At 50.7% G+C, this 57671-nt stretch carries 55 protein-coding genes (2 of these 55 running past the window's edge); 40 read left to right on the forward strand and 15 right to left on the reverse strand.

Going from position 1 to position 57671, the window contains the following annotated elements; genetic code table 11:
- The 8 genes from DW757_RS02260 to DW757_RS02305 all read left to right on the forward strand — a co-directional run.
- A protein-coding gene (locus DW757_RS02260; RefSeq protein ID WP_118750866.1) for a SpaA isopeptide-forming pilin-related protein crosses the window boundary here: on the forward strand, nucleotides 1-1984 show its final stretch. It extends 13136 nt beyond the left edge of the window; 1984 of the gene's 15120 nt are visible here — the last part of the coding sequence; its start codon lies off the left edge, out of view; its stop codon occupies nucleotides 1982-1984.
- A 981-nt stretch (nucleotides 1985-2965) separates the two neighbouring features.
- The gene (locus tag DW757_RS02270) at nucleotides 2966-3835 is read left to right on the forward strand and encodes a class B sortase (RefSeq protein WP_118750868.1); all 870 of its coding nucleotides are present in this window, start codon (nucleotides 2966-2968) and stop codon (nucleotides 3833-3835) included.
- Nucleotides 3836-4015: 180 nt separating this feature from the next.
- Nucleotides 4016-5023 carry a DUF3089 domain-containing protein gene (locus DW757_RS02280; RefSeq protein WP_015573698.1) on the forward strand — a complete coding sequence of 336 codons (1008 nt, stop codon included), beginning with the start codon at nucleotides 4016-4018 and terminating at the stop codon, nucleotides 5021-5023.
- 169 nt (nucleotides 5024-5192) lie between these two features.
- A complete protein-coding gene (gene guaB / locus DW757_RS02285) occupies nucleotides 5193-6644 on the forward strand; it encodes an IMP dehydrogenase (RefSeq protein WP_008394948.1) in 1452 nt (483 codons plus the stop codon).
- A 164-nt stretch (nucleotides 6645-6808) separates the two neighbouring features.
- Nucleotides 6809-7675, forward strand: coding sequence for a YitT family protein (locus tag DW757_RS02290; RefSeq protein ID WP_008394949.1), 867 nt, complete (start codon nucleotides 6809-6811; stop codon nucleotides 7673-7675).
- A 485-nt stretch (nucleotides 7676-8160) separates the two neighbouring features.
- A complete protein-coding gene (locus DW757_RS02295) occupies nucleotides 8161-9096 on the forward strand; it encodes a LysR family transcriptional regulator (protein ID WP_015573700.1) in 936 nt (311 codons plus the stop codon).
- 220 nt (nucleotides 9097-9316) lie between these two features.
- Complete coding sequence (locus DW757_RS02300; RefSeq protein ID WP_118750870.1) at nucleotides 9317-10543, forward strand: M20 family metallopeptidase; 1227 nt, start codon at nucleotides 9317-9319, stop codon at nucleotides 10541-10543.
- 55 nt (nucleotides 10544-10598) lie between these two features.
- Nucleotides 10599-12002, forward strand: a complete 1404-nt coding sequence (locus tag DW757_RS02305; protein WP_015573701.1) for a Na+/H+ antiporter NhaC family protein — start codon at nucleotides 10599-10601, stop codon at nucleotides 12000-12002.
- On the opposite strand, the gene DW757_RS02310 is transcribed toward DW757_RS02305, so the two are convergent.
- From DW757_RS02310 to DW757_RS02320, 3 genes are all read right to left on the reverse strand, one after another.
- Complete coding sequence (locus DW757_RS02310; RefSeq protein ID WP_182433233.1) at nucleotides 11968-13308, reverse strand: MATE family efflux transporter; 1341 nt, start codon at nucleotides 13306-13308, stop codon at nucleotides 11968-11970. The two genes, DW757_RS02305 and DW757_RS02310, sit on opposite strands and share 35 nt — an antisense overlap.
- A gap of 139 nt (nucleotides 13309-13447) precedes the next feature.
- Nucleotides 13448-14281 (reverse strand): MerR family transcriptional regulator, encoded by an 834-nt coding sequence (locus DW757_RS02315; protein ID WP_118750872.1) that lies wholly within the window; start codon nucleotides 14279-14281, stop codon nucleotides 13448-13450.
- The gene (locus DW757_RS02320) at nucleotides 14278-15180 is read right to left on the reverse strand and encodes a DMT family transporter (RefSeq protein WP_118750873.1); all 903 of its coding nucleotides are present in this window, start codon (nucleotides 15178-15180) and stop codon (nucleotides 14278-14280) included. Before DW757_RS02320 ends, DW757_RS02315 begins: the two co-directional genes overlap by 4 nt.
- A gap of 302 nt (nucleotides 15181-15482) precedes the next feature.
- On the opposite strand from DW757_RS02320, the gene DW757_RS02330 reads away from it, so the two are divergent.
- Complete coding sequence (locus DW757_RS02330) at nucleotides 15483-16898, forward strand: PLP-dependent aminotransferase family protein (RefSeq protein WP_227910079.1); 1416 nt, start codon at nucleotides 15483-15485, stop codon at nucleotides 16896-16898.
- A gap of 28 nt (nucleotides 16899-16926) precedes the next feature.
- Here the strand turns inward: DW757_RS02330 and DW757_RS02335 are convergent, their stop codons facing one another.
- Nucleotides 16927-18336, reverse strand: a complete 1410-nt coding sequence (locus DW757_RS02335) for a spore germination protein (protein WP_008394958.1) — start codon at nucleotides 18334-18336, stop codon at nucleotides 16927-16929.
- Nucleotides 18337-18948: 612 nt separating this feature from the next.
- On the opposite strand from DW757_RS02335, the gene DW757_RS02340 reads away from it, so the two are divergent.
- The 7 genes from DW757_RS02340 to DW757_RS02370 all read left to right on the forward strand — a co-directional run bounded on the left by DW757_RS02340 (nucleotide 18949) and on the right by DW757_RS02370 (nucleotide 26782).
- Complete coding sequence (locus DW757_RS02340) at nucleotides 18949-19845, forward strand: YitT family protein (RefSeq protein WP_087382077.1); 897 nt, start codon at nucleotides 18949-18951, stop codon at nucleotides 19843-19845.
- A 251-nt stretch (nucleotides 19846-20096) separates the two neighbouring features.
- Nucleotides 20097-20891, forward strand: coding sequence for a tRNA threonylcarbamoyladenosine dehydratase (locus tag DW757_RS02345; protein WP_118750927.1), 795 nt, complete (start codon nucleotides 20097-20099; stop codon nucleotides 20889-20891).
- Between the two features lie 90 nt (nucleotides 20892-20981).
- Nucleotides 20982-22352, forward strand: coding sequence for an MATE family efflux transporter (locus tag DW757_RS02350; protein WP_118750874.1), 1371 nt, complete (start codon nucleotides 20982-20984; stop codon nucleotides 22350-22352).
- 92 nt (nucleotides 22353-22444) lie between these two features.
- A complete protein-coding gene (locus DW757_RS02355; protein WP_118750875.1) occupies nucleotides 22445-24445 on the forward strand; it encodes an NAD(+) synthase in 2001 nt (666 codons plus the stop codon).
- Nucleotides 24442-25278 (forward strand): RNA methyltransferase, encoded by an 837-nt coding sequence (locus tag DW757_RS02360; protein WP_118750876.1) that lies wholly within the window; start codon nucleotides 24442-24444, stop codon nucleotides 25276-25278. The genes DW757_RS02355 and DW757_RS02360 overlap by 4 nt, the downstream gene beginning before the upstream one ends.
- 132 nt (nucleotides 25279-25410) lie before the next feature.
- Nucleotides 25411-25848, forward strand: a complete 438-nt coding sequence (locus DW757_RS02365) for an NfeD family protein (protein WP_008394965.1) — start codon at nucleotides 25411-25413, stop codon at nucleotides 25846-25848.
- 1 nt (nucleotide 25849) lies between these two features.
- On the forward strand, nucleotides 25850-26782 hold the full coding sequence (locus DW757_RS02370) for an SPFH domain-containing protein (protein WP_008394966.1): 933 nt from the start codon (nucleotides 25850-25852) through the stop codon (nucleotides 26780-26782).
- Nucleotides 26783-26885: 103 nt separating this feature from the next.
- On the opposite strand, the gene DW757_RS17280 is transcribed toward DW757_RS02370, so the two are convergent.
- Nucleotides 26886-27032 carry a hypothetical protein gene (locus tag DW757_RS17280; protein WP_015573710.1) on the reverse strand — a complete coding sequence of 49 codons (147 nt, stop codon included), beginning with the start codon at nucleotides 27030-27032 and terminating at the stop codon, nucleotides 26886-26888.
- 208 nt (nucleotides 27033-27240) lie between these two features.
- Here DW757_RS17280 and DW757_RS02375 point away from each other — a divergent pair, with 208 nt between their 5' ends.
- The 22 genes from DW757_RS02375 (at nucleotide 27241) to DW757_RS02485 (ending at nucleotide 46491) form a co-directional block, all read left to right on the forward strand.
- Nucleotides 27241-27549, forward strand: coding sequence for a DUF6637 family protein (locus DW757_RS02375; RefSeq protein WP_008394968.1), 309 nt, complete (start codon nucleotides 27241-27243; stop codon nucleotides 27547-27549).
- A 6-nt stretch (nucleotides 27550-27555) separates the two neighbouring features.
- Nucleotides 27556-28536, forward strand: coding sequence for a biotin--[acetyl-CoA-carboxylase] ligase (locus DW757_RS02380; RefSeq protein WP_118750877.1), 981 nt, complete (start codon nucleotides 27556-27558; stop codon nucleotides 28534-28536).
- A 165-nt stretch (nucleotides 28537-28701) separates the two neighbouring features.
- The gene (gene mutY, locus DW757_RS02385; protein ID WP_118750878.1) at nucleotides 28702-29940 is read left to right on the forward strand and encodes an A/G-specific adenine glycosylase; all 1239 of its coding nucleotides are present in this window, start codon (nucleotides 28702-28704) and stop codon (nucleotides 29938-29940) included.
- 14 nt (nucleotides 29941-29954) lie between these two features.
- A complete protein-coding gene (locus tag DW757_RS02390; RefSeq protein WP_118750879.1) occupies nucleotides 29955-30854 on the forward strand; it encodes a YegS/Rv2252/BmrU family lipid kinase in 900 nt (299 codons plus the stop codon).
- Nucleotides 30855-30882: 28 nt separating this feature from the next.
- Nucleotides 30883-32184: an MATE family efflux transporter gene (locus DW757_RS02395; RefSeq protein ID WP_118750880.1), complete on the forward strand. Its 1302-nt coding sequence runs from the start codon at nucleotides 30883-30885 to the stop codon at nucleotides 32182-32184.
- Complete coding sequence (locus DW757_RS02400; protein WP_118750881.1) at nucleotides 32184-32774, forward strand: maltose acetyltransferase domain-containing protein; 591 nt, start codon at nucleotides 32184-32186, stop codon at nucleotides 32772-32774. The genes DW757_RS02395 and DW757_RS02400 overlap by 1 nt, the downstream gene beginning before the upstream one ends.
- A gap of 185 nt (nucleotides 32775-32959) precedes the next feature.
- The gene (rpoD, locus tag DW757_RS02410; protein WP_008394973.1) at nucleotides 32960-34093 is read left to right on the forward strand and encodes an RNA polymerase sigma factor RpoD; all 1134 of its coding nucleotides are present in this window, start codon (nucleotides 32960-32962) and stop codon (nucleotides 34091-34093) included.
- A gap of 190 nt (nucleotides 34094-34283) precedes the next feature.
- Nucleotides 34284-34964 (forward strand): epoxyqueuosine reductase QueH, encoded by a 681-nt coding sequence (locus DW757_RS02415; protein WP_118750882.1) that lies wholly within the window; start codon nucleotides 34284-34286, stop codon nucleotides 34962-34964.
- Nucleotides 34965-35076: 112 nt separating this feature from the next.
- Nucleotides 35077-35757: an HAD family hydrolase gene (locus DW757_RS02420; protein WP_118750883.1), complete on the forward strand. Its 681-nt coding sequence runs from the start codon at nucleotides 35077-35079 to the stop codon at nucleotides 35755-35757.
- A gap of 89 nt (nucleotides 35758-35846) precedes the next feature.
- Nucleotides 35847-36977: a metal ABC transporter substrate-binding protein gene (locus DW757_RS02425; RefSeq protein WP_087382068.1), complete on the forward strand. Its 1131-nt coding sequence runs from the start codon at nucleotides 35847-35849 to the stop codon at nucleotides 36975-36977.
- Entirely contained in the window at nucleotides 36977-37684 is a 708-nt protein-coding gene (locus DW757_RS02430; RefSeq protein WP_021966906.1) for an ABC transporter ATP-binding protein, read from the forward strand. Before DW757_RS02425 ends, DW757_RS02430 begins: the two co-directional genes overlap by 1 nt.
- Nucleotides 37684-38508: a metal ABC transporter permease gene (locus DW757_RS02435; RefSeq protein ID WP_008394979.1), complete on the forward strand. Its 825-nt coding sequence runs from the start codon at nucleotides 37684-37686 to the stop codon at nucleotides 38506-38508. The genes DW757_RS02430 and DW757_RS02435 overlap by 1 nt, the downstream gene beginning before the upstream one ends.
- A 292-nt stretch (nucleotides 38509-38800) precedes the next feature.
- Entirely contained in the window at nucleotides 38801-39508 is a 708-nt protein-coding gene (locus tag DW757_RS02440; RefSeq protein WP_008394980.1) for a F0F1 ATP synthase subunit A, read from the forward strand.
- 114 nt (nucleotides 39509-39622) lie between these two features.
- Complete coding sequence (gene atpE, locus DW757_RS02445; protein WP_008394981.1) at nucleotides 39623-39847, forward strand: ATP synthase F0 subunit C; 225 nt, start codon at nucleotides 39623-39625, stop codon at nucleotides 39845-39847.
- A gap of 14 nt (nucleotides 39848-39861) precedes the next feature.
- Nucleotides 39862-40371 carry a F0F1 ATP synthase subunit B gene (atpF, locus tag DW757_RS02450; protein ID WP_118750884.1) on the forward strand — a complete coding sequence of 170 codons (510 nt, stop codon included), beginning with the start codon at nucleotides 39862-39864 and terminating at the stop codon, nucleotides 40369-40371.
- Entirely contained in the window at nucleotides 40352-40864 is a 513-nt protein-coding gene (gene atpH / locus DW757_RS02455) for an ATP synthase F1 subunit delta (protein ID WP_118750885.1), read from the forward strand. The genes atpF and atpH overlap by 20 nt, the downstream gene beginning before the upstream one ends.
- Nucleotides 40861-42372, forward strand: coding sequence for a F0F1 ATP synthase subunit alpha (gene atpA, locus DW757_RS02460; RefSeq protein ID WP_118750886.1), 1512 nt, complete (start codon nucleotides 40861-40863; stop codon nucleotides 42370-42372). Before atpH ends, atpA begins: the two co-directional genes overlap by 4 nt.
- Nucleotides 42373-42406: 34 nt before the next feature.
- Entirely contained in the window at nucleotides 42407-43303 is an 897-nt protein-coding gene (gene atpG, locus DW757_RS02465) for an ATP synthase F1 subunit gamma (protein WP_118750887.1), read from the forward strand.
- 11 nt (nucleotides 43304-43314) lie between these two features.
- Entirely contained in the window at nucleotides 43315-44703 is a 1389-nt protein-coding gene (atpD, locus tag DW757_RS02470; RefSeq protein WP_008394986.1) for a F0F1 ATP synthase subunit beta, read from the forward strand.
- Between the two features lie 13 nt (nucleotides 44704-44716).
- Complete coding sequence (locus DW757_RS02475; RefSeq protein ID WP_118750888.1) at nucleotides 44717-45169, forward strand: F0F1 ATP synthase subunit epsilon; 453 nt, start codon at nucleotides 44717-44719, stop codon at nucleotides 45167-45169.
- A 299-nt stretch (nucleotides 45170-45468) separates the two neighbouring features.
- Complete coding sequence (locus DW757_RS02480) at nucleotides 45469-45744, forward strand: HPr family phosphocarrier protein (RefSeq protein ID WP_243033303.1); 276 nt, start codon at nucleotides 45469-45471, stop codon at nucleotides 45742-45744.
- Nucleotides 45745-45765: 21 nt separating this feature from the next.
- Nucleotides 45766-46491 carry a DUF554 domain-containing protein gene (locus DW757_RS02485; protein ID WP_118750889.1) on the forward strand — a complete coding sequence of 242 codons (726 nt, stop codon included), beginning with the start codon at nucleotides 45766-45768 and terminating at the stop codon, nucleotides 46489-46491.
- A gap of 58 nt (nucleotides 46492-46549) precedes the next feature.
- Here DW757_RS02485 and DW757_RS02490 read toward each other — a convergent pair whose 3' ends face one another.
- Complete coding sequence (locus DW757_RS02490) at nucleotides 46550-47743, reverse strand: ion transporter (protein ID WP_008394990.1); 1194 nt, start codon at nucleotides 47741-47743, stop codon at nucleotides 46550-46552.
- A gap of 303 nt (nucleotides 47744-48046) precedes the next feature.
- On the opposite strand from DW757_RS02490, the gene DW757_RS02495 reads away from it, so the two are divergent.
- On the forward strand, nucleotides 48047-49192 hold the full coding sequence (locus DW757_RS02495; RefSeq protein WP_118750890.1) for a GTP-binding protein: 1146 nt from the start codon (nucleotides 48047-48049) through the stop codon (nucleotides 49190-49192).
- Nucleotides 49193-49274: 82 nt separating this feature from the next.
- The gene (locus DW757_RS02500; RefSeq protein ID WP_008394993.1) at nucleotides 49275-50210 is read left to right on the forward strand and encodes a GTP-binding protein; all 936 of its coding nucleotides are present in this window, start codon (nucleotides 49275-49277) and stop codon (nucleotides 50208-50210) included.
- Nucleotides 50211-50286: 76 nt separating this feature from the next.
- Here the strand turns inward: DW757_RS02500 and DW757_RS02505 are convergent, their stop codons facing one another.
- The 9 genes from DW757_RS02505 to DW757_RS02550 form a co-directional block, all read right to left on the reverse strand.
- Nucleotides 50287-50982: a DUF4405 domain-containing protein gene (locus DW757_RS02505; protein ID WP_118750891.1), complete on the reverse strand. Its 696-nt coding sequence runs from the start codon at nucleotides 50980-50982 to the stop codon at nucleotides 50287-50289.
- Nucleotides 50979-51665 (reverse strand): carboxymuconolactone decarboxylase family protein, encoded by a 687-nt coding sequence (locus DW757_RS02510; RefSeq protein ID WP_118750928.1) that lies wholly within the window; start codon nucleotides 51663-51665, stop codon nucleotides 50979-50981. Before DW757_RS02510 ends, DW757_RS02505 begins: the two co-directional genes overlap by 4 nt.
- Nucleotides 51666-51679: 14 nt before the next feature.
- Nucleotides 51680-52717, reverse strand: coding sequence for an aldo/keto reductase (locus tag DW757_RS02515; protein ID WP_021966914.1), 1038 nt, complete (start codon nucleotides 52715-52717; stop codon nucleotides 51680-51682).
- 13 nt (nucleotides 52718-52730) lie between these two features.
- The gene (locus DW757_RS02520; RefSeq protein WP_118750892.1) at nucleotides 52731-52940 is read right to left on the reverse strand and encodes a tautomerase family protein; all 210 of its coding nucleotides are present in this window, start codon (nucleotides 52938-52940) and stop codon (nucleotides 52731-52733) included.
- Nucleotides 52941-52979: 39 nt separating this feature from the next.
- The gene (locus tag DW757_RS02525) at nucleotides 52980-53675 is read right to left on the reverse strand and encodes a flavodoxin (RefSeq protein ID WP_118750893.1); all 696 of its coding nucleotides are present in this window, start codon (nucleotides 53673-53675) and stop codon (nucleotides 52980-52982) included.
- Nucleotides 53676-53759: 84 nt separating this feature from the next.
- On the reverse strand, nucleotides 53760-54626 hold the full coding sequence (locus DW757_RS02535) for a DUF3737 family protein (RefSeq protein ID WP_118750894.1): 867 nt from the start codon (nucleotides 54624-54626) through the stop codon (nucleotides 53760-53762).
- Between the two features lie 15 nt (nucleotides 54627-54641).
- On the reverse strand, nucleotides 54642-54995 hold the full coding sequence (locus DW757_RS02540; RefSeq protein WP_118750895.1) for a MerR family transcriptional regulator: 354 nt from the start codon (nucleotides 54993-54995) through the stop codon (nucleotides 54642-54644).
- 138 nt (nucleotides 54996-55133) lie between these two features.
- A complete protein-coding gene (locus DW757_RS02545) occupies nucleotides 55134-56024 on the reverse strand; it encodes a LysR family transcriptional regulator (RefSeq protein WP_015573726.1) in 891 nt (296 codons plus the stop codon).
- 229 nt (nucleotides 56025-56253) lie between these two features.
- Nucleotides 56254-57671: the 3' portion of a polysaccharide deacetylase gene (locus DW757_RS02550; protein WP_118750896.1), read on the reverse strand. Its footprint extends 25 nt past the window's final position; the window shows 1418 of its 1443 coding nt (coding positions 26-1443); the start codon falls outside the window, past its right edge — the gene reads right to left on this strand; it ends in the stop codon at nucleotides 56254-56256.

Consider the following 57671-nt stretch of genomic DNA (forward strand, 5'->3'; position numbering starts at 1 on the left):
CAGGCTGCAGCTTTACGAGCTGCCGGAGCTTCCAGACGGGGAGGAGACACTGACTGCGGAATGGACAACCGGGGAGGAAACATTTTCAGTGAGCGGACTGAAGCCGGGAAGAAGCTACCGCCTTAAAGAGGCTGCAGCGCCGGACGGCTACGGCTATGCCTCCGACATAACTTTTACAGTCAATGAAGACGGGGCGGCCGAAGAGATCAGAATGGAGGATCGGCCCACTCACCTGATTGTCTCCAAACAGGACATCACAAACGGAGAGGAACTGCCGGGAGCGCATCTGCAGCTCCTGGATTCGGAGGGAAAGGTGACGGATGAATGGGTTTCCGGGGAAACGCCCCACGAGATCAGAGGAAAGCTCCGGGCAGACGAAACTTATACTCTGCGGGAGACTATCCCTGCAGACGGCTTTGTCATTGCCGATGATATTGCTTTTACCGTAAACCATGACGGCAGCATCAATTATGTGGAAATGAAGGATGATACGACAAAGGTAAGAATCTATAAAAACAGGTATGTGGAGACAGAAGAGGACAAAAGGCCAGGAACCCCATCCAATGCTTTCATGGAAACCCCATCTGATACGGTACATGCAGAGGAAGTTGGGGCAGTTGCCGTGAAAGGAGCTGTTCTTCAGATTTTAAATGAGGATAAAACACCTGCCCTGTACCAGGGAAAGGAGATGATTTTTACCACCGGAGAAACCTTTACCCTGCTTGAAAAGCAGCTGACAGCAGGAAATACCTACTGGCTTCATGAAATAAAACCGGCTCCCGGATACGGATTTTCCGAGGATGTGAAATTCACTGTCAGCACTGACGGCCGGACTGATGTGGTGGTGATGGAAGATCGACAGACAAAGGCTGTTCTGTCTAAAAAGGCGATCACCGGAGAGGAGGAGCTTTCCGGCTGTAAGATGCAGCTGGTGGATGAAAAAGGAATTATTATTGACCAGTGGATCTCCCGGGAAACATCCCATGAGATCACGGGAATCCTGGAGGCGGGTCATACCTACCGCCTTATCGAGATAAAGCCTGCCCCCGGTTATGCCTACGCAGAGGAAGCTGTCTTTACCGTCAACCGCGACGGAACAGTCAACCAGGTGGAAATGCGCGACGATGTGACAAAGGTGGAGATTCTGAAACTGGATGCCGGAACCGGAAAGCCCCTTGCAGGAGCCAGATTTGAGATCCTTGACCAGAACGGGAAGGTCCGGGAAGCGTGGACTTCCACCGGGGAACCCCATCGGATTTATGGAAAACTGACAGCAGGGGAACACTATATCCTTCGTGAGATATCAGCTCCGGCCGGTTACCGGTCAATGGAGGATACAGAGTTTACGGTCAACGACTATGCAGATGTTCTCACCATCGTGGTGGAGAATATGAAAAAAGGCGGAGGAGGGGAAACAGACTATACGGTCCGTCTGAAAAAAGTGGACGAGGACGGGAAGCCCCTGCCTGGAGCAGGATTTACCGTGAAGGATCAGAATGGCCGCCTGCTGACCTTAGAAGAGGAACAGGGAGGAACGGTATTTAAGTTAACTTTAAAGACGCCTCAGACCATTACCGTGGAGGAAGCCCATGCGCCGGACGGATATGAAAAACTGGACGGAAGCTATCAGATACGGATTCCCAGATCCGGGGATGCAGAGATCTTAAACGGAGATTTGGCTTTTTACCAGGATACTGAAAACAGCTATGTATTCTTTGCGGTGAACAAGAAGGCTCCAGAGGTGCCGGAAACCACGAAACAGCCGGAACTGAAAGGAAAAATAACAGCAGAATATGATGAGTCTCTGTATGGAGAAGGAAGCATAAAGAGACAAAAAGACAGGCTGGAAATCCCATTCACCAAGACGGGGGACACATTTCCGGTAGAGCTGGCAGCAGGGATATTTGTGATCTCTGCAGCAGGGCTTCTGGGACTGTGGATGGCCGGACGCAGAAAGAAGAAAAAAGGAGGCGGTAAGAAATAAAAGGTAGAGAAAAACATGGCAGGCAAAACCCTGGCACAGAGGCTGAAGGAGAAAAATTTAGTTTCGAAGAAGAGAGAATCCGTACAAAGAATGGCTGTCTGAAGTCTGTGAGGGAAGGAGGGAAAAAAGTCAAAAGGTTCATGTATGCCGGGATAGTGCTCCTTCTTGCAGTTTCAGTGTCTGCCGTCACCGGAGATGCTGCCGGAAGAGATTCCGGCAGCCTGCAGGCCGGTCTGCCATTTGCCAGGGAGCGGCAGACCAGTCAGGAAGGTTTTTCTGAATATCTCTCCAGAGAAGTTATTTATACGGCAGAGGACAGCCAAAAAGAGTTTCCTTTTCCGGAAACGATTGAGGAGGATGGATCGATATACTTTCTTGACGCTGTTCATTACGAAACGATTTCCGTGAGGAAAAATCCCAGGCAGTCTGAGAACCTGAGAATTGTGATGTCAGATTGCTTCGAAGATACAGGAGAAAACCATATCCCGGAACGGGAGATTACGGAAAACGGAAAAACGTATTACCTGAAGTCCTGGAAAACAGTGACAGCAGAAGGCGCTGCAGAGAAAAGATCTGGTGAAGAATCTGAACCGGGGGAAAAATCAGTTCAGGGAAAATCAGTTCAGGCGATCTATTCAGACCGTCCCCCTGGGGAGAAAGAAAAACAGGGGAGATTAAAGGGGGAACCATTCAGTTCTGACAGTGAAGGACAGGGGGATAGTACATATACAATCAAGGCTGCAGCCAGATATATTTCAAACACAGAACCGCTGAAGAGGAAATCTGCAGGGGCAAGAGTGTGGGAATGGCTGAAAAGGAGAGAAGCTGTGCTCATATCTGCCGGGGCAGGAATGATAATTATGCCGGTCATGCTGATTCTGGTCAGAAAATGCTTCAGGCGGAAATGAATGTATTTAAAGCCTGCATACCCCTGTTTTCCGGGATGCCGAAAAAGGAGAAAAAGGAGGAATCATAAAGCGTGTGAAATTTACATTAATTAAAAAATCTACCGGAAGGACCATGGGCACAGTTATTCGCTGGGGAATGGGGGCTGCGGCAATTATCCTGTTTTTGAGTCTGCTGCTCAGCGGTTCCCTGCTCTGGTATAAATACCATGATGGCTGTGCAGGAAAAAAAGAATATCAGCTTATCTGCAAAATAGCAGAGACACAGACGGCGGGGGATTTCTCCCGCCTCTGCTTTCTGACAGAGACTTCCAATCTTCCGGTTTCGGCTTTTACCTGTCCGGAAAGCAGAAAAACTCCGTTTCTTCCGAGAATCGACGAACCGTCCCTTCGCGCACTGAACCGGGACTATGCTGCATGGCTGTACATTCCGGATACGGCAGTTAATTATCCGGTTGTATATCCGAAATCGAACAGCGATTACCTGGGAAAGACCTTTATAAAAGAAAACCACTCCTGTGGATGTCTGTTTTTTGAATCTTCATTTCTCCCGTTTTCCCAACCCAATACGGTGATTTACGGCCACAATATGAGGTCCGGGGAGATGTTTGGAAAACTGAAGGAGTACCTCAATGACGAATATCTGGAACAGCACAGAAAGATCTATATCTGCCGCAGCAGTATCTGGAGAGAATACAGAATCAGGGAGGTCTTCCTGACAAAAAATTCCGATATGTCCCCCTATCAGCCAGACATCGGAGCCGGGGAGACTCGCGGGGAGAACGGCACTGTTTTTCCGGTACATTCCCATATACTGACACTCTCCACCTGTCATGGAAAAAACCAGAAATTGATCCTGCAGGCAGAGCTGACCGAAGTGATCCCGCCCCTGCTATACGGAAAAAGACGGAATCCATGCTGTGAAAGAGGGGGATTTATGGTATAATGACTGCAAAGCAGTCATTATACCTGCGCATACCGGTTTCAGCATTCACTGCTGAAAGCCGGGCGCTAAGTTCCGCCGGAGGCTGCCGTATCCGAAGGATAGGGTATAATGAAAAAACCCTGACGATGTCTGATGAAACGCATCAAAAAAGTCGGGATGTATTTGGAAGGAGGAAAAGAGATGAAGCAGTATATGAAGACCTTTTTTCTGGGAATCTGTCTGGCAGCCGTTCTTCTTACAGGATGTGCACCAGAGAAGACAGGAGAAAAGGCAGGAGTCGACTACTCCCTTGAAGAAAACTGGGCATACTGTGAGAATGGAGAAGATGAGAGGGAAGCTGACGTCTTTTTTATCTGTCCCACCGTGTTCGGAGGAACAGATGAAGAGAAAAACATGGCCATGGACGATGAGGAGACAAAAGCAAATTTTCTCGGGGCCACCAATATGGAAAAGGGAATATATGACGGAGAATGCCGCTTTTTTGCCCCCTATTACCGCCAGATCGGCCTGAATGTCTATGAGCTGCCGGCAGCAGACAGGGAGGAATACCTGGAACTGGCCTATGAGGATGTACAGGACGCGTTTGAGTATTACTGTGAGGAATGGAACGATGGAAGACCGATTGTGCTGGCCGGTTTCTCCCAGGGAGCAGACATGTGCCTGAGACTGATGAAAGACTGCTTTGACGACGAAGCGCTTCAGGATCAGCTGGTAGCCTGCTATGCCATAGGCTGGAGTATTACGGAGGAGGAGCTGGAGGAAAATCCTCATATGAAAGCAGCGCAGGGAGAGGCGGACACAGGAGTGATCATCTCTTTCAACAGTGAGGCGGAGAGCATCACAGATTCTCTGATGATTCCTTCAGGGACAAAGGCTGTATCCATCAATCCCCTTAACTGGAAAACAGATGGAACAAAGGCAGATAAGAACCAGAATCTGGGAGCCTGCTTTACAGATTATGACGGAAACATTGTCAACGAGATACCGGAACTGACAGGAGCCTACATAGACAGTACCCGGGGCGCGCTGAAGGTAACGGATGTGACCCCGGAGGAGTACCCGGCGTCCTTATATATATTTGAGGACGGAATTTATCATCTGTATGACTATCAGTTCTTTTACCGGAACCTGCAGGAGAATGTAAAGACCAGGGTGGAGAGCTATATGAAGGCAGCGCAGGAAAGCTGATACAGAAGGAAAATTTTTGCAGAGAGTTTTTTATGAAGAATTCAGGACGTCAAAATTTTTTCTTCGCCAGTTGACATGTCATTTTAAAATTGATATACTAAATTACTAACATAATCACGTTATTAATTAAACTTATTAATAAAACGAATACGAAAGTGAGGAAAAATTAATGGGTACAATTATTGGCGACGGCATTACATTTGACGATGTCCTTCTGGTGCCGGCCTATTCGGAAGTGATTCCGAACCAGGTTGATTTAAGCACTTACCTGACCAAAAAGATTAAGCTCAATATTCCGCTGATGAGTGCCGGAATGGATACTGTTACAGAGCACAGGATGGCGATTGCCATGGCCAGACAGGGCGGTATCGGCATCATTCACAAAAACATGTCCATTAAGGAGCAGGCAGAAGAGGTAGACAAGGTAAAACGCTCGGAAAATGGCGTCATCACAGATCCATTCTATTTATCCCCAGAGCATACATTAAAGGATGCGGATGAGCTGATGGGCAAGTTCCGCATTTCCGGTGTCCCGATCACAGAAGGCAGGAAATTAGTGGGAATTATCACAAACCGCGACCTGAAGTTTGAGGAGGACTATTCCAAGAAGATTAAGGAATGCATGACATCCGAGAATCTTGTGACAGCCAAGGAAGGCATTACCATGCTGGAGGCGAAGAAAATCCTTGCCAAGGCCAGAGTTGAAAAGCTTCCTATCGTGGACGACGATTTCAACCTGAAGGGACTTATCACAATCAAGGACATTGAAAAGCAGATTAAATATCCGCTTTCCGCAAAGGATGAACAGGGAAGACTCTTATGCGGAGCCGCTGTGGGAATTACGGCCAACGTGCTGGAGCGTGTGGAAGCTCTGGTCAATGCAAAGGTTGACGTGATTGTGCTGGATTCCGCTCACGGACACTCTGCAAACGTAATCCGCTGTGTGAAAATGATTAAGGAGGCATATCCTGAAGTTCAGGTAGTCGCCGGAAACGTAGCGACGGGAGAGGCTACAAGAGCTTTAATCGAAGCAGGCGTTGACGCTGTCAAGGTTGGAATCGGACCGGGTTCCATCTGTACTACCCGTGTGGTTGCAGGAATCGGCGTTCCGCAGATTTCCGCGATTATGGACTGCTATGCAGTGGCCAAGGAGTACGGTATTCCGATTATCGCAGACGGCGGTATCAAGTATTCTGGAGATATTACAAAGGCAATCGCGGCCGGCGGAAGCGTGTGCATGATGGGTTCCCTGTTTGCAGGCTGTGATGAGAGCCCGGGAACGTTTGAATTATACCAGGGAAGAAAATATAAGGTTTACCGCGGTATGGGATCCATCGCTGCCATGGAAAATGGAAGCAAGGATCGCTATTTCCAGACAGACGCGAAGAAGCTGGTTCCGGAAGGCGTTGAGGGCCGGGTTGCTTACAAGGGTCTGGTTGAGGATACGGTATTCCAGCTTCTCGGAGGACTGCGTGCCGGTATGGGATACTGCGGCGCTGCAGATATTCCAACTCTCCAGGAGACAGGAAAGTTTGTGAAGATTTCGGCTGCATCTCTGAAAGAGAGCCATCCCCACGACATTCATATTACAAAAGAGGCCCCGAACTACAGCATTGAGTAGTGATCAGACTGTAGGAAAACAGAATACGGCAGCGCGTGGAGACATGACATGCAGCTGCATAGAGGAGATGAAAACAGGTGGTACCTTTTTTGGTATCACCTGTTTTTTAGAGGGTAAAAGGGGAAGGATAAGAATAGCTGTATGAGTTTGGAAGGAGAGAGAAAATGATGGAGAAAAACAGTGTAAGGGGGATGCTGAGGGATGTCAGTCTTCTGCTGATTGGCTCTCTCATTTACGGTATCGGAATCTATATGTTTGTTGTGCCGGCGAATATTGCGCCGGGCGGAGCCTCCGGCATCGCACTTATGGTCAATTTTGTGACAGGGCTTCCGGTAGGAACACTGACGCTTGTACTGAATGTGCCGCTGTTAATTTTGGCATGGTTTTATCTGAGCAAAAAATTTGCAGTGTCTACGGCAATCACCACAGCTGTCTGTTCCTTCGTGCTGGATTTTGTAGTTCCGCTTTTTATACCGGTCTACGCCGGAGACAGGCTTTTGTGCAGCCTTTACGGAGGCGTACTGGTGGGTGCCGGAATGGCTCTTATTTTCATAGCGGGGAGCACTACAGGAGGAACGGATATTCTGGGATATATACTTCAGAAAAAGAGGCCTCATATGTCCATTGGCCGCGCCCTGATGATTGTTGACGGGATTATTCTGGCCGCCTCCATCTTTGTGTTTGGAAATATTGAGGCCGCTTTGTTCGGTCTCATTTCCCTTTATGTACAGACAAAGGTAATTGACGCGATTATCTATGGCGGGGAAGTGGGCAGCATGGCTACCATTGTCACTTCTAATCCTGATGAAATCACAGAAAAGGTTATCTCCGAGCTGGACAGGACGGCAACCCTTCTGCCCGCCAAGGGGGCATACAGCAGAAAGGATACCAATGTGCTTCTCTGCACAGTCAGAAAATCACAGTTCAGCCGTCTGAAGAAGATCGTCTACGATGCAGATCCTAATGCGTTTGTTATGGTGACAGACACATCTGAGGTATTTGGCCTTGGATTCAAGGACTTTACAGAGTAAGAACGCAGAGTTCCTGCAGTGCCGGCATTCTGAGAGACGTCTGCTGTGAGGATTGTGAATGGCACCGGGCATAACTGTAGAATAACAGACAGGCGGAGGCAGGCAGTTCTGACGTTTCATTATCAGTGAATGAGGCGGAGGAATGTCTGCTTTTTTGCGCTGTGGGGAAGACCTGTTGCGTTAAAGGATATAAAAGTCGGCCCTGTAGGGCAAAAAAATGTTCCGCTGTGGTTGCGCACCTCTCATATGGGAACTGCTGCTCCGAAGCCGTGTTCGGCGGCTGGGCAGAGTCAGGATTAGAATCATTAAAAAAACTTATACTTAAATAAAAAAAGATAAAATTGTTAAATAATTATACCTGCGCCGAGCCGCTGGCGCCCGAAGGGAGCCAAAACACCTATGCGGAGAGTGTGCCTCCCCACGGAGAGGCGGCATATCGGGAGGATATGACAGACCGATGAAAATGGAAGGTGGGGAATGAGAGAATGAATCTGAAGGAACAGACCTATGTCTGTGTGCTGGCGGAATGCGGAAATATTACAAGAGCAGCAGAGAGGCTTTTTATTTCACAGCCGGCTCTGAGTATCTACATCAGCAGCCTGGAAAAAAGTCTGGGAATCCGCCTGTTCGAGCGTGTTGGGAAAAAGTTTGTCCTGACCTGTGCGGGAGAACTGTATGTGGAAAAGGCGAGAAAAATGCTGGCCCTGAAGGCAGAGTTTGACGAGGCGCTTTCTGAGATTGCAGGGGGAAAGAGAGGGAGACTGCGGATCGGCGTTCAGCTTCGCAGGGAAACCTGGCTGATTCCTCCGGTGCTTGCAAGGTTTAAACGGGAATATCCCGACATCGAAGTGATGATACGGGAAGGGAACCATGGAGAGCTGATGCAGATGTTTGAGGCCTATGAGCTGGATCTGGTGCTGATGAACGGAGCGGACATTAAAAGCGGCATGCAGTCCCAGGAACTGTTCAGTGAGGAGCTTCTGGTGGCAGTTCCTCCCCTGAGTCCGCTCAACGAAAAAGCAGTGTGGGTGGAGGGCTCCCGCTACAGACGCCTGGAGCTGAAGTGGCTGAACGGGCAGGACATCATTCTCCCCTATCCGGGGCAGAGCCTTCGGGCGGAGGCGGAAGCGGCCTTCAGGAGGGCAGGCGTGACGCCCGGCAGAATTGAGAACATCCGCAATATTGAGATGGCAATGCAGATGGTTGCCGAGGGGCTGGGGGTGGGATTTAACAGAGAATACTACGCCATGAATATGAAATACAGAAAACGTGTCAATTATTATACAGTCGGGGACGCGGCATCAAAGTCAGCATTTGTGGCCGGATACAGGCGGGATCTTCATGTGCCGGAGCCTATGCAGAGGTTTATCGCCCTGTGCCGGGAACAGGCCTTTACGGAATGGGAAAACGGAGACAGGTAATACGAAAGATAAAACAGGAGAGGAAAAGAGGAGAAGTCCCCAGGCAGACTGGAAAAGGATATAACAGCGATCCATAAAAAAAGCAAATACTAACAGTAAGATTTTTGAATTATACAGAAACCTTCTCTGTCGGATATACTTTCATCAGACAGCGGCAGGCGGCCCAAAGCCGCAGCGGCAGAACGGAAAGCATTTGGACAGAGGAGGTATTTTTTTATCTATGGACAAGAAACAGTTGTATGCCTGTATCGACGGCATGGCTGCTGAGATGGCAGCTATGGCTGACGACATTTTTGATCACCCGGAGCTGGGGATGGAGGAGTTTCATGCTCTGGATCTCCTGACAGGTTGGCTTGAGCGGGAGGGCTTTCAGGTGGAGAGGGGAGTGGGAGGCCTTAAGACAGCCTTTCGGGCAGTATGGAACCACGGGGAGGGGGGACCGAATATCGGTCTTCTCTGTGAGTATGATGCCCTGGAAGGGATCGGACATGCCTGTGCCCATCATCTGCAGGGGCCGTCAGTTCTGGCTGCGGCAGCAGCACTCAAGCGGGCAGAATTTGCAGAAAACTATAGCGTTACCATTTATGGAACCCCGGCAGAGGAAAGTGTGAGCGGGAAAATTCTGATGCTCAAAAACGGCGTATCGTTTGAGGAGCTGGATGTGGCTCTGATGATGCATGGAAACGGATGTACCCAGGTTGATGTGAAGTCCCTTGCGCTCTCCAGATATAAGGTGATTTATCACGGGGTCAGCGCACATGCAGCTGTAAAGCCGGAGAATGGGCGGAGTGCTCTGGATGGACTGCTTCTGGCGTTTCAGGGGACGGAATTTCTGCGAGAGCATGTGGCGGAGGACGTGAAGATCCATTATACCGTGGTGAGCTGCGGCGGTACTCCGGCTAACATTGTCCCTGCACAGGCAGAGGGCAGTTTCTACATCCGCTCATACAGCAGAGCCTGTCTGGATACAGTGGCAGAACGGTTTAAGAAGGTGCTGAAAGGGGCGGCCATGATGACAGAGACCGAGGTTGAGATTATAGAGGAAAAAGCCATCGACAGTAAAATTCCCTGCATCGGCCTTAATGATCTGCTGATGAAGAATGCCGAGGAGGCGGGAGCACCCAGAATCCGGGCACCCAGGGAAAAGACAGGTTCCACGGATTTCGGAAACATCATGCACAGAATACCAGGCTCCTGCATTCGCGTTGCATTTGTGGAGGAAGGCACAGCTTCACACTCGGAACAGTTTTTAAAGGCTGGAAAGACAGAGGAGGCCCACAGCGCTGTCGTTTACGGAGCCAGGATTCTGGCGGGAACTGCTGCTGATTTAATTGAAAATCCTGATTATCTGAAAAAGATAAAGGAGGAATTCAGGGAGAAGCTCCGGCAGGAGAGGGAGGTCTCCGTCCTGCAGAAGGAATACAGGAGCAGAGAATGCGCAGTTTAAATGATTGAATGTACAGCCCTTTTTTCATAGAGCTGCAAAAGAGAGGACAACACATATGAGCGAAAAAACGAAGAAACCATTTAAGATGCCCCATACATTTGTGATCATTTTCACCATTATTCTGGCGGCAGTTGCTCTGACCTGGATCATTCCGGCCGGGGAGTATGCAAGATTTGAGAATGCAGAGGGGATTAAGGTCATTGATCCGAGCCAGTTTTCCTATATTGCCAGGACACCTGTAAATCCGCTTCTGATACCGCTGTATATTGTCAAGGCATTCATCAAGCAGATCGACCTGATGCTGGTGATTCTGTTTGCGGGAGGAGCCTTCCATATGGTGACACAGACCGGGGCGCTTCACGCGGTTGTGGCAAAGCTGGCCAAAACCTTTTCCGGCAGGCTCTATATTTTTATCCCCCTTCTGACACTGGTATTCGGTCTGATCTGCACCACCCAGGGGGTTAACCTGTTTATCGCCTTTGCGCCGATTATGGTAATGCTTGCCATGGCGATGGGGCTTGATTCCATCACAGGCGCATCCATTATTCTGCTGGGAGGAGCTGTGGGATTTTCCACAGGTCCGTTAAACATCAATACCACCATCGTGGCACAGAAGATTGCGGAGCTGCCGCTGTACTCAGGTATTGGATACCGGTTTGTCTGTTTCGGCGTGTTCTACGTGGTCACAAATGTGTATCTGATCCGATATGCCATGAGGATTCACAAAAATCCGGAATTAAGCCCCATGTACGATCTGGACAGACAGAGTGATTTTAAGGATCGCGCAGATCTGGAATCCTTTGGAAGCATGAACCTTCGGAAAGCTTTGATTATGGCAGCCTTCTTTGCAGCTCTCATAGCAATTGTATACGGGGGAGTGAAGCTTGACTGGGATATGGAGGAAACAGCCGCCATGTTCCTGGGGCTTGCCATCGCTGCCGGTGCGATTGCCGGATTTGGCCCGTCCAGAATTTCAAAGGACTTCCTGGACGGCTGCAAAAAAATGCTGAGCGCGGCATTTATTATCGGAATGGCAACGGCAATCGGAAGCATTCTGACTGCGGGGAATATTATTGACACAGTGGTTCATGCACTGGCAGGCGGCCTTTCCAGCGTCCCGGCCGTTCTTCAGGCTCCGGCTATGCTTTTGGCCAATACGATTATCAATGTATTTCTCACATCGGGAAGCGGGCAGGCGGCAGCGGTGATGCCGATTATGACGCCGCTTTCCGATCTGCTGGGCGTGACCAGGCAGACGGCGGTTCTGGCCTTTAACTTCGGGGATGGCTTCTGCAACTATGTACTGCCCACCTCCACCGCTCTGATGGGCATTATCAGCGCGGCGAATATTCCATATGACAGATGGATGAAATTTATGTGGAAGCTGTTTCTCATCTGGCTTCTGGTGGGAGCTGTGCTTTTGATTATCGCGCAGGCAATTCATTTCGGGCCCATGTAGCCGGCCGCGGGCGATCCAGCATAAGACATACCGCTGCCACAAAAATTTCCGTGACAGGAAAAGTAAACCAGACAAAGGTCAGCCCCTTATAGTGGAACAGCCAGGCCAGGGGGACCAGGAGAACGACCTGGCGAAGCACAGTCACCAGCAGGCTGGTTCTCCCTCGCCCGGCGCTCTGAAAATATACGGTATACATCATTCCCAGGGCGGCGAACGGGAAACTGAGGGAGATGATCCGAAGCCCGATGCAGCCGATGGAGAGGACAGCCAGTTCGGCTGTGAAGATGGAAAGAAGGCCTTCGGGGGCGATCATAAATGCACCCAGGGCGGTGAGCATGACAGCCAGGGAGAGTTTTATGGAGCAGCCAAGCACCTGCCGCTCCCGCTGGGGCTGTTCTGCTCCGTGGTAAAAACTGATTAAAGGCAGGATAACCTGCTGAAGCCCCATGAGGGGAATGAAGAAAAAGGTCTGAAGCTTGTAGTAGATGCCCAGAACTAAAACTGCGCTCTCAGAAAACTGCTTCAGGACCAGATTGAGTCCGACAATATAGAGAGTGTTGAGGGACTGCATGGCGATAGCCGGAAGCCCTGCCCGGTAAATTCTAATGCAGTCAGCAGGCAGCACACGTCCGCTGAACACGGGAAAACGCCGGAAAACAGGGGGGATCACGATGAACATGGCCAGCCACTGCCCGAGAACGGTGGCGACAGCAGCTCCACGTATTCCCATGGCGGGAAGTCCGAAGAGGCCATAGATCAGAATGGGATCCAGGAGGATATTCAAAACGGCTCCGGCAATCTGGGCAAGCATGGGCAGAACGGTGTTTCCTTTTGCCTGAAGGAGCTTGGTGGCATTAGCCTCTGCAAACAGGCCAAAGGAAAACAGGAATACGATATGGGCATACTGAAGTCCGCTTTCCCTGACGGCCTGCTGACTGGAGGAAATGGAAAAGTATCCGCAGATTCCCCACATGGCTGTCAGGGTAAAGATGAGATAGTTGAAAATCCCGAGAAAAAGGCCGCTGGCAATCAGAGAATGTTTCTCTCTGATCATTTCAGAGGAGCCCCCTGCTTTTTGTCCGTCCATGTGAGATACCAGAAGACCGAGTCCGCTTCCGGTACCTGTGGCGAGAGCTGTCATAAAGAGCTGAATCGGATAAATCAGGGAAAGGGCTGCCAGTCCGTCAGAAGAATACCGGGCGACAAAATAGCTGTCAGCGATATTGTAGATGGACTGAATCAGGAGCGAAAACATGACAGGTAGCGATAGCTTGATGAGGCGGTTCCATATAGATGGCTGCTGCATAGTCAATTCTCCTTTCTTTTGGTGGATATCATAAAGTATGGAGTAACTACACAGTCAAGATAAAATTTTAGTGGAAGGAAAATTTCCGGAGGCGAGATTCAGACGGCGGAGTACTCTTTTGGGGACGGATTCTGATCCCTCAGTTCTTTTTTACCAGGTGAGCCTTCACCTCGCAGTAGTAATCCTTTATGTAATCGAAAAGCTGCATTCCCAGCTCATCAGCGTACACGGCATCTGTTTCCCAGCCATTTTCATCAAGCCATCTGAGAAATGGCCCGAAGTCAGCCTGATCATCCATAATATGCAGAATAAAAACAGCATACTTTCCGGCCGGTATTGTATAGAGTGTGTCTGGGTTTTCAAGAGGGAGAGGAACGCCGTCTGGCTTGATGTATTCCCGGAATTTATAAAACTGTCCCTGACACATAAACTGCGGATCAATCATGTAGCCGTATTTGCGCCGGATAGATCCGGCCCTTTGCAGCCCGGTACTCACAGCCTCCTGAAGATTCGCATGGTAGGAGGTTTCGTCGCGCTTCATCACTCCGGCAATTACCGTCTCGGCCGGAAGGGTTTTGAGGCGGATTTCGGAAATGCCGTGATCCAGAGAACGGGCAGCCTCATCAATTTTTTCATTCTCAGCCTCATACCAGGAGATGTCGTCCGCCACCTGTCTGTAAAAATCGCTGAGCCGCAGTGCCTCACTTCTGTATTCCATTAAAAGCTCTGTAACCTTCTTATTGTCATGGGAGCCCAGAATCTGGCGAATCCGTTTCAGAGGAATATTCAGTTTCCGGCAGGTGGTAATAATATCCAGCTGCCAGAGATTGAAACGGGAATAATACCGGTACTGGTTGGACTCATCGGTGTAATCTGGCACGAGAAGCCCAGTCTTGCTGTAAAAATGCGGGGTATCCTTGGAAATACCCGTAATTTTGCTTACTTCCCCTATGAGATAGCGTCCCTGATTCATTCTGTACCCTCCCCTTTCCGGCTGAGCATGAGGACTGCTGTGACAATCAGTGCAAGCCCGGCAATGTCCACAGTCGTGAAGCTGGTGTGCAGCCAGAGCGCGGAAATCACAGTGGCGGAAACAGGTTCAATACAGGCCAGCATGCTGGCCTTTACGGAGCCTATATCGCTGACCCCCTGAAGATAGAGCGTAAAGGCCAGAGCTGTTCCCAGAACGACAATAGCTGCCACACCCATCACCATGGCAGGGGAAAAGGATATGCGGTAATTCCAGTATCCGGTCAGAAAGAAGAGGAAGATCCCTCCGATGAGCATCCCATAGCCAGTGACAACGGTGCTTCCCCAGCGGGCGATGAGACTGCCCGGAAGCATGGTATAGAGTACGAGGGCAACGGCAGAGGAAAGTCCCCAGGAAAGCCCTTCTGGAGAGATGACCAGAGAATCTGGCTTACCGTGGGTTGCCAGCAGAAAGGTGCCTGAGACGGCCAGAACAATGGCAAATACCTCCTTCCCTGAAGGCAGCCGCCTTGCCAGAAAACAGGAGACGACCATGATCAGGGCAGGCCCCAGGTACTGAAGAACTGTGGCGGTACCGGCATTTGAATAGGAGATGGCAGTCAGGTAGGTAAGCTGGCAGGTCGTAAGACCGAGGACAGAAAAGAGAAGCAGTCTGATCAGGCTGCTTTTTTCTGTCAGGATTCCTTTCATGGCAGTGCGGTGGCCGGGAAAGGATACAGCTAACAGGACGATTCCGGCGAAAAGCATTCTCGTGACGGTGAGCCATGAGGGGTCGACGGCTTCAAAGGAAAAGAGGAACTGTCCGCAGGTTCCTGAAAATCCCCAGAGGATGCCGCCTGCCAGGGCAGACAGGATGCCTCGGAGCGTGTTTGGTTGAGTCATAGTTATATCTCCATTTCTGTGTTTCATATTTGCCGCTGGGCAGACAGCAGGCTGCTTCAATGTGCCTCGGGGAACATCTTTGGGCCTGTCCGTTTTTTCTCCCGCCGCTTTTTTTTGCCTCCGGTTCTGACAGGAAAAAGAGACAGAGAGCAAGCCTTTCAAGCGACGGCTCTATTATAAGGGAAAACTCCGCCTGGGGTAAAGAAAAAACAGAAAGAAAAAGTGACTTTCACAGAAATTGATGGTATGATGAAAAAGATTGACAGACAAAAACAGCAAAATCAGGAAATGGGGAGAATGGATTGAATCGGAAAATGCCACTGACAGAGACGGTAAGGCTGGGGAAGACAGCCAGAGAGGAGAAAAGACTGGTTCTGGGAGATGGGGGGAACGGTCAGGATCTGCTGTACCTTCAGGTATATGAGTACTACAGGGAGCTGATCCGCTCAGGCATGCTGCGGCCGGGAACGAAACTGCCGTCCATCCGGAAATGTTCCGTACAGCTTGAGCTTTCAAGGACAACGGTGGAAACGGCCTATATGATGCTGGCTGCGGAGGGATATATTGTGTCAAGGCCTCAAAGCGGCTACTATGTGACAGAATTTGCCAAGGCCCAAAAAGAGGAGTGGGAGAACCGAAAGCAGGAGAGAGAGGCAGAGCTTCCCTTTGACTTCTCTTCTTCCCGTGTCGATCGGGAAAGTTTCCGGTTCGAGGTGTGGAGGCGGTATGTAAAGAGCGCCCTCAGGCAGGATGAAAGGCTGCTTTCCTACGGCGAACCTCAGGGAGAGGCTGAATTGAGGGAGGAACTCTGCCGCTATCTGAACCGCCACAGAAATGTGATCTGTACGCCGGAGCAGATTGTGGTGGGAGCAGGCGTGCAGAGTCTTTTGAATATCCTCTGCCCCATGGTAAAGGAGAGGAGACAGGTGATCATGCATAACCCGGGATTCCATCAGGGCCGCACGATTTTCGAGGATCACGGCTTTCATGTCACCGGAATGCCCGCAGAGGGGAAAATGCCTGCTCCCGGCAGCATCTATTATCTGACGCCGTCACAGCTGACAAGCTGGGGAGATGTGATGGGGATGAGAGAGCGGATGGAACTTATAAGGGAGGCTAGGAAGCGGGATGTCCTTATCATTGAGGATGACTATAACAGTGAGTTCTGCTATTACAGCCGTCCTGTCTCATCCCTTCAGGGGCTTTCGGGAGGGCGCGGGGTAGTCTATATGGGGACATTTTCCAGGCTTCTTCTGCCGTCCATCCGTCTGAGTTTTATGGTGCTTGCGCCTGAGCTCCTGGACGTATATAAAAATAGAGGAAAATTTTATAACCAGACAGCGTCAAAGGCAGAACAGATTGCTCTCTGTCAGTTTATCCGGGACGGCCACCTGGAAGGGCAGATAAGAAAATCCAGAAGGCTGTACAGCCAGAAGGCAAAGCTCCTTGGAGCTGAAATTGAGAAAGTGTTCGGGGATAAGGCGAAGGCCTGTCTGGGAGAGGCAGGATTTCTTGTGCTGATGGAGCTTAAGACGAAACTTTCACACAGGGAGATCAGGGAGCGCGCCAAGGCGTCGGGAGTGGGAATCCGCACAGTGGAACAGGGAGAACAGTGCGGGGAGGAGGCAGGAGTAAAACGGCTTCTGCTCTCCTGCGCATCCCTACCCTCCAGCCAGTATGAGGAGGCTCTGCTGCGGCTGAAGGCCGCTCTTGAGTGAAAAAGAAGAAACGAAGAAACGACGGAATTTAATTTCTTGTGTGTGGCAGCCTTGTCCGGACGATTCTTTTTTTCAGTTCAGAAAAGCTGAAGGGGATCAGCGGGTAAATATAGCTCTTTCCTGCGATTGTCCTGTTAAAGATGAGGGCGGCAAGGCAGAAAACAGTTCCTGCAATGAAGCCCCACAGGTTAAAGACAGAGGTCAGAATCAACAGAAGCACCCGCATAAATTTAAGGGCATATCCCAGCTCATAGCTGGACTGGGAGTAGTTGGCGATTGTCACAAAGGCCATGTAGAGCATGGTCTCACTGTTAAACCAGCCGGATTTAACGGAGTATTCACCCAGCACGATTCCGGCGATCACGCTCAGGGGAGTTGTCAGCATGCTGGGGGTGTTTACTGCCGCCAGCCGCAGTCCGTCTATGGCAAATTCCAGAATCAGCAGCTGGAAAATCAGCGCCACATGGATCTCGTCAGAGAGGCGGATAAATTCCAGCCAGTGGGGAATCCACTGGGGATTCTGCATAAACAGCAGCCACACAGGCGTCAGAAACAGGGTGAGGAAGGAGATCACCAGTCTGGAAAGGCGCAGATAAGTTCCTGTAAAAGGCGGAAAATAGTAATCGTCCGCCTCCTCCACAATGTCGAAAATTGAGGACGGCAGGATCATGGCAGCCGGCGAATTATCCACCAGAATCACAAGACTGCCCTCCAGAATAGAGGCTGCCGCCGTGTCAGGCCTTTCGGAAAAACGGAATTTTGGGAAAGGATTGTACCATTTGTAGGGATAAATGCACTCGGCAAGACTCTCCTGGTTCATAGTCAGAGCGTCCACCTGCAGGTTTTCAATCCTGCCTTTGATCCGGGAGAGAAGCTCTTTATCAACCCTTCCATCCATATAGCAGAGGGCGATGTCTGTGTGAGATTTATCGCCTGCCTGCATGATCTCAATGGTCATCTGTGGATCGCGGATGCGCCGCCGGATCAGGGCCGTGTTGAACACAAGCGTCTCCACAAAGCCGTCCCGGGATCCGCGCAGAACCTTGTCCTTGTCAGGCTCTGCCACTCCTCTGGCCGGATAAGTACGGCAGTCGATGGCAAAGCATTTGTCATAGCCGTCGATAAAAAGACAGGGCACGCCGGATAAGATCTGCACCGCTATCTGCTCATCGTCCGTCAGGAGCCCCACCTCACAGTAGGGGATATAGAGTTTGGAGAAATCGTGGGCTGTTTTCGGCATTGTATCGGCTCTGACCGCGGAAAAGCCCTGAAGAATTCTCAAAAGTGTGTCATCTTTCACAAAGCCGTCCACGAAATAGACACAGGCGTCCCGATCCCCCACCCGAACCACGCGGTATACCACATCAAAATTTTCATTTACCCGCAGGAGCTGATGAAAATGACGCAGATTTACCTCCAGTTTATTAGAAATTTCCATGAAAAAACTCCTCTCATAGGGCTGCAGCGAAAAAAGATGGCCGACAGTCTGGGACAGACGTTCGGGCCGCAGCGTTTTTATGTTGGAAAGTATGCTCAGGTTTGCACTGAAATATGAGAGCCCCAGAACAAAAATTTTACAATGTGAAAAAATGATACATTTATATGTTAAGAAATGATAAAATTGGTAACAGTTCAGCCATATATCTTCTTGCCCGCTTGAAGCGGACAAGAAGCGTCTGGCGTCCGCCCTATGAAGATTAGGACAGGAAAACTCTTATGAAAGCACGCTTTCAACGCATTTTCCTGTCCTAATCTTCGCATGGCTGAACTGTTACTAAAATTGTGCAAAATGACAGAAAATGCATTGACAGATTTGTTTTAAAATGTTATATTGAACAAAGCAAAACTATTCAATGTATCGGTCTGCAGAACGTGACCAAAAGAGCCGTTTTCTAGGGGGAGAAACGGTTCTTTTTCATTTTGCGGGGCTGTTAGCCGGCGCGGGCTGCAGCTGTGCTTTTATTGCGGCAAGTTTTCAGGAATTCTGGGAAAGATATCTGTAAGGTATAGTGAAAAAGCCGGAGCGCACCGGCAGGCGGAGGAAAGTAAAATGGGAGTATTTCAGGTTGCAGCAAATATAAAGGAGCTGGGAAAGAAAAAGAAGGTGAGGAATGCAGTGACCCTGGCAGCGGTGGTGCTGTCTGCTCTTCTGCAGTCCTTTGTGATCCAGGTATTTATCCGGCCGGCAGGACTTCTGTCAGGGGGCTTTACGGGGATCGCCATCCTGATCGATATGGTGACCTCTCTCTTTGGCCACAGCTTTTCCACCTCGCTGGGCATGCTGGCTCTCAATATACCGGTTGCCCTGCTGTGCAGCCGGAGCATCAGCCTCAGGTTTACCGTATTTTCACTGATTCAGGTTGCCTGCTCCAGCCTCTTTCTTCAGATATTTCACTTTACCCCGATGTTTGACGACATCATGCTCAATGTTATTTTCGGCGGCTTCTTACTGGGCACGTCTATCGTGATTGCTCTTAAGGGAAATGCCTCCACAGGGGGGACGGACTTTATCGCCCTCTATGTGTCAAACAAGACAGGACAGTCTATCTGGACCTGGGTTTTTGTGGGAAATGTGGTGCTGTTCTGTATTTTTGGACTGATCTTCGGATGGATGGGAGCCGGTTACTCTATCATCTTCCAGTTCATCAGCACAAAGACCATCTCCTCCTTCCATCACAGGTACGAGAGGGTGACGCTCCAGATCACGACGGAAAAGGCAGAGCAGGTGATGAAGGCCTATGTGGGACAGTACCGTCATGGAATATCCTGTGTGGAGGCTGTAGGCGGCTACAGCGGGCGGAAGATGTACGTCCTCCATACCGTTGTGTCTGCCTATGAGGCGGCTGACATAGTAGCTCTGATGAGAGAGGCGGATCCTCACGTTATCGTTAACCAGTTTAAAACCACCCAGTTTTACGGAAAATTTTATCAGGCGCCGATGGAGTAGCAGGTTTTCACGGGATAGGTGCCGGATAATTTCCGCCGGGCGGATCCTGGCAAAAAGGCTTGACGAAAACAGCAATAGCGTTAATAATAGTCACGGAAAGAGGCAGCATTTCCGCACACAGGCTGCCGGCCAGGAGGTTCTGAAGGCTGCGAGAGCCAGAGCCTGCAGGAAGGGCTGCACAATCATAAAACAACAAGGAGGAAGAGGGATGCCCGCCGCATCCCTCTGTTTTAGCTATGCATACAGAAAAAATGGAAGAATTTGAGAGGGCCGGGATGCTCCTTGGGACAGAGGGGCTGAGCCGTCTGGGGGAGAGTACGGTAGCCGTATTCGGCGTGGGGGGAGTGGGCTCCCACTGTATAGAGGCCCTGGCCAGAGGAGGCGTCGGACGGCTGGTGCTGGCAGACAGCGATGTGGTCTCGAGGAGCAATATAAACCGCCAGAGTGTAGCCTTTCAGAGCACCATAGGGAAATTTAAGACAAAGGTGATGGAGAATATCATCCACGAGATCTGCCCGAATACGGAGGTTATCACAATCGAGGCCTTCGTGCTTCCGGAAAATCTCGAGGAGCTGCTCTGCGGGGTGACAGAGAAGCTGGATTATATTGTGGACGCCATCGATACGGTGGCGGCAAAGCTCGCTTTGGCAGAATTTGCAAAGAAGCATGGGATTCCTCTGATCGCATCCATGGGAACCGGCAATAAGCTGCACTCGGAGCTGTTTAAAATTGCGGATATTACGGAAACATCTGTGTGCCCTCTGTGCAGGGTAATGAGGAGGGAGCTGAAAAAAAGAGGAATCGAGTCGCTTAAGGTTTTGTATTCCACAGAGCCGCCGTTAAAGCCGGTTCCCCCCTCTGCTCAGACGAAAGAGCAGGAGCCTGCCGGAGATGTTCCCAAAGACGGTCTGGAAAAAGGGCATCCCCAGGAAGACGCGCAGGCTCCCAGAAAGCGGGCCATTCCCGGCAGTGTGTCCTTTGTCCCGCCGGCAGCCGGAATCATGATCGCCGGCCAGGTAATCAGGGATCTGACAGGAATACATTAAGTACAGGCAGATGATCTTTTCCCCAACCAGTTCCTTTTTATCAGAAACATGTGTATAATGAAAAATAACTGAGCGTGAGGGAGGGGTTAAATGAAAAAACAAAAGAAGAACAGCGTCCTGATGACAGAGGGGGTAATATGGAAGCAGCTCATTGCCTTTTCCATCCCTCTGCTGATCGGAAATCTGTTCCAGCAGCTCTACAATACAGTGGATTCTGTGGTGGTGGGACAGTTTATTGGAAGCGAGGCCCTGGCGGCTGTGGGTTCCAGCAACTCTCTGATCAACCTGATTATCGGAATGTTTATGGGAATTTCCGTTGGAGCAGGAGTGATTATTTCCCAGTATTACGGGGCCAAAAGTGCAGAAAAGATGAGCTGGGCAGTTCACACGTCCATGGCCCTGAGCCTGGTGGGAGGCGTGGTGCTGACCGTCATCGGTGTAGCTTTTTCCCCGGTCATCCTGCGGTGGATGAAAACACCGGAGGAGGTGCTTGCAAACTCCAATCTGTATTTCAGGATCTATTTTCTGGGGGCCACCTTCAATCTGGTCTACAATATGGGAGCGGGAATTCTGAGGGCAGTGGGAGATTCCATGAGACCTCTCTACTACCTGTGCGTTTCGTCGGTAGTAAACATTGTCCTGGATCTCCTCTTTGTGAGCCAGCTTCACATGGGAGTGGACGGCGTGGCATGGGCTACGATTATCTCCCAGCTTATCTCAGCCATACTGACGGTGTGGGCGCTGATGACCTCAGACGATATCTACCGTCTGGAGCTTAAAAAGCTGAAGATTGATTTCAGGATGATGAAGCGGATTCTGAATATGGGAATTCCAAGCGGCATACAGCAGTCGATCATCTCCCTCTCCAACGTGATTGTCCAGGCCAATGTAAATGTGTACGGCGCCATGGCCATGGCAGGCTTCGGAGCCTACAATAAGGTGGATGGATTCGTGGTTCTGCCCATGCAGAGCTTCTGCATGGCCGCCACGACCTTTACAGGACAGAACATCGGAGCCAGGAGGATGGATCGGGTAAAGAAGGGGCTGTTCCAGGGAATGGTCATCTGTTCCATTTACACGGTAGGCGTGTCTGTGCTTCTGTTTTTTAAAGCCCACTCGATTCTGGAAATCTTTTCTTCGGATCCGGGAGTCATTTCTTACGGGCTTAAGACCATGATTGTCATGGTTCCGTTTTATCTCCTGCTTTCAGCCCACCAGATTCTGATGGGAACCATGAGAGGAGCGGGAAAATCCATGCAGACTATGCTGATTTCCGTGGGAAACATGTGCGTGCTGCGGGTGATTTACATTAATCTGTTTGTCCCTCTGTTTCCCAGCTTTGATGCAGTCATGTGGTGCTATCCCATAACCTGGGCGACGACGGTTCTCATGGATCTGGCCTATATGAAATGGGGCCGGTGGCTGGGACAGGCAGGAGACAGGAAGAAAAAAGGACATTAGAAGAAACGACATTAGAAGAAACGATGCCGCAGAGGCAGGCGGATCTGCCGGACGGCAGCTCTGCGAAAAGAAGTAAACAAGGAGATTACACAATGAGAGATGGATTTTTACGGGTGGCTGCGGCCACTCCTGAGGTAAAGGTGGCCGATGTGCAGTTTAACAGGGAGGAGATCTGCCGGCTGATCGGAGAGGGAAGGGAAAAGAAGGCCAAAATCATGGTATTCCCGGAGCTCTGTCTGACTGCCTACACCTGCGGGGATCTGTTTATCCAGAAGCCTCTTCTGACGGCTGTAAAGAGGGAGCTGAAGGCTCTTGCGGCCTTTACTGCCGGAAGCGATATGCTGGTTTTTGTGGGACTTCCGTGGGAGTATAACAATAAGCTCTACAATGTGGCGGCAGCCATCCAGAACGGCCGTATCCTGGGCCTGGTGCCGAAAATCTGGATTCCAAACTACTCTGAGTTCTACGAGAGGCGCCATTTTAATCCATGGGAGTTCGGCACAGTGACAGTGGAGTTTGACGGGCAGAAGATTCCCCTCGGAACGAAGATTATTTTTTCCTGCAAAAATGTGGAAAACCTGGCAGTGGGAGCTGAGATCTGTGAGGACGTCTGGGTTCTGAACCCGCCGAGTATTGCCCATGCGGCGGCAGGGGCCACGGTGATCGTGAACTGTTCTGCCAGTGATGAGACCACGGGAAAGGCGGATTACAGGAGAAGCCTGATTTCCGGTCAGTCTGCAAGGCTTCTGTGCGCCTATGTCTATGCCAATGCCGGGGAGGGAGAGTCCACCCAGGATCTGGTGTTCGGCGGACAGAATATTATTGCGGAAAATGGAAATATCCTGCGGGAGTCCAGGCGGTTTGAGAACGAGACCATCTACGCGGACATTGATCTGGAGAGGCTGGAATGCGAGCGCAGGAGGATGACGACCTACCAGACAGAGGGCAGGGAGGATTATCTCTTCGTGGAGTTCGAGCTGGATCTCGATGAGGAAAAAACATGGGGGGAGGAAAATGGGCAGGAAGCATGCAGCTGCGGCTATGACAGCCTGGAGCGATTTGTCGATCCATCTCCCTTCGTGCCGGGCAATGAGGCCGACAGGGCAAGAAGATGCGAGGAAATTCTGATGATTCAGGCTATGGGCCTGAAAAAGCGCCTGGTTCACACCCACTGCCAAAATGCCGTGGTGGGAATATCAGGAGGGCTCGATTCCACTCTGGCCCTGTTAGTGACCGTGAAGGCCTTTGACATGGCAGGGATTCCCAGGAGCCAGATTTACTCTGTGACCATGCCCTGCTTCGGCACCACAGACCGCACCTACAATAATGCCTGCCTTCTGACGAGAAAGCTGGGGGCGACGCTGATGGAGGTGGACATCCGCGATGCAGTCAATACCCACTTCCGGGATATCAACCACGATCCTTCCGTCCACGATGTGACCTATGAAAACTCCCAGGCCAGAGAGAGGACGCAGGTTCTCATGGATATTGCAAACCAGGCCGGAGGAATGGTCATCGGCACAGGAGACATGTCGGAGCTGGCGCTGGGCTGGGCCACCTACAACGGGGATCATATGTCCATGTACGGCGTCAACGCCTCCGTGCCGAAGACACTGGTGCGCCATCTGGTAAGGTACTTTGCTGACACCTGCGGGGAGGAGGAGCTTAAAAACGTGCTTCTCGACATTCTCGACACTCCGGTGAGCCCGGAGCTGCTTCCGCCGGAGGACAACGGAACCATTGCCCAGAAGACAGAGGATCTGGTAGGGCCCTATGAGCTTCACGACTTCTTCCTCTACTACATTCTCAGATACGGATACCATCCCGGCAAGATTTTCCGACTGGCCGTCTTTGCTTTTGACGGAGCCTATGACAGAAAAACCATTCTCAAATGGCTCAAGGTATTTTACAGGAGATTTTTCAATCAGCAGTTTAAGCGTTCCTGTCTGCCGGACGGCCCTAAGGTAGGCTCCGCGGCAGTATCGCCACGCGGAGATCTGAGGATGCCCAGCGATGCGGTGAGCCGCCTGTGGCTGGAAGAGGTCGAGGCGCTTGAGAGCAGGGAGGAGCACGCTTCGGAGGTGCGCTCATGATAACCAGCACATCAAATTCACAGGTGAAGCAGGTATCGGCGATTGCCAAAAGGGCGAAAGCCAGAAGAGAGAGCGGGCTGTTTATCGTAGAGGGCGAGAAGATGTTCTCGGAGCTCCCGAAAGAGAGGCTTCACCGCACTTATGTGACAGAGAGTTTTTTAAGGCAGCAGGGCGAGGAGGCAGACCGCCTGCTTGCCGGCTGCCGCTATGAGACGGTGACCGACGAGGTAATGAAGGCAATGGCCGATACCCAGACGCCCCAGGGCATTCTGGCACTGTGCAGGCAGTTTTCCTATGAGCTCTCAGATATTTTGGGAGAGAGGAAGGAGGGAGACGAACATACACAGGAGAAGGCTCCGGCTCAGCTTGTGATTCTGGAAACCCTCCAGGATCCCGGAAATCTGGGAACAATTCTGCGGGCCGGGGAGGGGGCCGGGATTACAGGCGTGATCATGAACAGCACCACAGCAGATATCTATAATCCCAAGGTAATCCGCTCTACGATGGGCTCTGTATACCGGGTTCCCTTCGTCTATGTGGAGGATCTGGCCGGCGCCGTCAGAAGAGTTAAGCAGGCGGGGGTCCGCCTGTACGCGGCTCATCTGAAGGGAGAGAAAAATTATGACCAGCAGGATTATACAGGGAGTACGGGCTTTCTGATTGGAAACGAGGCCAACGGGCTGAGCGACGAGACGGCAGAGCTGGCCGATGCATATATTAAAATTCCCATGCTGGGAAAGGTGGAGTCTCTGAACGCGGCTGTAGCGGCCTCCATCCTCATGTACGAAACGGCGAGACAGAGGAGAAACGGGAAGGGGCAGAGGATAGATTAATTATGTCAAATATTGACAATTTTTTTAAATATTCCTGACAAAGCTTGAAAAAAGTCTGAAAACAGGGTATACTAGCTCATACATACAGTGAGAACCTGGTTCATAAGATCAGCCAGAGAGGAGTGAGAATTTATGGAATGGGTTGTATGGCTGGCAGCTTTTGTAATACTGATAGGAATTGAGGCGGCGACGCTGAATCTCTGCACGATCTGGTTTGCCATAGGAGCGCTCGTTTCGTTTTTTCTGACCTTTACAGGAATGGAGAGATACGGGCAGGTGGCTGTGTTCTTTATCGTTTCCTGTGTGCTCCTTATTTTTACCAGGCCTTTAGCCGTGAGATATATCAATAAGAATACGGTAAAGACGAATGTGGAAGGGCTCATCGGAAAGAAGGCCAGGATCACAGAGGCCGTGGACAATGACAGCGCCTCGGGGGCAGCTGTGGTGGAGGGCCAGGAGTGGACGGCCCGCTCCTCAGACGGAAGCCCCATTGAGGAGGGCGCTCTGGTTGAGATCACAGAGGTTCAGGGAGTCAAACTGATGGTGAGGAAAGTCAAGGAGGGACAGTAGTATGCCATTTATTGCTTTTATTATTCTTGTGGTCATCGTGCTATTGATACTTTTTTCCTGTATCAAAATCGTGCCGCAGGCTCAGGCCCTTGTGGTGGAGAGATTAGGAGCCTATCTGGCAACCTGGTCCGTGGGCGTGCATTTCAGAGTGCCGTTTATCGACCATGTGGCAAAGAGAGTGATTTTGAAAGAGCAGGTAGTGGATTTCGCACCGCAGCCGGTTATTACGAAGGATAACGTAACCATGAAGATTGACACGGTCGTATTCTTCCAGATCACCGATCCGAAGCTGTTCGCCTACGGTGTGGAAAATCCTATTATGGCGATTGAAAATCTGACTGCCACGACGCTCAGAAACATTATCGGAGATCTGGAGCTTGACCAGACGCTCACCTCCAGAGAAACGATCAACACAAAGATGAGGGCAGCTCTCGACGTGGCCACAGATCCGTGGGGAATCAAGGTAAACCGCGTAGAGTTAAAGAATATTATTCCGCCGGCAGCCATTCAGGATGCCATGGAAAAGCAGATGAAGGCGGAGAGGGAAAGGCGAGAGGCTATCCTCAGGGCAGAGGGTGAGAAGAAATCCACCATCCTTGTGGCAGAAGGACAGAAGGAATCCGCCATCCTGGAGGCAGAGGCTGAGAAGGAGGCTGCCATCCTGCGCGCCGAGGCTGAAAAGCAGAAGATGATCAAGGAGGCAGAGGGACGTGCCGAGGCTATCTTAAAGGTACAGCAGGCGAATGCAGATGGTATCCGTTTCATCAAGGAAGCCGGCGCCGACAATGCGGTGCTTCAGTTAAAGAGTCTGGAGGCATTTGCCAAGGCCGCTGACGGAAAGGCCACCAAGATTATCATTCCTTCTGAGATTCAGGGAATCGCCGGTCTTGTGAAATCTCTGGCAGAGGTTGGGGCAAAGGACGAGAATCCGTAAGAGTAAGAGTCAGGAAAAGGCAGACAGAGCTAGAGAGATATGAAAGGCGGAGGCTTAAAACAAGTCTCCGCCTTTGTTTGATCGCAGAATTGCCCGTTTCGGCCTACCGCTCAATGGTCACTAACGTCCACCGGCTGTTCTGCTCCATAATGAAGCAGGGGCGCTTCATCTTATACCGGTAGTAGGCCTCTGCCGCATTCTGGACAATTCTGTATCTCATGATGGCTCCGAAAACTGGATGAATAATCATAAAATCCCCCCTGAAAAATTTGGCAGGCAGCTTCTGCAGGCTGCGCACTCATGTGACATATAAAAATATATGCCCCAAGGACAGGCAGTATGACAGGGTTTGGAATCTAAGAACTTTTGACAATCGCCAAACATTCAGGTAGAATAGAGAAGAGTTTGAAAATTTGGTGCCGCTGAGGCGATAATGGCTGTGACGTTAGGAGTGTAATATGCTTATGACAGAAAGGCAGAAGGAAAAGAGGAGATCCACATTTGGAAGGGAAATGACAGATATCGGAGTGGGAATTGCCATCGTGATTCTCTCTGTCCTTGTATTTTTGAATCCGGATGCAAACAGAGCGGTTTTTCCGGTTATTTTTCTGCTGGGAGCCGGACTTTGCCTTTCCAATGCCCTCAGCAGAACAGACAGACAGGCAGCAGGAGGGGAATGGCGTGTTCCGGAAATCCTGCTTTTTATCGCGTCCGCAGCTCTCTTTCTGATGGCAGTGATGAGTGCGGCATCCATCCTTTGGGGGTAGACAGTAATGAAGACAGAGATTCTCAGATATTTAAAAGAGGCAGACGGCTATATTTCCGGACAGGAGCTGTGCGAGAGGTTTCAGGTATCCCGGACAGCAGTCTGGAAGGTAGTAAGACAGCTTGAGGCGGAGGGATATGAGATTGAGGCCGTCAGAAACAGAGGCTACAGGCTGAAAACGGCAGGAGATATATTAAGCCAGGCAGAGATACTGAGCAGCATACGCGGCTCCTGGGCTGGGAGGGAAATCCTCTATCTGGACGAGGTGGATTCCACCAACACGGCTGCCAAGAAGGCGGCTGAAAACGGGGCAGTGCATGGAACCCTGGTGGTTTCAGAAAGACAGACAGGAGGCAAGGGCAGAAGAGGAAGAGCCTGGGATTCCCCGCGGGGAACAGGTATTTTTATGACCCTGATTTTACGGCCGAACATGGCCCCTGTCCATGCATCCATGCTGACGCTGGTGGCGGCCCTGGCGGTAGCCGATGGAATCAGAGAGTGCACGGGAGCGGAGTCTCTGATCAAATGGCCCAACGACATTGTGATGAGCGGGAAGAAGGTCTGCGGAATTCTGACAGAGATGAGTGCAGATCCCGACTGCATCAACTATGTGGCAGTGGGAATTGGAATTAATGTAAATATGGAAGAATTTCCGGAGGAGATCCGGGGAGTGGCTGCCTCTATTTTTACGGAGACGGGAAAAAAGACGAAGAGGAGCCTTCTGATCAGCGCAGTGATGGCGGCCTTTGAGAGATATTACGAGGTGTTCATGAAAACCACAGATATGAGCGGGCTTCTGGAAGACTACAACGGAAAGCTGGCAAACTGCGGGAGGACGGTGCGCGTGCTGGATCCGGCAGGCGAATACAGCGGAACGGCTATCGGTATTGACAGGGAGGGCGAGCTCCTGGTTGAGATGGAGGACACGACGGTAAGACGGGTGCTCTCCGGAGAGGTTTCTGTCAGAGGAATTTACGGCTATGTCTAGGACTGTGCCATACAGCAGATATAAATGAAGGATTGGGGATGTGCAGTCATTATACGGCATCCCTTCTTTTATGAGGAAGGACAGTAAGTATGAGGCAGGGAAGTAAGCTATGAGGCAGACGGTAAGCTATGAGGCAGGACAGTAGGCCGGCAGGCAGGAGGAAGAATGGAAAATCAGTATGTAAAGCGCCTGTATGACAGGCTTGTGACTGTGGAGAGAGAGGGATACCCCATGAGCCGGCGGGAGCGCCTGACGGCCGTGAGGGAGCCCCTCCTTTTATGGTACTATGAAAACCGCCGGGTGCTTCCGTGGAGGGAGGAACCGGAGCCTTACCGCGTCTGGATCTCGGAGATCATGCTTCAGCAGACAAGGGTGGAGGCTGTGAAACCGTACTTTGCCCGTTTTATGGAGGCTCTGCCGGATGTGAGGGCATTGGCGCAGGTGGAGGAGGAAACTCTCTTAAAGCTCTGGGAAGGACTGGGATACTATAACAGAGCCAGAAATCTGAAGAAGGCGGCCCAGATCTGCGTGGAGCAGTACGGGGGCAGACTGCCTGCTTCCTATGAAGCGCTTTTGAAGCTTCCGGGGATCGGGAGCTATACGGCGGGGGCGATTGCATCGATTGCATTCCAGATGGCAGAGCCGGCCGTGGACGGAAATGTGCTCCGGGTCATTTCAAGGCTGCTTGAGAGCCGGGAGGATATTGGAAAACAGTTTGTAAAAAAGCAGATGGAAAAGGAGATAAGGGAGATCATTCCAGAGAAAAGGCCGGGAGATTTTAACCAGGCTCTCATTGAGCTGGGAGCGATTGTCTGTACTCCGGCAGGGGAACCCCTGTGCAGCCGGTGCCCGTTTGAAACCCTCTGCCTGGCAAGGAGAAACGGGACGATCCGCGAAATTCCGGTAAAGTCGGGAAAAAAGGAGAGGCGCAGGGAGGAAAAAACGGTATTTCTCATTGAATATGAGGGCAAAGCTGCCATCAGGAAGCGAAGCTCCAGAGGCCTTCTGGCATCCCTCTATGAGTTCCCGAATCTGCCGGGCCATCTGAAGGAACAGGAAATCCCGGAGGCTCTCGGAATTGACCGGGAGGATATCAGCTCCATTGAGCCTCTGGCAGAATCCGTCCATATATTTTCTCATGTGGAGTGGCATATGACAGGGTTCCGTGTTATGATAAAAAGAGAACTGCCGGAGCTCTATCCCATGGAGCAGATGGAGGACATTCTCGAAAAATATCCCCTGCCCAATGCATTTCAGGCGTATACCAAGGTTCTGACGAGGAATACTGAGAAGCAGGAAATAGAAAATAGAAAAGAGACGAAAAAAAAGCAAAGTACAAAGGCGCAGGGGGCAGGCCGCCAGACTGCTCTTACTGAAACGGGGGACAGCCGGAACAGTAGATGAAGGAGTTCTGAATTATGAAAAAAATGCTGTTTATTATGAATCCCAGATCCGGGCGTGAGAAGCTCAGAACAAGGCTGATGGATATTCTCGATTTGTTTGTCAGAGTCGGTTATGAAGTTACGGTTCATGTAACTCAGGCTCAGGGAGATGCAAAAAAGAAGGCGGGAAACAGCGGAGACAGTGTGGCTCTTCTTGTCTGCAGCGGCGGAGATGGAACCCTCAATGAGGTTGTCTCCGGACTCATGACTCTGGACAGAGAAAAAAGGCCGGTGATAGGATACATTCCGTCAGGCTCTACCAATGACTATGCAGCCAGCCTGAAAATTTCGAAAAATATGATGAAGGCAGCCGAGGAGGCCGTGAACGGAAGCCCCTTTGCTGTGGACATAGGAAGATTCGGGGCTGACAGATATTTTGTCTATGTGGCCGCGTTTGGAGCATTTACAGAGGTTTCCTATAAAACATCCCAGGAGACAAAAAATGTGCTGGGGCATCAGGCGTATATGCTGGAGGCTGTGAGACGGATTGCGGGGCTTAAATCCTACCGCCTGAAATTTCACTGGAACGGCCAGACGCTGGAGGAGGAGTTTATTCTGGGAATGGTGACAAACACCATGAGCATCGGAGGCTTTAAAAGCCTGGTGCCCCCGGGAGTGGCCCTCAATGACGGTGAGTTTGAGGTGATGCTTGTGCGCACGCCGAGAACCCCTAAGGACATTCAGAGCATCGTTGCCTACCTGATCAATAAAGAGGGGGAAAATGACTGCGTCTACAGGTTCAAGACATCGAGGCTTGTGATGGAGAGCGAGGAGGCGGTGGACTGGACTCTGGATGGAGAATACGGCGGAGCAGTGACAGAGGTCTGCATCGAAAACCTGAGGGAAGAGGTAAGGGTGATGAGGCACGAAGAGTGAAAGAACATTTCAGAGACAGCTTTTTAGTATGGCGCTTCCTATAATCATGCAGAATCTGCTCTCAGCGGCGGTAAACTCGGCAGACACGCTTATGCTCAGCTTTACAGGGCAGAACGAGATGGCGGCAGTGGCACTCGCAAACCAGATCCCGTTTGTTCTGAATCTGTTTTATATGGGGCTGACTTCAGGGACAGGGATTATGATGGCGCAGTATCTGGGAAATCAGGACAGAGGGGCGGCAAAAACTATCTTCAGGAACGCCCTGGCAATGTCATATCTGATTTCAGCTGTTTTCGCCGCAGCCAGCATCTGCATGCCGGGGCTGCTTATGAGACTTTTTACAGATAAGGCTGTTCTGGCCGGCATCGGGAGGCAGTATCTCAGAATCACAGGCATAACCTATCTGTGTACCGCTTTCACTCAGATCTACATGGTAACCCTGAAGTCAGACAGACAGGTCGGAAAAAGCGTTCTTTTTTCCAGCACAGCGCTTCTGCTCAATGTTTTTTTAAACGGAGTGTTTATTTTCGGCTTTTTTGGGATTCCCAGGCTGGGGGTACTCGGCGTTGCGGCAGCTACTCTGGCAGCACGCCTCACAGAGCTTTGCCTGTGTCTGAATGACTGGAGAAAAAATCAGAGAATCCCAAGAGCCGAAATTACAGATCCGGGCCTTATAAAAGAGCAGCTTTACGTGACAGGACCGATTGTCCTTCAGGGGCTGATATGGGGAGGGGCCATGGCTGCCATGTCGGGTATTATGGGACAGCTCAGCCTTGCTGCGGTGGCAGCCAGTTCGGCAGTATCGTCTGTCCAGAACCTGGCGACAGTATTCAGCTTCGGGGCTGCCGAGGCCGGGGCTATTCTGCTTGGAAACTTACTGGGAAGAGGAGAGCTTGAGGAGGCGAAGCGAAATTCCCGCACGCTGATAAAGATCACGGTTTCTTCAGGTATACTCTGCTGCATGCTGATGCTGGCCGCCGAGGGAAAAGTGGCATCTCTCCTCAATCTGAGGGAGGAGGCCATGGCATACTTCCACATGATGTACAAAATCCTGTCTGTGAATACAGTGTTTGCCTCCATCACCAATACCATACTGAATGGTATCTTTACAGCGGGAGGCGATACCAGATTTGGCTTATATACAGACGGAATAGTAATGTGGTGTATATGCGTGATGGCTGGAGGAATTTCGGCGTTCATTCTGAAGCTGCCTGTGCCGGCAGTCTTTGCGGTTATGAATGCAGACGAAGTGATAAAGACTCCTGTGTCTGTTATCAGGTATAGGAAAGACAGATGGTTAAATAATTTAACGGAAGGAGAGGGTATGTGATGACCATGGAGGAGAGAAAGGCAGCGGGACTGCTCTGGACCGATACCGAGGAAGCCATGGAGGCACAGAAAAAGGCGAGGGGGCTGTGCTTTGATTTTAATCATATTCATCCGTCGGAAGCGGAAAAGAGAAATGCCATGCTGCCTGAAATTTTTGGTTCAGTGGGCGAGGGAGTCTGGATCGAGCCGCCGCTTACCTGTACATTCGGAAAAACTGTTACCATTGGAAAGGGAACTTATATAAACTCCAATCTTACGCTGGTGGACGACTATAAAATTACAATAGGAAGCGGCGTCTTAATCGGGCCGAACGTGCTTATTGCCTCCACGGGGCATCCGGTGCACTATAAGCTCCGCCCTCACGGAGAAATGTACTCGTTTGAGGTGGTGATTGGGGACAATGTCTGGATCGGAGGAAATGTCTCTGTCTGTCCTGGCGTCACAATCGGGGAAAACTCAGTTGTGGGGGCAGGGAGCGTGGTGACAAGAGATATTCCGGCCAATGTGGTAGCGGCAGGAAATCCATGCAGGGTAATACGGGAAATCACGGACAGAGATCTGGAGTACTATTACAGAGACCTGCATGTATAGCAGGACAGGAGAGATTAACGCCCGATAAAAGGAAGGACAGCAGGAAGGCTGCAATGGCGGGAGTTTCAGGTTTGAATGCGTGTCCATGGTAAGAAAAAATATGTTGAAAAATGTAGAGGGTTAGTTTATAATATAAAGTCGGTAAACTTTTACAAAAGCTTCTGATAGCGAAAGGACGTTAACTCGTGGAGAAAGAGAAAGACAATTTTTTAGAAAAGTTAAGAAAACTTGTCGATCTGGCAAAAACGAAGCAGAATGCTCTGGACATTGCGGAGATTAATGACTTTTTTGCCGCCGACAACCTGTCAACAGAACAGATGGAGCAGATTTACAGCTATCTGGAACAGAACAACATCGACGTAATTCCAGAAGTGATTGATGAGACTTCACTCAATGATGAACTGCTGCTTCTCGATGATGTGGACGACGACTTTATGAAAAATGGGGAAGAGGAAGACATCGATCTGGATGCCATTGACCTTTTAGAGGGAATCGGCACAGAGGATCCGGTGCGCATGTACTTAAAAGAGATCGGTACGGTTCCTCTTCTCAGCGCTGAGGAAGAACTGCGCCTTGCCAAGAGAAAGGCAGAGGGCGATGTGTCTGCGAAGGAACGCTTAATTGAGGCCAATTTAAGGCTTGTTGTCAGCATCGCGAAGCGTTATACCGGAAGAGGCATGAGCTTTCTTGACCTGGTTCAGGAGGGAAACCTGGGCCTGATCAAAGGAGTAGAAAAGTTTGACTACACAAAAGGATATAAGCTGAGTACATATGCCACCTGGTGGATCCGCCAGTCTGTGACGAGAGCGCTTGCCGATCAGGCAAGGACGATCCGAGTGCCGGTGCATATGGTTGAAACGATCAACAAGATGTCCAAGATGCAGAGGAAGCTGACTCTGGAGCTGGGCTATGAGCCATCAGTGGCTGAACTTTCAGCAGCTCTCGATATGTCGGAGGATAAGGTAATGGAGATCATGCAGATCGCCAGAGAACCGGCTTCCCTGGAAACGCCGATCGGTGAGGAGGATGATTCCAACCTGGGCGATTTCGTTGCGGATGGAAATGTGGTGACTCCTGAGGGCAACGTGGAATCCGTGATGCTCCGGGAGCATATTGATGCTCTGCTTGGCGATCTGAAGGAGAGAGAGCGCCAGGTTATCGTTCTGCGCTTCGGCCTGGAGGACGGGCATCCGAGGACGCTTGAAGAGGTGGGCAAGGAGTTCAACGTGACGAGGGAGCGTATCAGGCAGATTGAGGCCAAGGCCCTCAGAAAACTCAGAAACCCTGTGAGAAGCAAGAGGATCAGGGACTTCCTGTAGTGGAGGCTTACTTCGCAGCTTCATGGCTGTTTCATGGAAGTTTGAGAATTGTGATTCCATAAAAACAAGAGATTAGGGCCTGGAAGATGTTAAAGGCTGTTTAGTTAGATATGTAAAGTTAGAATGGGACGGAGAAGACTGCTGAATAATTTTGGCAGTCTTTTTGCGTGGGGGAAAGCCGGCAGGACCTATGCCGAAGGAAGATGCAGTAAAGGAGGAGAGCATCGGGATGAATGGAAAGAACAGGAACTTTCAGAGAGAGATGGACAGACTGATTGAGAAAAACGAAGGGGAGGGAATTGTCCCCACCCTGTTTCTCCATAGCTGCTGCGCACCGTGCAGCAGCTATGTGCTGGAGTATCTGTCCCGGTATTTTAAAATCACAGTCTACTACTACAACCCAAATATCTATCCGCCCAGTGAGTACGAGGAGCGGACAGAGGAGGTGAAGCGGCTGATCCGGGAGCTTCCTGTGAAAAATGAGGTTTCCTTTGTGGCGGGAGAGTACAGGCCTGAACAGTTCTATGAGGCAGTCCGCGGCCACGAGGAGGATCCCGAGGGCGGGGAGCGCTGCGGCATCTGCTTTGAGCTGCGCCTTAAGGAGGCCGCAAGACTTGCCGGGGAGGGCGGGTTTGACTACTTTGCCACAACCCTGACCATCAGTCCTCTGAAGGATGCGGCAAGGCTCAACCGGATAGGGGAGGAGCTGGGGGCAGAGTACGGGGTGAAATATCTGGCCTCAGACTTCAAGAAGAAAAACGGTTATAAACGCTCTACCGAGCTGTCAAGGGAGTACGGTCTGTACCGCCAGGATTACTGCGGGTGCGTGTTTTCCATGAGAGAGAGGGAAAGGGAGAGGGAAAAACAGTAATATATGAATAATTGCCGAAATGTTAAAAGGATTGAAAGTTTCCCTGTTTTATCATATGATATACAAGGCAAATTAGGAGTCAGAACCAGACAGAAGAAGGGAGAACGGCAATATGTACAAGCTCTGTATTTTTGATTTGGATGGAACCCTGTTAAACACGCTGACGGCGCTGACCTACGCGACGAACCTTACCCTGCGCTCCTTCGGGCTGGGGGAGATTACCATAGAGGATACCAAGCACATGGTGGGCGACGGCTACAAGACCCAGATGGAGCGGGCCCTCTGCCACTTTGGCCATGAAAATATGAAGTATTACGATCAGAGCCTTTCAGAATATATGAAGAACTTTTCGGCAAACTGTATGAGAGGCGTAAAGCCCTATGACGGAATCCTGCATCTCCTTTCCTTTATCCGTGAGAACCATATTAAAATGGCGGTATTTTCCAATAAGCCCCATGAGCAGGCGGTTGAAAATATTGAAACGGTTTTCGGGGAAAATACCTTTGATATGATTCTGGGACAGCGGGAGGGAATTGCCAAGAAGCCGTCACCGGAAGGAGCTCTTTTTATCTGTGAGAAGCTCCAGGTAAAGCCAGAGGAGTGCCTGTACCTGGGGGATACCAACACAGATATGAGGACGGGGATTGCCGCCGGGATGGACACGGTGGGAGTTACCTGGGGATTCAGGGACAGGGAGGAGCTTCTGGCCTTTCACCCAAGGTATATCGCAGATCATCCGTCTGATGTGGAGAAAATTCTGAAAAAGGAAAACACAGAGGCTCTGAAGAACTGAGAAACCTGCAGGGGAGAAAATCCTGCAGAAGGATGAGTGGCCTGCGGAAGAGGAAAAGCCGCCAAAGACCAGAACAGCGGAGGAATGAAATGATTAAAAAACAGATAAAGCACAGCGGCAGAAAGGCAGCCCGGATTCTTCTGGGGGCCGGTTTAACGGCGCTTCTGGCAGGCTGCGCGGGAAGAACCCCAAAACTGCCGGAAACGGAAGGCGCCCTGAATCCGCAGGTTTCGGAAGAGGCGAACCCTTCCGCCTCCCAGGAGGAGCCTTTAAAAGAGGAGCCTTTAAAAGTCGTGACCACTGTATTTCCCTACTATGATTTCACGCGCCAGATTTCCGGCGGGCTTATCGAGTCGGGACAGGTGGAGCTGGAGCTGATCGTTCCGGCGGGGATGGACAGCCATTCCTTTGAGCCGACGCCTGCCGATATCATTAAAATCCAGGATGCTGACCTGATTATCTGCAACGGGGGAGCCATGGAACAGTGGTTTGAACGGGTATTGGACTCCCTCGATACGCAGAACCAGCAGGTTATCACAATGATGGACTACGTGGATACGGTGGAAGAGGAGATTGTAGAAGGGATGGAGGCGGAGGAGCACGATCACTCCCATGATCATGTCCACCCTGCAGGTGTGCCAAAGGAGGGTGAGGAAGGACACCTCTACGACGACGGCCACGAGCAGGAAATAGAGTATGATGAGCATATCTGGACATCTCCTGTAAATGCTATGACCCTCTCAGAGGTGATTGCCGGCACGCTCTGCGAGATGGACGAAAGCAATCAGGAGATTTACAGGGAGAACCTGGCAGAATATGAGGAAAAGCTCTCAGCTCTGGATCAGAAATTCAGGGATATCGCAGAGCATGGGAAAAGACGGCTGGTAGTGTTCGGGGACAAGTTTCCGCTCCGGTACTTTTTCGATGAGTATGGTCTGGAATACAGGGCCGCATTTTCCGGCTGCAGCACGGACACGGAGCCCAGTGCCAAGACGATAGCCTACCTGATCGACAAGGTAAGGGAGTTAGATATCCCGGCTGTCTATTATCTGGAGCTTTCCAGCCACAGAGTCGCTGAGATTATCGGGGAAGAAACGGGGGCGGAGCCTCTCCTGTTTCACTCCTGCCACAATGTGACAAGACGGGAATTTGACTCCGGCGTGACTTATTTGGAGTTAATGGAGCAAAATGCCGTAAATTTGAGTAAAGGATTGAATTGATGGGAACATTACTAAGGTGTGAACACGCAGACTTCGGGTATGAGAACCAGGATGCTGTGGTAGATGCAAATCTGGAGGTAAATACAGGGGACTATATCTGTATTGTGGGAGAAAACGGCTCAGGAAAGAGCACCCTGATGAAGGGAATCCTGGGACTTCTGAAGCCTACTTCGGGAAAGATCGTGGTTTCCGAGGAGCTGAGGCGTGCAGGAATCGGCTACCTTCCCCAGCAGACGGCGGCCCAGAAAGATTTTCCGGCAACCGTCTATGAGGTGGTGATTTCCGGCTGCCTGGGAAAAAGAGGAAACCGCCCGTTTTATTCCAGGAAGGAGAGGGCGCTGGCTGAGTACAATATGGAAAAGCTGGGCATTACAGACCTGAAGAAACAGTGCTACCGGGAGCTCTCAGGAGGGCAGCAGCAGAGGGCGTTAATTGCGAGGGCTCTGTGCGCCACAGATAAGCTCCTGGTGCTGGACGAGCCGATCACCGGTCTCGATCCGTCTGCGATTCAGGATTTTTACCATATGATAAAGAAGCTAAACAGAGAGGAGCAGGTGGCTGTTCTGATGGTATCCCACGATATTCAGAACATTGTCCATCAGGCCAACAAGATCCTTCACCTGAAGAGGGAGGTTTTGTTTTACGGCTCTGTCTCCGATTATGTGAAAAGCCGTGTAGGGCAGGGATTTCTGGGAGGTGAGGACTGATGAGCGCGGTGATTGAAATGATATCGTACCCCTTTATGGTGAGGGCGCTCATCGGGGGAATTCTGGTTTCCCTCTGCGCATCCCTCCTGGGAGTGAGCCTGGTGCTGAAGCGCTATTCCATGATCGGAGACGGCCTTTCCCATGTATCCTTCGGTGCCCTTTCTGTGGCTCTGGCCATGGGCTGGTCGCCTCTCAGGGTTTCCATCCCCGTGGTGGTCCTTGCCGCCTTCTTTCTTCTGCATATTACAGAGAGAGGGAGGATCAAGAGCGATGCGGCCATTGCCATGATCTCGGCCAGCGCTCTGGCTATCGGAATTATCGTCACCTCCATGACCACAGGAATGACCACGGATGTGAGCAGCTACATGTTCGGAAGCATTCTGGCCATGAGCAGGGAGGATGTGAGGCTCTCCGCTCTGCTCTGCGTGGTAGTTCTGTTTTTATTCCTGTTCTGCTACAACAAGGTGTTTGCCGTGACCTTTGATGAAAACTTCGCCAAGGCCACCGGCGTCAGGGTGAGACTCTACAATGTGTTGATCGCGGTCCTGACAGCCGTGACCATCGTGCTGGGAATGCGCATGATGGGAGCCATGCTGATTTCAAGTCTGATCATCTTCCCGTCCCTGACTTCCATGCGGGTGTTTAAGAGCTTTCACGGGGTGGTGGTCTCCGCCGGCATTCTTTCTGTGATCTGCTTTTTTGCCGGTATGGTGCTGTCCTACGTCTATTCCACGCCGGCAGGAGCCAGCGTGGTGGTGGTCAACCTCTGCTTTTTCCTTGTATTTTCGGCAGTTCAGATGCTGCGGCAGTCAGGAAGGCGGTAGGCGGGGAACAAATTGTACGGCAGTCAAAAGAAAAGCCGGAGAAATTTGAAGGGAATTCAGACAGTAACCAGGTGAAATAAAATGTTACATTTTATTAACACACTAGTCGTATTTTGAATAAAATAACCATAAATTTTCATGAAAATTTAGAAGTTTTATCTAATTACTTTCACATGTGATTAGGCGTATAATAGTGGAAATCAGGAAAAAGACGGGAAAACAGTAGAAATGCTGTTTTTCTGTCTTTTTTCAAGAAATATCTGAAGACGATATTCAGACGTACTTCAGACAAATGAGAAAAGGAGGGATTAAAACGGAAGCTCTTTCTAGCGCCCTGATGGAGGAGCTGAACTGTAAAGTGGTATTTACGATCCCGATTTTCGGCGGGATACCGATTTACGAATCAGTTGCAGTTACATGGATCATCATGGCAGTATTAGTGCTTCTCTCCAAGCTCCTGGTAAGAAACCTGAGTGTGGAAAACCCTGGGAGGGTTCAGCTTTTTCTGGAAAGCTCCATTGGATTTCTGAGGGATTTCTTCGTGGATTTGGTAGGAGAAGAGGGAAAAGGTTATGTTCCCTATCTGATTTCGACAGCCATCTTTATTGGCGCCGCAAACCTGATAGGAATTGTCGGTTTTGTGCCTCCGACAAAGGATCTGAACATGACAGCGGCTCTGGCAATCATCAGTATTGCCGTGATCGAGTACGCGGGATTCCACAAGAAAGGCGCAAAGGGATTTTTGAAAAGCTTCGCAGAGCCGGTGGCCATTATACTTCCCATCAATATTCTGGAGGTGTTCATCAGGCCGGTATCTCTCTGTATGCGTCTTTTCGGAAATGTGCTGGGCTCCTTCGTAGTTATGGAGCTTATCAAGCTGGTGGTGCCGCTGTTCGTGCCGATTCCGTTCAGCTTTTACTTTGACATTTTCGACGGGCTGATTCAGGCCTATGTGTTTGTGTTCCTGACAGCTCTGTTTATTAAAGAATCGTTAGAGTAGCTGAGAAAAACAGGACGTGAAGCCCTGGACAGAAGGAAAGGCCGGGCGGCCAGAGGCGAATCTGCGGCGGGACAGCAGAAAACAGTAAATGAATAAGTAAAGGAGAAAACAGTTATGTCAACATTAATCGCTATCGGAGCAGCTATCGCTGTATTTACAGGTATTGGAGCAGGAATTGGTATCGGTATCGCAACATCCAAGGCAGTGGAGGCCATCGCAAGGCAGCCGGAGGCTGAGAGCAAGATCAGCAAGGCTCTTCTTCTGGGATGTGCCCTGGCAGAGGCAACAGCTATTTACGGTTTCGTAATCGCCCTCGTAATCATTCTGTTCTTAAAATAAATTAGGAAAGGCAGGTGGAAGAGGTGTTACAGTTTAATGTAAGCCTTGTCTACAACATCATAAACCTGATTGTCCTCTGTCTTTTGCTGAAGCACTTTTTAATTAAGCCTGTGCTGGGAATTATGGACAAGCGGCAGGCCATGATAAACGAGAAGCTGGAAAATGTGAAGAGCACGAAAGAAGAGGCCGACGCCTTAAAAAGTCAGTATGAGGCGGCTCTTAAGGATGCCAGAGCAGAATCCGGCCGGATTGTGGAGGAAGCCAGAGGCCGTGCAAAGAAGGAGTACGACCGCATCGTGGCCGAGGCTGACAAAAAGGCGGCTGAGGATCTTCTGAAGGCGAGGGAAAGCCTTGAAGCAGAGCGCGTGAAAACCATGGAAGAGCTTAGAGGAAGGATTGCGGAGGTAGCTCTCTGCGCTGCCAGACAGGTATCCGGCAGTGCTTCCGGCGCCCCGGAGGATCTGGCTCTCTACGACCGTTTTATAGAGGAAGCAGGTGAATGCCATGACCCAGACAGCAGGTAATTACGCGAAGGCCCTCTTTGAGCTTTCCGTGCCGGAGCAGGCGCTTTTGGAGACGGAGAAGCTGCTGAAGGCGGAGAGCCGCCTGATGGAGGCTCTCAAAAATCCGACGGTCTCTCTGACGGAAAAGGAGCGGGTGGCTGACAGGATCTTCCCGGAGGAAACCAGATCCTTTATAAAGACAGTCTGCCGCCATGGACATGCGGGACTTCTTTTTGAAATATTTGACGCCTACAGAGCCTATGCAAAGGAGCAGAGGGGAATTCTGAGGGCTGTCCTCACCTATGTGACTCCTCCAACCGAGGAGCAGCTTCGCGGCCTCTCCGAATTTCTGAAGAGGAGATTTGGAAAGAGAGAGGTGGAGTTTGAGCTTACAGAGGATAAAACGCTGCTCGGGGGCTTTGTCCTGCGGGCGGGAGCATTTGAATATGACAGAAGCCTCAGGGGAAGCTACAGGCGTCTGTCCAACTACTTGTACGGAGGTGAGAGGGCTTGAGTTCAATCAGTTCAGAGGATATTATTTCCATACTGAAGGAAGAAATAAAAAATTATGACGACAGATGCCGTGAGGAGGAAACAGGAACCGTCATCTCCGTGGGAGACGGCATTGCCAGGATTTACGGCATGGAGCATGCCATGTACGGCGAGATCGTGATCTTCGACAACGGTCTCAAGGGTATGGTTCAGGATATTAAGGAGGACAGCATCGGATGCATCCTCTTTGGAAAGGATACAGGCATCAGCGAGGGAAGCCGGGCTGTCAGGACGAGGAAAAAGGCGGGAATCCCTGTGGGAGATGCCTTCTTAGGCCGTGTGGTGGACGCCCTGGGAGCGCCGATTGACGGAAAAGGGGAGATTAAGGAGGACGGCTACAGGCCGGTGGAGCAGGAGGCTCCCGGCATTGTAGAGAGAAAATCGGTAAACAGGCCTCTGGAGACAGGAATTCTTTCCATCGATTCCATGTTCCCTATCGGACGGGGGCAGAGGGAGCTTATCATCGGCGACCGGCAGACAGGAAAGACATCCATCGCCACGGATGCCATTTTAAACCAGAAGGGCAAGGATGTCATCTGTATCTATGTGGCAGTAGGACAGAAAGCGTCCACCGTCGCCAAGCTGGTGTCCACTCTGACGGAGCACGGAGCCATGGATTATTCCATCGTCATGGCGGCTACAGCCAGCGACTGCTCGCCGCTTCAGTATATTGCGCCTTATTCAGGCACTGCTCTGGCAGAGTATTTTATGCACAAGGGGAAGGATGTGCTGATCGTCTACGACGATCTGAGCAAGCACGCAGTGGCCTACAGGGCTCTGTCCCTTCTGCTTGAGAGATCTCCGGGGCGTGAGGCTTATCCGGGCGATGTGTTCTATCTGCACTCCAGGCTTCTGGAGCGTTCCAGCCGCCTGAGCGACGAGCTGGGAGGAGGTTCCATCACGGCCCTGCCGATTATTGAAACACAGGCCGGAGATGTTTCCGCCTATATTCCGACTAACGTGATCTCCATCACAGACGGCCAGATTTTCCTGGAAACGGATCTGTTCTTTGCGGGCCAGAGACCGGCAGTCAATGTGGGACTTTCTGTATCCCGTGTGGGCGGCGCAGCCCAGACAAAGGCCATGAAAAAGGCCTCGGGAAGCATCCGTATCGACCTGGCCCAGTACCGGGAGATGGAGGTGTTTACCCAGTTCAGCTCTGACCTGGACGCCTCCACAAAGGAGCAGCTCCAGTACGGAAAGAGCCTGATGGAGCTTTTAAAACAGCCTCTCGGAAGTCCTTTAAGCCTTCACGAGCAGGTAATCACCCTGTGTGCGGCAAGACATAAGGTTTTTATGGATCTTGACGTCAAAAGAGTGAAACCCTTCCAGACAGAGCTTCTCAGATATTTTGATTCCAGCTACCCTGAGATCGGGGAGGAAATTGAGAAGACGGGAGTCCTCTCTGACGAGCTGGAAGAGAGGATTGTGTCGGCGGCAAAGCAGTATGCAGAAACGCAGATCCGGTAAAAACGCTTATTTTGGCAGGAAGGCAGGTGAGTAAATGGCGGGCACAAAGGAAATTCAGACCAGGATGAAGAGCATTCAGGACACCATGAAGATTACGAACGCCATGTATATGATCTCCTCATCCAAGATGAAGCGGGCGAAAAAAGTTCTGGCTGACACAGAGCCGTATTTCTTCGGCGTGCAGACAGCCCTCGACAGAATTCTGAGACATCTGCCGGATGAGGAGAAAGAGAGCCGTTATCTGGACGAGAGGACAGATGTGAGTCCCGAGGACAGAAAACGCGCCCTTATTGTGGTTACGGCTGATAAGGGATTAAACGGGGCATATAATCACAATATTATCAAGATGGCAGAGGAGGAGCTGGAAAAGCCCGGCCACACAAAGCTCTATGTACTGGGCGTTGTGGGCCGCCAGTATTTCTCCAAAAAGAAAGTGGATATGGACGGAAGCTTCCGCTACACGGTGCAGAAGCCGACCATGCACAGGTCCAGGATGATTACGGAAACGGTGATCGAGGGCTTTCTAAGCGGAGAGTTTGACGAGGTATCCATCCTGTTTACAGAGATGCTCAATTCCATGAAAGAGGAGCCGGTACTCAAAACGCTGCTGCCCCTCAAGCATCCGGAGCCGGAGCCTATCTCTCTTCCCATGGACATGAGAAGGGAGGAGATCCGTCTGTTCCCGTCAGCCAGAGAGGTGATGGACAATATTGTCCCAAGCTATCTGGTGGGAGTGATATACGGCGCTCTGGTGGAATCCTACGCCAGTGAGCACAACGCCAGGATGATGGCCATGCAGGCTTCCACAGACAACGCGAAAGCGATGCTGAAAGAGCTTTCTGTCCAGTACAACAGGGCAAGGCAGGCGGCCATTACCCAGGAGATCACAGAGGTAATCAGCGGCGCCAATGCCCAGAAGAAAAAGCGGTAGAGGAGATAATTATGAATAAAGGCAGAATTGTGCAGGTCATGGGACCTGTGGTAGATGTTTTATTTGAAGACGGCGTTCTGCCCCATATCAAGGATGCCCTGAAGGTAAAAAACGGGGACAGAACCTGTGTGATGGAGGTGTCCCAGCACCTTGGAAACAGTACGGTCCGCTGCATTATGCTGGCGGCCAGCGAGGGGCTGTGCCGCGATATGGAGGTAGAGGCCACAGGAAAGGGAATCCAGGTTCCTGTGGGCGACAAGACGCTGGGCCGTCTGTTCAATGTGCTCGGAGAGACCATTGACGGCGGAGAGTCTCTGGAAGGGGAGGAGCACTGGGTCATTCACCGGGATCCGCCGTCCTTCGCAGACCAGAAGCCGGTTGTGGAGATTCTGGAGACAGGAATTAAGGTAATCGACCTGCTGGCCCCCTACGCAAAGGGAGGAAAAATCGGACTGTTCGGAGGAGCCGGCGTGGGAAAGACCGTGCTGATCCAGGAGCTGATTCAGAATATTGCCACCGAACACGGCGGCTACTCGATTTTCACAGGCGTGGGAGAGCGTTCCAGAGAGGGAAATGACCTCTGGACAGAGATGAAGGAGTCAGGAGTCCTCTCAAAGACGGCCCTGGTGTTCGGGCAGATGAACGAGCCGCCGGGAGCGCGTATGAGAGTTGCGGAGACGGGACTTACCATGGCAGAGTATTTCCGTGACAGGGAGCACCAGGACGTGCTTCTGTTTATAGACAATATCTTCCGTTTCGTGCAGGCCGGATCAGAGGTTTCTGCCCTTCTCGGACGTATGCCGTCGGCCGTAGGATACCAGCCTACGCTGGCTACAGAGATGGGAGAGCTTCAGGAGAGGATTGCCTCCACGAAGGAGGGAAGCGTTACCTCCGTGCAGGCTGTCTATGTGCCGGCCGATGACCTGACGGATCCGGCTCCGGCCACGACCTTCGCCCATCTGGATGCCACCACGGTGCTTTCCAGGAAGATTGTGGAGCAGGGGATTTACCCGGCAGTGGATCCTCTGGAATCCACATCGAGGATTCTGGAAGCCGACGTGGTCGGCGAGGAGCACTATGAGACGGCAAGACGTGTCCAGGAGGTGCTTCAGAAGTATAAGGAGCTGCAGGATATTATCGCCATCCTTGGTATGGAGGAGCTGTCCGAGGAGGATAAAAATACGGTGTACAGAGCCAGAAAGATCCAGAAATTCCTGTCCCAGCCCTTCCATGTGGCTGAGAATTTCACGGGAATCCCCGGAAAATACGTTCCGCTCAAGGAGACCATCCGCGGCTTTAAGATGATTCTGGACGGGGAGATGGACAAATACCCGGAAAATGCGTTCTTCAATGTGGGAACCATTGACGATGTAATCGAGAAGGCAAAGGCAGAGAGTTAAAGGAGGAGATTTCATGGGAGCAGAGGCAACCTTCGGGCTTGAGATCTATTCCAGCAACGAAATTTTCTATCAGGGCAGAGCGAGCTTTATCGATCTGCCGGCTACAGACGGCGGACATACCTTTCTGGCCCACCACGAGGATGTGGTCATTGCTCTGGTGCCTGGAATTACCAGGTTCGTCCCTGCGAAGGACCCGGGTGAAAAGGGCGAGGGAGCCGCAGATAAGCCTCAGGAGCAAATTATAGCCACAGGAGCCGGTTTTGCAGAGATGATCAACAACCGTGTGAAGGTGTTTGTACACTCTGCGGAGCGGCCGGAGGATATCGACATTAACCGGGCCAGGGAGGCTAAGGAGCGGGCTGAGGAGCAGCTTCGCCAGGAGCAGTCCCTTCTGGAGTATTACAGAAGCCAGCGGGAGCTGGCGAGGGCCATGTCCAGGCTGAGCGCGGCCGGAAAGAGAAAGTAGAGAGGCTCTGCTGCCAGGTTGGGTGCACCGGGGCAGAGCAGAATCTGCCCCTGAAGCGGCCTGTCTCCCCGGGGGAATCCCCAGGCAGAACCGGGAGATGTGATTTTGATATAGCGGATATTTTATTTAAGTATTTTACACGGGAAATCAGTTGCTGTATACTACTATCGGACTTCGCCCAGGGAGGAACAGCCAGTGGTTTTGATATGCCATTTCTCCCTGCTGCAGGAGATAAGAGGAAACAGAGACTGCGGCGCGGCTGTGACGGAATATTGTACTTTAGAGAGGAAATTAAGGCTATGGTAGAGAAAAAAATCCGTTTTCTGAACACAAATGACATTATTAAATTCTGCGGAATCTGCCAGAAGATGCAGTCAGATATTGACGTTGGAAAATTGGGAGAAAGAGTAAGCTGGATAGACGGCAAATCGCTGATGGGACTTATGACTCTGAAGATCGGGGAGAAGATGAAGCTGGTGGTAAACGGCGAGGATGAAGAACTCTCAGAACACTTTTTCAGGGAATATGAGGTGGATGAGATGTACGATGCCGTCCGCCTGGAAGAGAGAGCTTAAGGCCAAGCAGGAGAACAGCTTATGATAGGCTTAGGGACGTTTATCAACAGCGTCAGCATTATTGCCGGCGGTCTGATCGGACATTTTGCCGGCAGGCTGTTAAAGCCTGATATGCAGGATGCCTTAAATAAAGCGTGCGGTGTCAGCGTGCTTTTTATTGCCATTGCAGGGGCGATGGAGGGAATGCTCAGAATTGAGGAAAATGCCTTGATTTCAGGGCAGTCTATGTTCGTCGTCCTGTGCCTTACAGTGGGCACGGCCATAGGAGAGCTTCTTGGAATCGAAAGAGGCTTTGAGCGGCTCGGCGAGTGGCTGAAATATAAATCCGGAAATGGCAGGGATCCGGGCTTTACGGATTCGCTCGTAACGGCTTCCTTAACGGTATGCATTGGAGCTATGGCTATAGTCGGAGCGATCAGGGACGGGATCCTGGGAGACTGTTCCATGCTTGCGGTAAAGGCGGTACTGGATTTTATTCTTATCGCCGTGATGACTTCATCCATGGGAAAAGGCTGTGTATTTTCTGCCATTCCGGTTTTTATTTTTGAAGGCTCTGTCACACTGCTGGCACGGCTGCTGGCCCCCTTCATGACAGGGACGGCCATTTTTTATTTATCACTGATTGGTTCTGTTTTGATTTTCTGCATAGGGGTTAATCTGGTCTGGGACAAGCGGATTCGTGTAGCCAATATGCTTCCGGCTATGCTTCTGGCAGTTCTGGCCGCATATCTGCCGTGGATAAGCTGAGAAATGAACAGGCCCGCTCTCCGGCTGCATCTGTTCTGACAGTTATTCTGACATGTATCTACACTTCAATTTCCACACTGTCTCTTACATCCCGCTTTGTATACAGAATCACCTTGTCCTCGGCGCGCAGCACCAGAGAGCCGCTGGGGATCAGGATCTTTTCCCCGCGCTGCACGATCACGATCAGCGTCTTACGGGAAATATTCAAGTCACGGATAGCCGTTCCCACCCACGGATGGCGATCCCACAGCTGCAGTTCTTTCAGGGTAATGCCCACGTCGTCCTGATAGCCTTTGGCGCCGAAAATCAGGCGGTCACCTATCTCAATTTCCACATTTCCTTTCGGAACGATTGTTCTTTTTCCGCGGCGGATGACGGCCAGAATCATCTCCGGAGGCAGCGGCAGATCGGAGACCCGCATGTGTTCCCAGGGATGGTGCTCTCCTACGGCCAGGCTGATAAAGCGGATATTTGTTTCCTCTGAGTAATCAGCCATAGATTTCAGCTTGGTATACTGCTCCACAAAACCAGCAGATATAATACCGGTGGGAATCGCTACAGTTCCCACGCCCAGAAAGGCGATCACGATGCCCACCAGCTGCCCGGCATTGGTCACCGGGTAGATGTCTCCGTAGCCTACGGTCAGCAGGGTAGACACTGCCCACCAGATTCCGGAAAATGCGTTCTGAAATTTGTCCGGCTGTACGTCATGCTCCAGGCTGTACATAAACAGGGAGGATGCCACAATCAGGATCAGCAGGATACAGACGGACGAAAAAATCTGATCCTTCTTCTCGTGGAGGACATCGGTAATTACATTAAATGCGTCGTAATACATGTTGATGCGGAACAGCCTGAAAATACGCACTACCCGGAACATCCGGAACGTGACAATACCCATGGGAAATATCACGGGAAGGAAATACGGCAGGAAAGACAGCAGGTCGATGATGCCGAAAAAAGAAAACATAAAAGAAATCCTTGCCTGCCTGCGGCTTTTTCTGGGATACAGGTATTCTGCGGTCCAGATGCGAAGCATATATTCCACTGCAAAAATGCAGGAGGTGATCAGTTCCAGGCTGCGGAGCAGGGGAAGATACGGCCGGGACTGTTCAAAGGTCTCAAACAGGGTAATAAATAAGTTCAAAAAAATAATAAATGCAATAAAAAAGTCAAAGACAATACTGGCGATATCATGATCTCGTCCAATCTGAATGATCTCAAAGACACGGCGCTTGGCAGGAACCTTCACAGCTCTTTTCTCCTTTGTACCAGATAATTTAAAACCATATTAGCACTTTTCTGGGGAAGAATCCAGTCCATCCCTCCCGGTTTCAGGGCCTGAAAATTCGTACTGCGCTTTTTAGCCGGTGCGGCTAAAGGAGAATCTCTGTCCTGTGCCGAAAGCGAAAAGGGGAAGCGGTTGACTTTACAGGGGTTTTGTGTCAAAATTATATACTGGACTGAGGCGGACGAAGGGGTCGCTTTTGTCGCTGCATATTGAGAGAAGCCAGGGGCTTCAGAAAGATAATTACAGAAAAGAAGGTAGATAGAGATGACAAAGATTGATATTATTTCCGGTTTCCTGGGTGCAGGAAAGACTACTTTTATTAAGCGCCTGTTAAAAGAGGCGATTTCCGGTGAAAAGGTCGTTCTGATTGAGAATGAGTTTGGAGAGATCGGTATTGACGGAGGATTTTTGAAGGATGCGGGAATAGAGATCCGCGAGATGAATTCCGGCTGCATCTGCTGTTCCCTTGTGGGAGATTTCGGAAAATCTCTGGCAGAGGTGCTCACGAAATATACTCCTGACCGTGTGATCATTGAGCCATCCGGAGTAGGCAAGCTCTCCGATGTGATGAAGGCTGTCAGAGATGTTGCCTCCGAGATCGAGGTTGAGTTAAACAGTGCTGTCACCGTGGCTGATGCCAGCAAGGTGCGCATGTATATGAAGAATTTCGGCGAGTTTTTCAACAACCAGATTGAAAATGCCGGAACCATTGTACTCAGCAGAACCGACATAACAGATCCGAAAAAGGTACAGACTGCTGTGGAGATGATCCGCCAGCACAATCAGGATGCGGCGATTGTGACTACACCTGTCAGCCAGCTTGCTGGAACACAGCTTCTGGAAATTATCGAGAAGAAGGACAATATGATGGAAGAGCTCATGAAGGAGGCCAGAGAGCACGCCCATGAGCACGGCCATCACCATCATCATGATCACGACGGAGAGTGCTGCTGCGGTCACGATCACGACCATGATCACGGAGAAGGAGAGTGCTGCGGCCACGGCCATCACCACGATCACGAGGAGGGAGAGTGCTGCGGTCATGACCATCACCATGATCACCACGATCACGACCACGGTGAGAACTGCACCTGCGGCTGCCATGACCACGATCATCACCACCATCATGCCGATGACGTATTTACAAGCTGGGGGCGCGAGAATGTAACCGGCGTCAGCAGAGAGAGACTGGAACAGATTCTTAAGGATCTGGCGTACAGCGGAAAGTACGGAGAGGTTCTTCGGGCTAAGGGAATGCTCCCGGCTGCAGACGGGACATGGATGCACTTTGATCTGGTGCCGGAGCAGGTGGAGATCCGTGAGGGCTCTGCCGACTATACAGGCAAGGTCTGCGTAATCGGAGCAAATCTGGATGAGAAGGCGCTGGAGGAAGCGTTCAGCGCTCAGTAGGCAGGCAGAGGTAAAAGAAGAGAGCAGCCATCGGGCAGGCAGATTTACGGCCCATGGCTGCTGAAAAACAGGAGGACGACAGATGGACGAGGAGCGTATGCCGCTTTTTCTGATCAATGGTTTTCTGGAAGCAGGAAAGACTGAGTTTATCAAATTCACCATGGATCAGGATTATTTTAAGACAGAGGGAAAAACACTTCTGATTGTCTGCGAGGAAGGCGAGGAGGAGTATGAGGACGAGTTTCTGGAAGAGAACCGGACAGCTGTCGTGTATGTGGACGAGCTGTCAAAGCTGACTCCGGAATATCTCTCCGATCTGGAACTGCTCTACAACCCGGAGCGGGTGCTCATGGAGTGGAACGGAATGTGGAGCCTGGACGAGCTGAAGCTGCCGGCAGACTGGGAGCTGTACCAGCAGATCACCATTATCGACGGGTCCACTTTTGAGCTTTATCTGAACAATATGAAGCCGCTGGTGGGGGCAATGGTGAGAAATTCAGAGATGATTATCATGAACCGCTGCGACGACATAGAGGATCTGGATACCTACAGAAGAACCCTCAAGGGGATGAATCCGCAGGTAGAGATTATTTTTGAGGACTCTGAGGGTCAGATAGAGGAAGTGACAGAAGCGGATCTGCCGTACGATGTAAATGCCGATGTAATTGAGATCTCCCCGGAGGCCTATGGAATCTGGTATATCGACGCATTGGACAAGCCGGATCGCTACCGGGGCAAGGTGGTGGAATTTACAGCCATGGTGTTAAAGACACCGGACTTCCCGAAGAATTACTTTGTGCCTGGGCGCATGGCCATGACCTGCTGCGAGGCCGACATGACCTTCCTTGGATTTATGTGCAAGGCCAAGAACGCAAGGCTCCTGGAGACAAAGCAGTGGGTGAAGGTAAAGGCCCGTGTGGAGTACGAGTACAGCCCTGAGTATGAGGGAGAGGGGCCGATGCTTTACGCTGACTATGTGGAGCCGGCAGAGCCCATTAAAGAGATTGTACAGTTTTAAAAAGATGGATGATACAGCAGAAAACGGACTCTTCGGAGTCCGTTTTCTGCTCTGTACAGGCGGCAAGGCTGAAATTTCAAATCCCGTTATGACTTCTTCGCTTTTGTAACTGCGCCATGAGCTTTGTACTGTAGTGAGCGATAAAAATACAAAGTCCCATAAGCGCAAGATAATCTATATAAAAGAAAATTCTCGGTTCGCTGTAATCCAGAAATACAAACTCGCTTTTCAAAAACAGACAGGTGGGGAAACCTCTGCTGATGAATACCCATATGCCATATCCGGAGATAATTAATCCTGCGGCGAAGGCGATCATACTGGGGCTTTTTGTTTTACTTTTTATCTTTAACGCTTTTCGCAGCATTCCCAAAATCATATTCCAGTGAAGTCCCAAATGCACGCTCATCAGGAGAAAGCCCCAATATGCCCCGAGAATATGGAGCCGGCGAGCCAGGGACATGCCGCCTGTCCCCGGCAGGAAGGCAAATACATAGCGGGACATCACAATACCGCTGTACATCTGAGCGAGCATTGCAAGCAGGAGAAGCAAATCGACACAGAGCGTCACAGTGCGCAGTGCGCTGTATTTCCCCTTGAACAGGGTTTTATGCCAGCGCCCGTTCAGAAGGTGGTGGGCCACAAAAAGAAGGAACATTCCGGCACCCACCCATTCATGGGGCGCTTCTCCCCAAAACTGATAGCCCATTAAAAAAAGCAGGGCCAGTGTCATGGAAACGTCGACGGCTAATTTTATAACGGCTTTCGGTTTCATTCCTCCACCGCCTTACCTATGCAGGCAATGGCGTTCAGGCTGCGGGGATAACCGATGTAGGGCAGGCACCCGGAAACAACACGAATCAAAAAGTCCCTGTCATTTCCAAGATTCAAATTTCCTTTTGCGTGGGCAATCAGCTGAGGCTCACAGCCGCCCTGGGCCATAAGGAAGCAAAAGGTAATCAGCTCACGCTCTGCCAGGCCAAGGCCCGTTCGGGTGTAGTAATCGCCAAAGCAGTTTGCCGCCAGCCAGCGGTTGATATGGCCTGTTTTCCAGGCCTCCTTCATATGCTCACCGAAAATTGCCGCCTGTGCCTCGATCCCCTTTTCCAGCCTGTCGGCAAGGGTAGTCGTCGCCTGTCCGTTAAGGGGAAGCTCTATGCCTCTCTCGGTCAGCACCTCATTGGTAACATTCAGAAACGGCAGCATTCTGCCATACCCCAGATAGTCGGCGGCCTGGTAAACGATCTCCTTTGCCGCTATGGGGGTGATGCCGTTTTCCAACGCCTGAGGGAGCATTTCTCTATAGGCATCCACACCTCCGCAGCCGATCAGCGCTGCCAAAATTGCCAGACAGCGGGTTGGCGGCTCCAACTGCTGGTTTTCTTCGTTTACAACTTCATCAAAGGCAAAATGCTCAAAGCGTTCTGCAAATTCAGGATCTGTTTTCTTTAAATTCATTTTTTTGTCTCCTTTCAGATTTTTTGGCTGCCTGTAGACCACACGTGTTTTTCTCTTGCGGCTTCAGGGGTGTTCTGCGCCATTACGCCTACCAGATTGTGGGGAACATAGGGTTCCTCTAAAAATGCGAGCTCATCGTCAGTCAGAGTAAGCCCGGCAGCTTTCGCCATGCCCTCAACCTGGTGAAGCTTCGTTGCGCCCACGACAGGAGCAGTAACCTTTGTCAGCAGCCAGGCAAGGGAGATTTCAGTCATAGATACTCCGCGCTTATTGGCAAGCTGTATCACACGGTCGATGATGATGCTGTCCTGCCTGGCGGTAGCGTCGTATTTCAGATGCGCATAGCTGTCCTCCTGCAAACGCTTTGAGGTTTCGCCGGGGTATTTGGAGAGCCGACCGCCTGCAAGTGCGCTGTAGGGTGTCATGGCTATATTATCCTCACGGCAGAGCTTCGCCATTTCCCGTTCTTCCTCCCTGAAGATCAGATTGTAATGTCCCTGCACCGATACAAATTTTGCAAAACCTTCTTTTTCGGAAAGGGCGTTTGCCTTTGCAAGCTGATAGGCAAAGCAGTTGGAAATACCGATGTACCGGGCCTTCCCCGCTTTGACGGCGTTGTTCAGCCCCTCCATAATGTCGTACAGAGGCGTATTGTAATCCCACATATGGTAAATGTATAAGTCAACATGATCCATGCCGAGATTTTCAAGACTCTTGTCAAGCATTTTTTCGATGTGCTGCTGGCCGGTGATCCCCGCTTCAATTTCCTCATTGGTACGGGGCAGGAACTTTGTCGCTATCACCACGCTGTCACGCTCTGCAAAATCCCTGATGGCCCTGCCGAGATACTGCTCGCTTGTACCGCTCTGATAGCCGATTGCCGTATCAAAGAAGTTGATGCCAAGTTCCAGGCCTTTTCGGATGATTTCACGGGAATGTTCTTCATCGACCGTCCAGCTGTGCTGACCGTTTCCGGCCTCTCCAAAGCCCATACACCCCATACAGATACGGGATATATGAAGGTCAGAATTTCCTAATTTTGTGTATTTCATAACTGTTCTCTCCTTATACGCCCGGCTCCACGAACATTTTTTTGTCTTTCAGGCGCTCCATATGGGCGTTCCACTCTTCCTTCGGAACATCCTCAATGGACACCGAGACGAATTTTTCGTCAATGTTCAGTTCCTTTGCCAGAAACTGCTGTACCTTAAGGGCTATCTCTTTTTTAGCTGAATCGTCCCTTCCGGGAATCATCGTAATATCAACATGCGGCATAAAATTACCTCCTATCAATTTTCATAATAAAATGTCCTCTTATTTTGCAAGTCCTGTATCATTCAGCCATTGGCTGACCGCATCGTCGGGCTCGGATGAGGAGCTGCTTCCGATATGAAGCCCCTCTGTCACGGCTGCGTCAGGCTCAAGGGATTTTATCTCATTGACTGTTCCGGAAAGACCGCTTCCTCCGCTGGTGCAGAACGGAGCAATCGTTTTTCCTGACAGGTCGTAAGTATCGAAAAATGTATAGAGAATCATCGGCATATCGCCCCACCAGTTGGGGAATCCCACATAGACAACATCATACTGGTCAATGTTTTCGATGCTGCCGGAAATTGCAGGGCGCGCGTTTTCCTTCTGTTCCTCCTGTGCCACATCCAAAACAGTATCATAATCATCGCTGTAGGATGTGGCAGGCACAATCTCAAAAATATCGGAATCCGTCTGGCTCTGAACAGACTTTGCAACATTTTCAGTATTGCCTGACCAGGAGAAATAAACGACCAGTGATTCAGAGCCTGTTTCGGCGGGCGCGGAAAAATCTGTCTGTCCACTCGATTCTTCGGCGGAGCCGGAGGAAGCACCTGGACTATCTGATTCTTCCTCAGATGCAGAGGTCTGACTGCCTGACTGCTGTGGGGGAGAGGATGATTCCTCATTTGCCGTGCTGCTGCAGGCGGAAAGAGAGAGCAGCAGGGCAAAAGCTGCGAGAACTGTAAATGCTTTTTTCATTGCGACAACTCCTTTCTGGTTTGAAAAATTTTCCTTTATGGTTCAAAATGGATATTAAAATGGATATTGTGCAGCCCCTTTCCTTCAGTGAGTGCTGATTCCACTCTCACAGCTCGTTTTTCCGACGATGACCTGGCCTTTTGCTTCGTCGATATCCATAATGATCTGGCTGACCTGGGGCACATAGATATGTCCGGACAGGGGATTTTTAATGCTGACGATTGGAGCAGTGAGAGTTGCCTCTACCTGGGAGCGCTCAAAGCTTAGATCGGTTTCGATCATTTCGCAGTTTACGAGCTTCAGATTTTTGCAGTAGCAAAGGGGCTGGGTGCCGATGATTCTGCAGTTTTCAAAGGTGATATTTTCGCTGTACCACGCCAGGTATTCACCTTTCACAGTGCTGTTTCGCACGGTAATGTTTCTGGTGTGCCAGAAAGCGTCCTTCGTGTCGAACACGCAGTTTTCAAAAACGGAATCGGTGATATACTGAAAGGAATATTTGCCTTTCATGCGGATATTGCGGAAGGACAGGTGATCAGAGCGGAGCATAAAATATTCGCTATCGGCGGTGCAGTCCTCCATGGAGATACCGTGCACCGACCAGCCGAATTCCGGTGAAAGGATGTCGCAGCCGCGCATTTTAATATTTGCACATTCGCGGAGGGCCTTAATTCCGTGGAGTCTGGTATGGCTGATCTCCACATTTTCAGAGTACCAGAGAGCTGCTCTGCAAAGCTCGGTCATTTCCGAGTTTTCAATTTTCAGATCCGTGTCGTGCCAGAACGGATAGCGGAGATTGAAAAAGCAGTGATCGACTGCAACATCTCTGGATTCCTTAAATGCGCTCTCCCCGTCAGCAGGGCCGTCAAAAGCGCAGTCTTTTACGAGAATATCACGCGCGCCATAAAGAGCTCTCTCTTCGTCAAAGGTTTTATTTTCAATGGTTTTCATAGCGTTCTGCCCCTTTCAAGCCTTCATTGCCTTTTGTATTTCAAACCGGAGATAATCCAGGCGGTCTAACTGCCGTTCCTTGAAATGGATTTCATCCAGTGTGCCGTTTCTCTTTTCGCTCAGCATTTTCAGCCGTTCTTTCTCGGTTGATTTTCCCTTCAGAAGAAGCTGCATATATTTTTTCACCTCGTCATTGGAAAAGCCGATGTCGTGAAGCGTCATAATGGTGCTCAGCCGTTCCATATCGCTCTCATCATAATGCCACGAGCCCATAACTTTTTTGACTTCGCCGCACAGCCCCCAGCTTTTGTATTCCTGCAGGATTTTAATGGGGATTTTATATCGCTCGCTCGCCTCGTTAATCGTCATTTCAACCCTCCTTCCCGATAGAAAAAAAACAGTGATAAAAGTAGAAATAAAATAAAGACAAAAACAAAAAATAAAAATAAAGGTGCTCCGTCCTGGAACACCTTTATTATAAATTTGCCTGTGTGGAATGTCTAATACTTATATTTCATCATAAGATATGCCTTTTAGGTATTGTGATGCAAAATCGATAAAGGCGGAGGTTGTAGCAGAAAATATCTGCTCTTTTTTCCATGCTAAGGCCGTCGAAACTTCCAGAGCAGGGCGTAATGGGATAAAGCGCAGATTTTCGTAGGTGCAGTTTAAGTTTATGCTGAGCATTACGCCTATGTTTTCTTTCACCAGCACGGCTTCGTTATAAGGAAGATTCGCCGTCGCTGCGATTTCCACCTGTTCTCTGCAGTCGCCAAGCCATTTTCCGATACGGCTTTGGTTGAAATCGCCTGTTGCAGTCACAATCGACATTCCTTTCAGATCTTCAGGACTTATGCTTTCTTTTTCAGAAAGAGGAGAATCGACTGGAGCAAACAAACCCCATTGCTCTTTAATCGGCATATTGACAAAGTTATATTTGCGCATGTCAATAGGCTCTGACATTAACCCGATGTCTAAGTGTCCTCTTTCAATATAGTCCCGGATGTTATTTGCATTTCCGCTGTATATCTCATACGTTACATTGGGATATTTTCTGCGGAACCCGGCGATGATTTTTGCTAAATATTCTGTGGAGCGAAACTCTCCGCTGCCGATTGAAATGGTGCCGGAGAGAGCCTCGTCTTTCTGCAGAAAATCCCGCTTTGTTTTATCTGCCAGGGACAGAATCTCCTGTGCGCGGCGCTTTAATATCATTCCGTCCTCGGTCAAAATAATATTATGATTGCTGCGGACAAACAGTTTTACGCCCAGTTCCTGTTCCAAATCGGCAATCTGCCGTGACAATGTAGGCTGTGTGACATGAAGCTGCCGGGCTGCTCTCGTAAAATTTTCTTCTCTTGCGATTGTCAAAAAATAATTTAATACGCGAAGTTCCATCTGCCTTACCTCCGATAAAAGTATAGCATAGGCAGAGATGAAGAACAATATATCTGACTATAAGCTATGCTTTCTGTGAATAGCAGTTTTCTGCTGTCGGCCGGACCTGACGGGAAGGTCTTTCTGCAGAGCAAAAAACAGGGCGTCTGCAGGGGAAGATAGAGAATCTGTCCCTGCAGGCGCCCTGCATATGAGCCTGCGGCGGCCTAAAGGCAGCCGGTTTTTATGTTTACGACATCGGCGGCACAGGAGTGGGCCTGCTTTGGTCGAACACCTGGGTCACGTCGAAGAGATCGCTTAAATGGGTCTTGACCGGATTTGTTTCCGGAAGATCATAGTACATCCGGTAGCCGTCCAGATTGCGTCTGCCCTGGCGGAAGTGGTCTGTTCCGATCTGGACAAAGTACTGGGCGGAGTCCACGTTGCAGAAGTAGCGGAAGCCCTTGGACTTGAGATAGAGAAGCCGTTCATTGTCCTCGGCATAGGGACGCCAGCCTCCTATATCACTTCCGAAGGGGAACAGGATAATGTCGGTGCCTCCGACGAGAGGAGCAACCTCTGTATCCCATTTGTCTGTGTCCGCGATGAAGTCCTCCATGGAGATGGAGCCCATATCTCTGTGGCCCCAGCTGTGGCTGGCCAGCTCGTAGCCGTCATCCTTTAAGGCCTGGGCTACTCTGGCGGCATTTTCACGCTCTGCCTCATAATCGAAATCAGGATGGGCAGCCTTATACTCATCCGTATTGTAGGAAGCTGCCGTGCGGTAGCCGAGGATTCCATTGTAGCCGGTGAAGGCGATGACAGCCTTGGCTCCCTTGTAGGAGAAATCCGGGTGTTCCTCAATAAATTCGTCCAACAGGGGAACGAGATCGTAGGCGCCTGTGGAAACGCTTCCGTCATCCATCTTCATCTCGCAGACAGGCTTTCCGTCCTCCCCGACAACCATGCGGGATGCAAAGCCGTCGCCTTCCATGTACTCGTAATAGCAGACGTCGTCCTGGGACATGACAAAGGCCTGTTTTCCCGGAGGCAGCATAATATTGCCCTCTGTGAAGATGGGATTTCCGTTTTCGTCTGTGGTCTCATAGGCGATGTCGTGGAGACTTACAAGGACAAAACCGCGGTCGTACATGGACTGGAGGATCTTCTCAAATTCCTCCTTGGTGGTCATCATCTGATTGTAGCCGTTCTGTTTCCTGTCTCCGTCAAAGGCCTTGGAGGTGTCCATAATCAGGGAGTGGAAGAATACATGGGTTACCTTGTATGGATCGACCCTTACCAGAGTGGATTTGGCGGCCTCGTATTCAGCGATGGCTGCGGTTACCTGCTCGTTGTCCTTTATGGCCTCGTTTTCGGAGAGGAGAGCGATGGCTCCGTCATAGTCATAGCCGGCAGCCAGAAGCTCTGCCTGCTCAAGCTGGTAGGCAAGTTCTTCCTCTGGAGAGAGCGGCGCTTCAGACGGCTCTGTCTGGCCCTGTGTGCCGCTTCCTGTTTCTGACGGCGTGGGGAACAGGCCGGATGTTTCAAAGTTGCCTCTGCTCACAACGATAAAGATTCCTGCCAGAATGAGTCCAAGGACTGCAATTCCAAGCAGAATCAGAGGGAGTCTGCGGGGACGGCGGCTGCGGCGGCGCCTGCTCCACCCTC

This window comes from Clostridium sp. AM29-11AC (assembly GCF_003480545.1).
Taxonomy (GTDB): Bacteria; Bacillota; Clostridia; order Lachnospirales; family Lachnospiraceae; genus Otoolea; species Otoolea saccharolyticum_A.

Coding starts and splice junctions, on each gene's coding strand:
- DW757_RS02280 (WP_015573698.1), top strand. CDS start 4,016: ATGAAGCAGTATATGAAGACCTTTTTTCTGGGAATCTGTCTGGCAGCC.
- guaB (WP_008394948.1), top strand. CDS start 5,193: ATGGGTACAATTATTGGCGACGGCATTACATTTGACGATGTCCTTCTG.
- DW757_RS02290 (WP_008394949.1), top strand. CDS start 6,809: ATGATGGAGAAAAACAGTGTAAGGGGGATGCTGAGGGATGTCAGTCTT.
- DW757_RS02295 (WP_015573700.1), top strand. CDS start 8,161: ATGAATCTGAAGGAACAGACCTATGTCTGTGTGCTGGCGGAATGCGGA.
- DW757_RS02300 (WP_118750870.1), top strand. CDS start 9,317: ATGGACAAGAAACAGTTGTATGCCTGTATCGACGGCATGGCTGCTGAG.
- DW757_RS02305 (WP_015573701.1), top strand. CDS start 10,599: ATGAGCGAAAAAACGAAGAAACCATTTAAGATGCCCCATACATTTGTG.
- DW757_RS02310 (WP_182433233.1), bottom strand. CDS start 13,308: ATGCAGCAGCCATCTATATGGAACCGCCTCATCAAGCTATCGCTACCT.
- DW757_RS02315 (WP_118750872.1), bottom strand. CDS start 14,281: ATGAATCAGGGACGCTATCTCATAGGGGAAGTAAGCAAAATTACGGGT.
- DW757_RS02320 (WP_118750873.1), bottom strand. CDS start 15,180: ATGACTCAACCAAACACGCTCCGAGGCATCCTGTCTGCCCTGGCAGGC.
- DW757_RS02335 (WP_008394958.1), bottom strand. CDS start 18,336: ATGGAAATTTCTAATAAACTGGAGGTAAATCTGCGTCATTTTCATCAG.
- DW757_RS02340 (WP_087382077.1), top strand. CDS start 18,949: ATGGGAGTATTTCAGGTTGCAGCAAATATAAAGGAGCTGGGAAAGAAA.
- DW757_RS02345 (WP_118750927.1), top strand. CDS start 20,097: ATGGAAGAATTTGAGAGGGCCGGGATGCTCCTTGGGACAGAGGGGCTG.
- DW757_RS02350 (WP_118750874.1), top strand. CDS start 20,982: ATGAAAAAACAAAAGAAGAACAGCGTCCTGATGACAGAGGGGGTAATA.
- DW757_RS02355 (WP_118750875.1), top strand. CDS start 22,445: ATGAGAGATGGATTTTTACGGGTGGCTGCGGCCACTCCTGAGGTAAAG.
- DW757_RS02360 (WP_118750876.1), top strand. CDS start 24,442: ATGATAACCAGCACATCAAATTCACAGGTGAAGCAGGTATCGGCGATT.
- DW757_RS02365 (WP_008394965.1), top strand. CDS start 25,411: ATGGAATGGGTTGTATGGCTGGCAGCTTTTGTAATACTGATAGGAATT.
- DW757_RS02370 (WP_008394966.1), top strand. CDS start 25,850: ATGCCATTTATTGCTTTTATTATTCTTGTGGTCATCGTGCTATTGATA.
- DW757_RS17280 (WP_015573710.1), bottom strand. CDS start 27,032: ATGATTATTCATCCAGTTTTCGGAGCCATCATGAGATACAGAATTGTC.
- DW757_RS02375 (WP_008394968.1), top strand. CDS start 27,241: ATGCTTATGACAGAAAGGCAGAAGGAAAAGAGGAGATCCACATTTGGA.
- DW757_RS02380 (WP_118750877.1), top strand. CDS start 27,556: ATGAAGACAGAGATTCTCAGATATTTAAAAGAGGCAGACGGCTATATT.
- mutY (WP_118750878.1), top strand. CDS start 28,702: ATGGAAAATCAGTATGTAAAGCGCCTGTATGACAGGCTTGTGACTGTG.
- DW757_RS02390 (WP_118750879.1), top strand. CDS start 29,955: ATGAAAAAAATGCTGTTTATTATGAATCCCAGATCCGGGCGTGAGAAG.
- DW757_RS02395 (WP_118750880.1), top strand. CDS start 30,883: ATGGCGCTTCCTATAATCATGCAGAATCTGCTCTCAGCGGCGGTAAAC.
- DW757_RS02400 (WP_118750881.1), top strand. CDS start 32,184: ATGACCATGGAGGAGAGAAAGGCAGCGGGACTGCTCTGGACCGATACC.
- DW757_RS02415 (WP_118750882.1), top strand. CDS start 34,284: ATGCCGAAGGAAGATGCAGTAAAGGAGGAGAGCATCGGGATGAATGGA.
- DW757_RS02420 (WP_118750883.1), top strand. CDS start 35,077: ATGTACAAGCTCTGTATTTTTGATTTGGATGGAACCCTGTTAAACACG.
- DW757_RS02425 (WP_087382068.1), top strand. CDS start 35,847: ATGATTAAAAAACAGATAAAGCACAGCGGCAGAAAGGCAGCCCGGATT.
- DW757_RS02430 (WP_021966906.1), top strand. CDS start 36,977: ATGGGAACATTACTAAGGTGTGAACACGCAGACTTCGGGTATGAGAAC.
- DW757_RS02435 (WP_008394979.1), top strand. CDS start 37,684: ATGAGCGCGGTGATTGAAATGATATCGTACCCCTTTATGGTGAGGGCG.
- DW757_RS02440 (WP_008394980.1), top strand. CDS start 38,801: ATGAGAAAAGGAGGGATTAAAACGGAAGCTCTTTCTAGCGCCCTGATG.
- atpE (WP_008394981.1), top strand. CDS start 39,623: ATGTCAACATTAATCGCTATCGGAGCAGCTATCGCTGTATTTACAGGT.
- atpH (WP_118750885.1), top strand. CDS start 40,352: ATGACCCAGACAGCAGGTAATTACGCGAAGGCCCTCTTTGAGCTTTCC.
- atpG (WP_118750887.1), top strand. CDS start 42,407: ATGGCGGGCACAAAGGAAATTCAGACCAGGATGAAGAGCATTCAGGAC.
- atpD (WP_008394986.1), top strand. CDS start 43,315: ATGAATAAAGGCAGAATTGTGCAGGTCATGGGACCTGTGGTAGATGTT.
- DW757_RS02475 (WP_118750888.1), top strand. CDS start 44,717: ATGGGAGCAGAGGCAACCTTCGGGCTTGAGATCTATTCCAGCAACGAA.
- DW757_RS02480 (WP_243033303.1), top strand. CDS start 45,469: ATGGTAGAGAAAAAAATCCGTTTTCTGAACACAAATGACATTATTAAA.
- DW757_RS02485 (WP_118750889.1), top strand. CDS start 45,766: ATGATAGGCTTAGGGACGTTTATCAACAGCGTCAGCATTATTGCCGGC.
- DW757_RS02495 (WP_118750890.1), top strand. CDS start 48,047: ATGACAAAGATTGATATTATTTCCGGTTTCCTGGGTGCAGGAAAGACT.
- DW757_RS02500 (WP_008394993.1), top strand. CDS start 49,275: ATGGACGAGGAGCGTATGCCGCTTTTTCTGATCAATGGTTTTCTGGAA.
- DW757_RS02505 (WP_118750891.1), bottom strand. CDS start 50,982: ATGAAACCGAAAGCCGTTATAAAATTAGCCGTCGACGTTTCCATGACA.
- DW757_RS02510 (WP_118750928.1), bottom strand. CDS start 51,665: ATGAATTTAAAGAAAACAGATCCTGAATTTGCAGAACGCTTTGAGCAT.
- DW757_RS02515 (WP_021966914.1), bottom strand. CDS start 52,717: ATGAAATACACAAAATTAGGAAATTCTGACCTTCATATATCCCGTATC.
- DW757_RS02520 (WP_118750892.1), bottom strand. CDS start 52,940: ATGCCGCATGTTGATATTACGATGATTCCCGGAAGGGACGATTCAGCT.
- DW757_RS02525 (WP_118750893.1), bottom strand. CDS start 53,675: ATGAAAAAAGCATTTACAGTTCTCGCAGCTTTTGCCCTGCTGCTCTCT.
- DW757_RS02535 (WP_118750894.1), bottom strand. CDS start 54,626: ATGAAAACCATTGAAAATAAAACCTTTGACGAAGAGAGAGCTCTTTAT.
- DW757_RS02540 (WP_118750895.1), bottom strand. CDS start 54,995: ATGACGATTAACGAGGCGAGCGAGCGATATAAAATCCCCATTAAAATC.
- DW757_RS02545 (WP_015573726.1), bottom strand. CDS start 56,024: ATGGAACTTCGCGTATTAAATTATTTTTTGACAATCGCAAGAGAAGAA.